General features: G+C 42.1%; 61 protein-coding genes and 2 pseudogenes (2 of these 63 only partly in view). 54 read left to right on the top strand and 9 right to left on the bottom strand.

Annotated elements, in window-relative coordinates; all coding sequences use genetic code 11:
* The 12 genes from C7E02_RS17430 to C7E02_RS17375 form a co-directional block, all read left to right on the top strand.
* On the top strand, positions 1–24 hold the final stretch of the coding sequence (locus C7E02_RS17430) for a hypothetical protein (RefSeq protein WP_029730610.1). 894 nt of this gene lie to the left of the window's left edge; 24 of the gene's 918 nt are visible here — the last part of the coding sequence; the start codon falls outside the window, past its left edge; the stop codon is at positions 22–24.
* Positions 21–1,232 carry a CpaF family protein gene (locus C7E02_RS17425; protein ID WP_005335003.1) on the top strand — a complete coding sequence of 404 codons (1,212 nt, stop codon included), beginning with the start codon at positions 21–23 and terminating at the stop codon, positions 1,230–1,232. Before C7E02_RS17430 ends, C7E02_RS17425 begins: the two co-directional genes overlap by 4 nt.
* Positions 1,147–1,935, top strand: coding sequence for a type II secretion system F family protein (locus C7E02_RS17420; protein ID WP_242978975.1), 789 nt, complete (start codon positions 1,147–1,149; stop codon positions 1,933–1,935). The genes C7E02_RS17425 and C7E02_RS17420 overlap by 86 nt, the downstream gene beginning before the upstream one ends.
* A complete protein-coding gene (locus C7E02_RS17415) occupies positions 1,872–3,140 on the top strand; it encodes a hypothetical protein (protein WP_242978973.1) in 1,269 nt (422 codons plus the stop codon). Before C7E02_RS17420 ends, C7E02_RS17415 begins: the two co-directional genes overlap by 64 nt.
* A gap of 95 nt (positions 3,141–3,235) precedes the next feature.
* The gene (locus C7E02_RS17410) at positions 3,236–3,424 is read left to right on the top strand and encodes a Flp1 family type IVb pilin (protein ID WP_040015622.1); all 189 of its coding nucleotides are present in this window, start codon (positions 3,236–3,238) and stop codon (positions 3,422–3,424) included.
* Between the two features lie 14 nt (positions 3,425–3,438).
* Entirely contained in the window at positions 3,439–4,896 is a 1,458-nt protein-coding gene (locus C7E02_RS17405) for a DUF5702 domain-containing protein (protein WP_105310262.1), read from the top strand.
* A 110-nt stretch (positions 4,897–5,006) separates the two neighbouring features.
* Entirely contained in the window at positions 5,007–5,831 is an 825-nt protein-coding gene (locus C7E02_RS17400) for a hypothetical protein (RefSeq protein WP_029730551.1), read from the top strand.
* 41 nt (positions 5,832–5,872) lie between these two features.
* The gene (locus C7E02_RS17395) at positions 5,873–6,352 is read left to right on the top strand and encodes a prepilin peptidase (protein ID WP_005337520.1); all 480 of its coding nucleotides are present in this window, start codon (positions 5,873–5,875) and stop codon (positions 6,350–6,352) included.
* Positions 6,349–6,774: a TadE family protein gene (locus C7E02_RS17390; protein WP_005337518.1), complete on the top strand. Its 426-nt coding sequence runs from the start codon at positions 6,349–6,351 to the stop codon at positions 6,772–6,774. The genes C7E02_RS17395 and C7E02_RS17390 overlap by 4 nt, the downstream gene beginning before the upstream one ends.
* Complete coding sequence (locus tag C7E02_RS17385) at positions 6,764–7,507, top strand: DUF6382 domain-containing protein (RefSeq protein WP_005337511.1); 744 nt, start codon at positions 6,764–6,766, stop codon at positions 7,505–7,507. The genes C7E02_RS17390 and C7E02_RS17385 overlap by 11 nt, the downstream gene beginning before the upstream one ends.
* Positions 7,508–7,581: 74 nt before the next feature.
* Complete coding sequence (locus C7E02_RS17380; RefSeq protein WP_005337510.1) at positions 7,582–7,815, top strand: hypothetical protein; 234 nt, start codon at positions 7,582–7,584, stop codon at positions 7,813–7,815.
* A 52-nt stretch (positions 7,816–7,867) separates the two neighbouring features.
* Positions 7,868–8,467 carry a rhomboid family intramembrane serine protease gene (locus tag C7E02_RS17375; RefSeq protein ID WP_005337502.1) on the top strand — a complete coding sequence of 200 codons (600 nt, stop codon included), beginning with the start codon at positions 7,868–7,870 and terminating at the stop codon, positions 8,465–8,467.
* A gap of 7 nt (positions 8,468–8,474) precedes the next feature.
* Here C7E02_RS17375 and C7E02_RS17370 read toward each other — a convergent pair whose 3' ends face one another.
* Entirely contained in the window at positions 8,475–9,305 is an 831-nt protein-coding gene (locus C7E02_RS17370; protein WP_022279521.1) for a sensor histidine kinase, read from the bottom strand.
* 100 nt (positions 9,306–9,405) lie between these two features.
* On the opposite strand from C7E02_RS17370, the gene C7E02_RS17365 reads away from it, so the two are divergent.
* Positions 9,406–9,816 carry an HIT family protein gene (locus tag C7E02_RS17365; RefSeq protein ID WP_278336562.1) on the top strand — a complete coding sequence of 137 codons (411 nt, stop codon included), beginning with the start codon at positions 9,406–9,408 and terminating at the stop codon, positions 9,814–9,816.
* A 22-nt stretch (positions 9,817–9,838) separates the two neighbouring features.
* Positions 9,839–10,393, top strand: a complete 555-nt coding sequence (locus tag C7E02_RS17360) for an RNA polymerase sigma factor (RefSeq protein WP_105310261.1) — start codon at positions 9,839–9,841, stop codon at positions 10,391–10,393.
* Between the two features lie 75 nt (positions 10,394–10,468).
* Here the strand turns inward: C7E02_RS17360 and C7E02_RS17355 are convergent, their stop codons facing one another.
* The gene (locus tag C7E02_RS17355; RefSeq protein WP_105310260.1) at positions 10,469–11,533 is read right to left on the bottom strand and encodes an undecaprenyldiphospho-muramoylpentapeptide beta-N-acetylglucosaminyltransferase; all 1,065 of its coding nucleotides are present in this window, start codon (positions 11,531–11,533) and stop codon (positions 10,469–10,471) included.
* A gap of 96 nt (positions 11,534–11,629) precedes the next feature.
* Here C7E02_RS17355 and C7E02_RS20590 point away from each other — a divergent pair.
* The 3 genes and pseudogenes from C7E02_RS20590 (at position 11,630) to C7E02_RS17340 (ending at position 13,346) form a co-directional block, all read left to right on the top strand.
* Positions 11,630–11,817 (top strand): annotated as a pseudogene (locus C7E02_RS20590) (hypothetical protein).
* Positions 11,818–11,910: 93 nt separating this feature from the next.
* A complete protein-coding gene (locus C7E02_RS17345) occupies positions 11,911–12,789 on the top strand; it encodes a DUF4367 domain-containing protein (protein ID WP_105310259.1) in 879 nt (292 codons plus the stop codon).
* 77 nt (positions 12,790–12,866) lie between these two features.
* Positions 12,867–13,346, top strand: a complete 480-nt coding sequence (locus C7E02_RS17340) for a DUF6147 family protein (RefSeq protein WP_203226982.1) — start codon at positions 12,867–12,869, stop codon at positions 13,344–13,346.
* A 398-nt stretch (positions 13,347–13,744) separates the two neighbouring features.
* Here C7E02_RS17340 and C7E02_RS17335 read toward each other — a convergent pair whose 3' ends face one another.
* Entirely contained in the window at positions 13,745–13,987 is a 243-nt protein-coding gene (locus tag C7E02_RS17335) for a TIGR03905 family TSCPD domain-containing protein (protein ID WP_005337480.1), read from the bottom strand.
* A 390-nt stretch (positions 13,988–14,377) separates the two neighbouring features.
* Here C7E02_RS17335 and C7E02_RS17330 point away from each other — a divergent pair, with 390 nt between their 5' ends.
* From C7E02_RS17330 to glgB, 16 genes are all read left to right on the top strand, one after another.
* Positions 14,378–15,070: a 5'-methylthioadenosine/adenosylhomocysteine nucleosidase gene (locus C7E02_RS17330; protein ID WP_005337479.1), complete on the top strand. Its 693-nt coding sequence runs from the start codon at positions 14,378–14,380 to the stop codon at positions 15,068–15,070.
* 141 nt (positions 15,071–15,211) lie between these two features.
* Positions 15,212–16,276, top strand: coding sequence for a hypothetical protein (locus tag C7E02_RS17325; RefSeq protein ID WP_105310258.1), 1,065 nt, complete (start codon positions 15,212–15,214; stop codon positions 16,274–16,276).
* 160 nt (positions 16,277–16,436) lie between these two features.
* Entirely contained in the window at positions 16,437–17,786 is a 1,350-nt protein-coding gene (locus tag C7E02_RS17320; RefSeq protein ID WP_005335044.1) for a glucose-6-phosphate isomerase, read from the top strand.
* Positions 17,787–17,788: 2 nt separating this feature from the next.
* Positions 17,789–19,300, top strand: a complete 1,512-nt coding sequence (locus tag C7E02_RS17315) for an aminotransferase class I/II-fold pyridoxal phosphate-dependent enzyme (protein WP_022279512.1) — start codon at positions 17,789–17,791, stop codon at positions 19,298–19,300.
* Positions 19,293–19,880 (top strand): guanylate kinase, encoded by a 588-nt coding sequence (locus C7E02_RS17310; RefSeq protein ID WP_005335048.1) that lies wholly within the window; start codon positions 19,293–19,295, stop codon positions 19,878–19,880. Before C7E02_RS17315 ends, C7E02_RS17310 begins: the two co-directional genes overlap by 8 nt.
* On the top strand, positions 19,867–20,856 hold the full coding sequence (gene holB, locus C7E02_RS17305) for a DNA polymerase III subunit delta' (protein WP_005337473.1): 990 nt from the start codon (positions 19,867–19,869) through the stop codon (positions 20,854–20,856). Before C7E02_RS17310 ends, holB begins: the two co-directional genes overlap by 14 nt.
* Positions 20,857–20,860: 4 nt before the next feature.
* Positions 20,861–21,772 carry a PSP1 domain-containing protein gene (locus C7E02_RS17300; protein ID WP_005337472.1) on the top strand — a complete coding sequence of 304 codons (912 nt, stop codon included), beginning with the start codon at positions 20,861–20,863 and terminating at the stop codon, positions 21,770–21,772.
* Complete coding sequence (locus C7E02_RS17295) at positions 21,762–22,502, top strand: tRNA1(Val) (adenine(37)-N6)-methyltransferase (RefSeq protein ID WP_105310257.1); 741 nt, start codon at positions 21,762–21,764, stop codon at positions 22,500–22,502. Before C7E02_RS17300 ends, C7E02_RS17295 begins: the two co-directional genes overlap by 11 nt.
* A gap of 12 nt (positions 22,503–22,514) precedes the next feature.
* Positions 22,515–23,351, top strand: a complete 837-nt coding sequence (gene rsmI, locus C7E02_RS17290) for a 16S rRNA (cytidine(1402)-2'-O)-methyltransferase (protein WP_105310256.1) — start codon at positions 22,515–22,517, stop codon at positions 23,349–23,351.
* Positions 23,352–23,419: 68 nt separating this feature from the next.
* On the top strand, positions 23,420–24,046 hold the full coding sequence (locus tag C7E02_RS17285; RefSeq protein WP_022279509.1) for an ABC transporter ATP-binding protein: 627 nt from the start codon (positions 23,420–23,422) through the stop codon (positions 24,044–24,046).
* A 234-nt stretch (positions 24,047–24,280) separates the two neighbouring features.
* Complete coding sequence (locus C7E02_RS17280) at positions 24,281–25,246, top strand: PD-(D/E)XK nuclease family transposase (protein ID WP_022279508.1); 966 nt, start codon at positions 24,281–24,283, stop codon at positions 25,244–25,246.
* A gap of 108 nt (positions 25,247–25,354) precedes the next feature.
* Positions 25,355–27,634, top strand: coding sequence for a hydratase (locus C7E02_RS17275; RefSeq protein ID WP_105310255.1), 2,280 nt, complete (start codon positions 25,355–25,357; stop codon positions 27,632–27,634).
* Between the two features lie 294 nt (positions 27,635–27,928).
* Positions 27,929–28,435 (top strand): RNA polymerase sigma factor, encoded by a 507-nt coding sequence (locus C7E02_RS17270; RefSeq protein ID WP_022279506.1) that lies wholly within the window; start codon positions 27,929–27,931, stop codon positions 28,433–28,435.
* Entirely contained in the window at positions 28,428–30,374 is a 1,947-nt protein-coding gene (locus C7E02_RS17265) for a beta-propeller domain-containing protein (protein ID WP_105310254.1), read from the top strand. Before C7E02_RS17270 ends, C7E02_RS17265 begins: the two co-directional genes overlap by 8 nt.
* 132 nt (positions 30,375–30,506) lie before the next feature.
* Complete coding sequence (locus C7E02_RS17260) at positions 30,507–33,983, top strand: hypothetical protein (protein ID WP_203226986.1); 3,477 nt, start codon at positions 30,507–30,509, stop codon at positions 33,981–33,983.
* A gap of 153 nt (positions 33,984–34,136) precedes the next feature.
* Positions 34,137–36,044 (top strand): 1,4-alpha-glucan branching protein GlgB, encoded by a 1,908-nt coding sequence (gene glgB / locus C7E02_RS17255; RefSeq protein ID WP_029730533.1) that lies wholly within the window; start codon positions 34,137–34,139, stop codon positions 36,042–36,044.
* Positions 36,045–36,343: 299 nt separating this feature from the next.
* Here the strand turns inward: glgB and C7E02_RS17250 are convergent, their stop codons facing one another.
* The 3 genes from C7E02_RS17250 to trmB form a co-directional block, all read right to left on the bottom strand.
* Entirely contained in the window at positions 36,344–37,468 is a 1,125-nt protein-coding gene (locus tag C7E02_RS17250) for a DUF1002 domain-containing protein (protein ID WP_242978970.1), read from the bottom strand.
* A 138-nt stretch (positions 37,469–37,606) separates the two neighbouring features.
* Positions 37,607–37,924: a thioredoxin family protein gene (locus tag C7E02_RS17245; protein ID WP_005337455.1), complete on the bottom strand. Its 318-nt coding sequence runs from the start codon at positions 37,922–37,924 to the stop codon at positions 37,607–37,609.
* Positions 37,925–38,159: 235 nt separating this feature from the next.
* Complete coding sequence (gene trmB / locus C7E02_RS17240) at positions 38,160–38,834, bottom strand: tRNA (guanosine(46)-N7)-methyltransferase TrmB (RefSeq protein ID WP_105310251.1); 675 nt, start codon at positions 38,832–38,834, stop codon at positions 38,160–38,162.
* Positions 38,835–39,257: 423 nt separating this feature from the next.
* Here trmB and C7E02_RS17235 point away from each other — a divergent pair, with 423 nt between their 5' ends.
* From C7E02_RS17235 to C7E02_RS17155, 16 genes are all read left to right on the top strand, one after another.
* Positions 39,258–39,920, top strand: coding sequence for a F0F1 ATP synthase subunit A (locus C7E02_RS17235; RefSeq protein ID WP_005335082.1), 663 nt, complete (start codon positions 39,258–39,260; stop codon positions 39,918–39,920).
* A gap of 78 nt (positions 39,921–39,998) precedes the next feature.
* A complete protein-coding gene (atpE, locus tag C7E02_RS17230; RefSeq protein ID WP_005335083.1) occupies positions 39,999–40,217 on the top strand; it encodes an ATP synthase F0 subunit C in 219 nt (72 codons plus the stop codon).
* A 51-nt stretch (positions 40,218–40,268) separates the two neighbouring features.
* Positions 40,269–40,769: a F0F1 ATP synthase subunit B gene (gene atpF / locus C7E02_RS17225; RefSeq protein WP_022279500.1), complete on the top strand. Its 501-nt coding sequence runs from the start codon at positions 40,269–40,271 to the stop codon at positions 40,767–40,769.
* Complete coding sequence (gene atpH / locus C7E02_RS17220) at positions 40,750–41,286, top strand: ATP synthase F1 subunit delta (protein ID WP_005337453.1); 537 nt, start codon at positions 40,750–40,752, stop codon at positions 41,284–41,286. Before atpF ends, atpH begins: the two co-directional genes overlap by 20 nt.
* 6 nt (positions 41,287–41,292) lie before the next feature.
* Positions 41,293–42,801 (top strand): F0F1 ATP synthase subunit alpha, encoded by a 1,509-nt coding sequence (gene atpA, locus C7E02_RS17215; protein WP_105310250.1) that lies wholly within the window; start codon positions 41,293–41,295, stop codon positions 42,799–42,801.
* Positions 42,802–42,804: 3 nt separating this feature from the next.
* Entirely contained in the window at positions 42,805–43,698 is an 894-nt protein-coding gene (atpG, locus tag C7E02_RS17210) for an ATP synthase F1 subunit gamma (RefSeq protein WP_005337451.1), read from the top strand.
* Positions 43,699–43,706: 8 nt separating this feature from the next.
* Positions 43,707–45,107, top strand: a complete 1,401-nt coding sequence (atpD, locus tag C7E02_RS17205; protein WP_105310361.1) for a F0F1 ATP synthase subunit beta — start codon at positions 43,707–43,709, stop codon at positions 45,105–45,107.
* 14 nt (positions 45,108–45,121) lie between these two features.
* Entirely contained in the window at positions 45,122–45,541 is a 420-nt protein-coding gene (gene atpC / locus C7E02_RS17200; protein WP_005337449.1) for an ATP synthase F1 subunit epsilon, read from the top strand.
* A gap of 642 nt (positions 45,542–46,183) precedes the next feature.
* On the top strand, positions 46,184–47,065 hold the full coding sequence (locus C7E02_RS17195; RefSeq protein WP_022279498.1) for a helix-turn-helix transcriptional regulator: 882 nt from the start codon (positions 46,184–46,186) through the stop codon (positions 47,063–47,065).
* Positions 47,066–47,762: 697 nt separating this feature from the next.
* Positions 47,763–47,972, top strand: coding sequence for a putative signal transducing protein (locus tag C7E02_RS17185; protein WP_105310249.1), 210 nt, complete (start codon positions 47,763–47,765; stop codon positions 47,970–47,972).
* A 152-nt stretch (positions 47,973–48,124) separates the two neighbouring features.
* Positions 48,125–49,207, top strand: coding sequence for a GNAT family N-acetyltransferase (locus C7E02_RS20350; RefSeq protein ID WP_081646464.1), 1,083 nt, complete (start codon positions 48,125–48,127; stop codon positions 49,205–49,207).
* 90 nt (positions 49,208–49,297) lie between these two features.
* Positions 49,298–49,561 carry a putative signal transducing protein gene (locus tag C7E02_RS17175; protein WP_022279495.1) on the top strand — a complete coding sequence of 88 codons (264 nt, stop codon included), beginning with the start codon at positions 49,298–49,300 and terminating at the stop codon, positions 49,559–49,561.
* Positions 49,562–49,850: 289 nt separating this feature from the next.
* The gene (locus C7E02_RS17170) at positions 49,851–50,177 is read left to right on the top strand and encodes a hypothetical protein (protein ID WP_105310248.1); all 327 of its coding nucleotides are present in this window, start codon (positions 49,851–49,853) and stop codon (positions 50,175–50,177) included.
* A 4-nt stretch (positions 50,178–50,181) separates the two neighbouring features.
* Positions 50,182–50,691, top strand: coding sequence for a hypothetical protein (locus C7E02_RS17165; RefSeq protein ID WP_022279493.1), 510 nt, complete (start codon positions 50,182–50,184; stop codon positions 50,689–50,691).
* Between the two features lie 81 nt (positions 50,692–50,772).
* Positions 50,773–51,333: a hypothetical protein gene (locus tag C7E02_RS17160; RefSeq protein ID WP_022279492.1), complete on the top strand. Its 561-nt coding sequence runs from the start codon at positions 50,773–50,775 to the stop codon at positions 51,331–51,333.
* A gap of 36 nt (positions 51,334–51,369) precedes the next feature.
* Entirely contained in the window at positions 51,370–51,906 is a 537-nt protein-coding gene (locus C7E02_RS17155; RefSeq protein WP_105310247.1) for a hypothetical protein, read from the top strand.
* A 54-nt stretch (positions 51,907–51,960) separates the two neighbouring features.
* On the opposite strand, the gene C7E02_RS17150 is transcribed toward C7E02_RS17155, so the two are convergent.
* The 3 genes from C7E02_RS17150 to C7E02_RS17140 all read right to left on the bottom strand — a co-directional run bounded on the left by C7E02_RS17150 (position 51,961) and on the right by C7E02_RS17140 (position 54,991).
* Positions 51,961–52,671 (bottom strand): hypothetical protein, encoded by a 711-nt coding sequence (locus tag C7E02_RS17150; RefSeq protein ID WP_022279490.1) that lies wholly within the window; start codon positions 52,669–52,671, stop codon positions 51,961–51,963.
* Between the two features lie 324 nt (positions 52,672–52,995).
* Entirely contained in the window at positions 52,996–54,147 is a 1,152-nt protein-coding gene (locus tag C7E02_RS17145; protein ID WP_105310245.1) for an IS91 family transposase, read from the bottom strand.
* Positions 54,140–54,991, bottom strand: coding sequence for a tyrosine-type recombinase/integrase (locus C7E02_RS17140; protein WP_105310244.1), 852 nt, complete (start codon positions 54,989–54,991; stop codon positions 54,140–54,142). Before C7E02_RS17140 ends, C7E02_RS17145 begins: the two co-directional genes overlap by 8 nt.
* Positions 54,992–55,278: 287 nt before the next feature.
* Here C7E02_RS17140 and C7E02_RS20345 point away from each other — a divergent pair.
* From C7E02_RS20345 to C7E02_RS17115, 5 genes and pseudogenes are all read left to right on the top strand, one after another.
* Positions 55,279–55,827, top strand: a pseudogene (locus C7E02_RS20345) (DUF6609 family protein).
* A 38-nt stretch (positions 55,828–55,865) separates the two neighbouring features.
* Entirely contained in the window at positions 55,866–56,210 is a 345-nt protein-coding gene (locus C7E02_RS17130; RefSeq protein ID WP_105310242.1) for a polyketide cyclase, read from the top strand.
* 137 nt (positions 56,211–56,347) lie between these two features.
* Positions 56,348–56,608 (top strand): competence protein TfoX, encoded by a 261-nt coding sequence (locus tag C7E02_RS17125; RefSeq protein ID WP_242979004.1) that lies wholly within the window; start codon positions 56,348–56,350, stop codon positions 56,606–56,608.
* A 122-nt stretch (positions 56,609–56,730) separates the two neighbouring features.
* Complete coding sequence (locus tag C7E02_RS17120; protein WP_105310241.1) at positions 56,731–57,210, top strand: MGMT family protein; 480 nt, start codon at positions 56,731–56,733, stop codon at positions 57,208–57,210.
* Positions 57,211–57,631: 421 nt separating this feature from the next.
* Positions 57,632–57,671: the beginning of an ATP-binding cassette domain-containing protein gene (locus C7E02_RS17115; protein WP_306418642.1), read on the top strand. 167 nt of this gene lie beyond the right edge of the window; 40 of the gene's 207 nt are visible here — the first part of the coding sequence; the start codon lies at positions 57,632–57,634; its stop codon lies off the right edge, out of view.

Raw genomic sequence — 57,671 nt, 5'->3', positions numbered from 1 at the left:
ATACGAAAGGAGCAACGCACATGATACAGGCGGAACAGCTTCATGCGAGGATTCTGGAGGAACTGGATCTGTCCAGAGATATTCCGGATGAGGAGCTGACGGAGTTGATTCACCGCGTGCTGGACGAGGCATCCGGCAGAGAATATATACCGCTTGGGAAAAAGGCGGAGCTTGGCAGAGAATTATTTAATGCATTCCGGAAATTTGATCTTCTTCAGGAATTTCTGGAAGATGATAAGATCACGGAGATTATGATTAACGGGACTGAGAATATATTTCTGGAGAAGGAAGGAAAACTGATCAGATCCGGGAAAAGGTTTGTTTCGCGGGAGAAGCTGGAAGATGTCATTCAACAGATCGTTGCAGGATCCAATCGAATCGTAAATGAAGCATCTCCAATCGTGGACGCAAGACTTCCGGACGGGTCGAGAGTAAATGTGGTACTGGGGCCCATCGCTTTAAATGGGCCCATAGTAACCATAAGAAAATTTCCAAAAGAAGCAATTACAATGAAACAGTTGATCCGGTGGGGTTCTATCTGCCGGGAAGTAAAAGAATTTCTGGTAAAGCTTGTTAGGGCAGGCTACAACATATTCATCAGTGGAGGAACCGGATCAGGCAAGACCACATTCCTGAATGCTTTATCGCAATACATACCAAAGGATGAAAGAATCATTACAATTGAGGACAACGCAGAACTACGGATTCTGGATATTCCAAACCTGGTAACTCTTGAGGCGAGATGCGCCAATCTTGAGGGAACAGGTGAGATTACTATACGCGAATTAATTCGGACGGCGCTTCGGATGAGACCAAATCGCATCATTGTCGGGGAAGTTCGCGGAGCCGAAGCAATTGATATGCTGCAGGCACTTAATACCGGTCATGATGGAAGTCTTAGTACCGGTCATGCCAATAGTCCTAAGGATATGCTTTCTAGGCTGGAGAGCATGGTGCTGATGGGAATGGATCTTCCTTTGGGGGCAGTTCAGAGACAGATCGCATCAGGAATCGACATTATTGTGCATCTTGGAAGACTCAGAGATAAAAGCCGTAAAGTACTGGAGGTTTCAGAAATCCTGGATTATCAGGACGGTGAGATTCTGGTGAGTCCACTGTACAGATTCGAAGAGACAGGAGAAAAGGATGGGAAAATTCAGGGAACTTGGAGAAAAATGGACGACCTGGTTCATACACAGAAGTTACTGGCAGCAGGATATAAAGAAGTGTGAATATGTAAAAATGATCTTGAAGGTCATCATGATTGTGACAGGAACGGCATGGATATATTATCGCTCATGGGTGGCAGTTATATTGTTGATTCCGGCAGGCGTGTGGTATTACATACAGCTTCTGGACGAATGCATTAAGCGAAAAGAACAGGAATTTCTAGTACAGTTCAAAGAACTGATACAGACATTTTCCTCTTTACTGAATACAGGATATTCTGTGGAAAATGCAGTGAAAGAGAGCCTGAAAGAGATGCAGGTTTTTTACTCTGATGATGCGGCAATTCTACGTGAGCTGGAAATCATGGTCAGGCAGATCCGGGTACAGGTACCGGTGGAACAGGCAGTAGAAGAACTGTCCGAGAGAACAAAGCTTCCAGATGTGGAAAGCTTTGCCGGAGTCTTTGTCACGGCCAAGAGAAGTGGAGGAAATCTGATGTCTATTATCCGCAATACAGCGGATCAGATTGGAGACAAAATTGATGTAAAACGGGAAATTGATACAATGCTGGCGGCGAAAAAATATGAATTTCAGGTGATGTCGGTCATTCCTTTTGGAATTGTACTTTATATGACTGTCAGTTTTCCGGAATTTATGGGAAATCTTTACGGAAATATAGCAGGAAGAGGAGTGATGACAGGATGTCTGATCATATATTTGGGCGCATACGGGCTTGGGCGAAAGATCATCGAGATCGAAGTCTGAGTATCGGGATCATGTTAGTGGTGTTTTCGGTGGGCGTTGCAGCTCTTATCTGGGATTACAATGGTGCCTACAGAAAAAATGTAGAGGAGATCACAAGAAAAACTTATGGCAAAGGGAAGAAGACGGAAGAACTGCGTGTAGAGGGAAAAGACCGGGTATTGGGGGAAATTCCGATCGAAGTAACAGAGCAGGTCTACGGAGAACAGGAAATCAGTCAGGTATTAAAGCAGGCAGTAAAGAAAATAGATTCGTTGATTCTGGCGGAGAATATAAGTCTGGATCATGTGGACCGGGATTTGAATCTTCTGACCGAGATTCCAGGAAAGCCGATCGATGTTACATGGAAGCTTGACCGCTATGATGTGATCAATATTTACGGAAAATTAAAGGAAGATAAGCTTGTAAGTGAAGGGACACCGGTGAAGCTGACAGCCATATTGACGTATCGGGAAGATGTAGAAAAACAGGTACTGTATGAATGTATGGCAATAGTCTATCCACGAATGACCGGAAGTGATGGAGCGTTATTAGAAAAGGTGCGCCGGACAGTGGCAGAAAAAGATCAGGATACCAGAGAATCCGGGACGTTAACATTGCCGAAACAGGTGGACGGACAGGAAATACATTTTTATACGGTAATGAACTGGAGAGGTGCAGTAATTATGGCGGCTGCAGTTGTGATTTCCGTGCTGTTTTTTGCGCTGGACAAGCAGAACGAGATAAAAGAAAAACAGGCAAGACAAAAACAGATGTGTCTGGATTATCCGGAAGTCATCAGTAAGCTGACATTACTTTTAGGAGCAGGAATGACGGTCCGCAAAGCATGGAGAAAGATTGTAAATGATTACGATTCGCGGATAAAGCAGCAAGGGAAGCGTGCAGTTTATGAAGAAATGAAGTATACATGCCGACAGATGGATGGCGGTGTTCCGGAAGCAGAATGTTATGAGAAATTCGGAAGAAGATGCGGGACACAGGAATATATGAGATTTGGTGCATTGCTGTCACAAAACCTGAGAAAAGGTACAAAAGGTCTAAATAACCTGCTTCGGCTGGAAGCAATCCAGTCTTTTGAAGAGCGAAAAGCAAGAGCAAGACGGCTCGGGGAAGAAGCAGGAACAAAGCTGTTACTTCCGATGTTTCTGATGCTGGCAGAGGTGCTTGTGATTGTTGTAGTCCCGGCATTTTTTACCGTACAAATGTAGGCATTGTAAAAATATAAAAATATGTCACAGAAGATATGACGGAATAGAAAAGCGGGTGTAGAGAAGCAAGAATAGAGAAAGCGGGAGGATTAATTATGTGGAGAGTCTGGTATTTAAAACACAGAGTGAGAGAAATATTGGAAAACAAAGACGGAGTCGGAGTTGTGGAAATTATCTTAATTTTGGTCGTACTGATTTCACTTGTCGTTATATTCAAATCTCAGCTCACAAGTCTGGTCGAGACGATTTTCGAGAAGATCACAAGCGAGAGCAGCGGTATTTAAAGGGGGAAGTCACAGTGTATTTAAGTCTGGTATTTATTTTACTTATTTCATTTGCCGGAGCAATGCTGGAAAGTGCCTCTTTACAGAATGTAAAAAATTACAGAAGAGCAGATATGACACGGGCGGTGGAAAGTATATTTGCAGAGTATCAGAAGGAACTCTGGGAAGTCTACGGAATTTTTGCGCTGGAAGGAAGTTATGAGACGGGCAGTTACAATGAAGAATTGTTAAAGGAACGGCTGGCCTATTACGGAGCAAGCGGGATGAATCAGGAAATTACAAGAATTCAGCTATTGACGGACCAAGGTGCCAGTGCATTTTACGAGCAGGTGACGGCATATATGGAAAATAAATACGGACTGGATAAGGTGAAGAAACTGGTTGGACAGACAGATACATGGAAAGCAGGAGAGGAGGCTTTACAAAATTATGAAAGGGACGGGGCAAAAACGGAACAGGAATTACAGGAGCTGTTGTCGCAGAAGGAGGAACTTCCAGAGGAAGAGAATCCCTTATCGCATGTGGCGAAATTAAAAAGCATGCCTCTTGTAGATCTGATTATGCCAAAGGGACGTGTAATGTCAAAGAAAAGCATTACGTTATCGGAAATGGTATCTCATAGAAAACGAAATCAGGGATATGGAGATTTCTCAGATGTAGCAGGATCGGGAAGTACAATCAGTAAATTACTGTTTGGAGAGTACGTGCTGGAACATTTCAAGATGGCTTCAGATAGCCTGCAATCTGGCAATGGAAATTATAATAGTGGAGATTCTGTCGGTGGAGATTTTCTCAGAGGAGATTCTGCTAATGAAGACTTCGGCAATGGGAATCTTGGTGACATGGCAGGTGCGGGGAGTCTGGACTATGAACTGGAATATATTCTGGAAGGCCATGCCAGCGACAGAGAAAATATGGAGACAGTTGCCAGTAAGCTTCTTATGGTCCGATTTGTGCCAGATTATGCATATATCCAGACGGATTCAGAAAAGAAGGCAGAAGCCGAGGCGGCAGCGCTTACATTATGTACGGTGATTGGACTTCCGGAACTGGCAGAGGGTGCCGCGCAGGGAATTTTACTTGCATGGGCTTATGGTGAAGCAATCATGGATATTAGAACGCTGATAAGTGGAGGGAAAGTACCACTTGTAAAGAACGCAGAGGATTGGAAACTAAGCCTTTCCGGACTGATGCAGCTTGGCAGTGCAGGAGAAAATGTGGCAGCAGATAGTGGTAAAGATATGGAAAGCGGACTTGCTTATCGGGAATACCTTCGCATGCTGTTGTTCCTGAAATCCCAGGATGAAGTTGGGATGCGTACATTAGATATGGTGGAACAAAATTTAAAGATACGATATGGAAAGACATTTTTTCGGGCAGATGCCTGCATCAGCAGAGTAGAATTTCACAGCACATGCAATCTGCGTCGTGGGATCATGTACGATTTTCCGACATATTTTGGATACAATTAAAAACGAAATGAATCAATAACGGGTGGGTGCAGATGTCCTTCCGCTCCCCCTACCGGGAGTTATAAAATTTCTGCTAACTGAAAACAAAAAAATGAAAGGAGAAAGATTCGATGAACTCAGATAAAGATATCCCTTTATTATCCAGCATATACAAATCCAAGTATACAGGAAGGGCATCTGCATCCACCCGAAAAAAAGGAAGCATTACCGTGGAGGCTGCCATGGCAGTACCAATCTTCTTTTTTGCGACGCTGGCATTGGTATTACTGCTGGAGTTGTTATCCGTGCAGACGGCTGTGCGAAGCGGACTTCAGGAAGCGGGAAAGAAGCTTGCAGTGCAGGCAGTAGAAGTCCCGGCAGTGATTCCGTCAAATCTGGAACGTGATGTTGTAAATTCTATTGGAGCAGAACGGTTAGAGAGAAGCATTGTAGAAGGTGGCAGCTCAGGAATCAATTGCAATCAATCTTATTTGTCGCCGTTTACGGGAATTGGAGAAATTCAGGCATCTTATCAGGTGCGGATTCCGGTTCCGGGCTTTGCTATAGCGCCGATTTCTTATAAGGAAACTATGAGGATCAAGGCATGGACCGGCTATGAGGCAGGAGGGTTTGGTGAAGAAGATGATCAGATTGTATATGTAACGGATACAGGAGTTGTCTATCACAAAAATCCACATTGTACGCATCTGGACCTGTCGATCCATGCGGCGGCGTCATCGGAACTTAATAGCCTTCGCAATGAAAGTGGCGGAAAGTATCATGCCTGTGAGAAATGTGTTCATGGCAGCAGTATGGGTGGAAGTGTGTATATTACTGATCAGGGTGACCGGTATCATAATTCACTGACATGCAGCGGATTAAAGCGTACCGTATATACAGCGAGAATTTCTGAAGTACCGGGAAAGCGCGCATGCTCAAAATGTGGTGGAAAGTAGAATGCCAGGAATGATAAGTAGAATGAGAAGAGGTACAAGATGTGGGAAATATAAATAGAATGGTAGATATAGTTGTGCTGTTAATTCTAACTGGGCTGTCTGTGTCAGATATTAGAAATAAAAAAGTTTCCAGAAGAGTTCTGACATTGTGGGGAATATTGACAGTCATCTGGAAAATAGTGGACTTTTATCGAATCAGAGTGTTCCTGGAAAAGATGGAACAGACAAATGTAGAGAATCTTGTTGGAATCTGTGCAGGAATCGGAGTGGGAGTGCTGTTCCTTCTTGTCAGTAAAGTGACAGAAGAAGCAATCGGTTATGGGGACAGCGTGGCAATTATGATTCTTGGAGGATATCTGGGGTTTTGGAAAGTTGTGGGAGTGCTGGCAGCAGCATTTTTTATAAGTGGAGTCTGTTCGGTGATATTGGCATTTCGCGGACGGGTGAAGACAATGCCATTTTTCCCATTTTTGACTCTTGGATATATTCTGATGCTGGCAGAGCAGGGAGGTGCAGCGTGAGAGGTTATACAGTAGAGATGTCATTCTTAATGCCAATCATTATGTTGCTGGTCATGAGCAGTATCTATGCATTTTTTTATTACCATGACAAGAATATAATTGCGGGAGCAGCTTATGAGACAGCGGTAGTTGGAAGCAATAAGGCGAGAGAAAAACCGGGTTCACAGACCGGAACTGGAGATAAAAGCGGGACAGATGCGGCGGAACTGGAAACACTTTTTCAAAGTCGCGTGAATGGAAAGTGTATCCTATTATCTACAATCCAGGGACAGGTTACGGTGGAAGGAGATGAAGTCTGTGTCCGGGCACAGGGAACATGGAGGAAGATGAAAGTCAGTGTGGAAAAACGTGCGGCAATTACAGAACCGGAGAAAAAGCTTCGGGATATTAAGAAAATAAAGGAGTTCGTCAATGGAACGTAAGATTACGATAGAAGAGTCAGTCCCTTATACAGAGGACTATCAAAATAAAATGCTGGAAGAAAATCAGGTGGAAGGACTGCTGGAAATGCATGGACGGGGAATGGATGACAAAAGCTGTTATGATTATGATGTGAGTGGAAAAGTGTCCATGAAAGCGCTCTATGAAAAGCATACGATGAGTGGAGAAGAAATAAAAATATTGCTAAAATCTATTTTGCGTGTCGTGAAAGAAGTAGAAAGGTATCTTCTCAATGTGAATTGTATTCTGATGGATCCGGAGTATATTTTTTACACAGAAGAAAAGTATTATTTTTGTTATTATCCACCGAAAGAAAAAAGTCTGTGGGAAGGATTTCACCATCTGAGCGAATATCTGGTGAAATGTGCAGATTATCAGGATAAAGAATGTGTCCAGATTGTGTTCCTTTTGCATAAAGAGACTATGAAAGAAAATTACAGTCTGGAACAGATTATAAAGGAGTGTGTAAAAGAAGAGGAAGAAAATGTTTTGGCAGAGGATAAAAATACAGATTTGGGAACAGAGGAAGAAAAGGAAGGAAGCACATATTTTGACCGGACAGAACATGACTGGATCGCAAGCCAGGAAATGGGAAGTACGATACTCCGTGAGACAGAAAACCTGTGGACACCGATGAAGCGTTTTCTTCACAGACGCAGAAAACCAAAGTGGGGAGACTGGGACGGGCTGTATATTGAAGAAGAAGATCTCTAGTGTTATACTGTACTGACAGGAATGATGCCGGAAAAAATCCCGGCTGGAATATCAGAGACAGGAGGCGGTTTGTCGTGAGACAGGAACGGTTTAAAATGGAAAGACAAGGGCTGGTGGTAGAAGGCCAGCAGGTGGAAGTAACAGAGAGAAGTCCGAATACGAACCTGTTTACTTATGTAGTGGAACCGGCAGTTGCAATGTCCGGAATTTACAAGACATCTGAGCGTATTCATGCAAGACAGGGCGTAATCAAAGAAATACAACATACGGACAGAGGATATTATCTGATCGTAGAGTTTGATGAGTAAAATCTTGCAGAATAACGTTGACATTACAGAAAATTAATGAGAAAATTTTCCTATGAGAAATTACAAGAAATTACCAATTTGTACAATTGCAATCGCAGCAGCGAATGTTCTGATCTTCCTCGGACTGTCTTTTATGGGTATGACTGAGGATTCCGCATTTATGATGGAACATGGAGCAATGTATGTTCCATATCTCATGAACGGAGAACGATATTATACACTGATCACCAGTATGTTTTTGCATTTTGGATTCAGTCATCTGATGAACAATATGGTGATGCTGCTGGTCATCGGTTACAGCCTGGAACCAGAGATTGGAAAAATCCGTTTTCTGTTCATTTATCTTGGAAGCGGACTGATGGGAAATCTCGTATCGGCATGGTTTGATGTGAGTCAGGGAAGCTATGCGGTATCAGCGGGTGCTTCCGGAGCAATCTTTGGAATTGTGGGAGCACTTCTTTATGTTGCAATCCGTAATCATGGACGAGTCGGAGAGATTTCAACAAGAGGACTTGTTCTGATGGCAGGCTTAAGTCTCTATTATGGATTCACCGCACAAGGGGTGGATAACGCAGCCCACATTGGCGGGCTGATATCCGGATTTTTACTGGCGGTACTCACATATTGGAAACATAAGCCGAAACATTATTAAAAATGTTTTAAGGGATTGGAATTGTAAGGGTGAATGTAGTTTTTAGCTGGCAGTCCGGCAAATCTGGTTCTGAGTGGACAGTCAGTGTTCCGCCATGTGCTTCGATAATTCGGCGGGAAAGTGGCAGGCCTAAGCCTGTTCCGGACGATTTGTACGTGACAAATGGTTCGAAGACTGAAGATAGATGTTCTGGTGCAATACCACAGCCGTTATCGGAGACGGAAATAATCAGATTTGAATGCTCTTTCCATGCGTGAAAGTGAATTTGCGGAGAATAAGTAAGTGCTTTGCCGGTATCCAAAGATCTGTTACTTTCACAATGACAGGCAGAATCAAGATGATTAGAGCATGTAGATTGTTGAATCAGTACTGCATCGCGCGCATTTCCAAGAAGATTCAGAAGAACTTCCCGAAGTTTGATGGAATCTGCAGGCATAACAGGAAGTTCCGGCTCTATCCGGGAGATAAATTCAATATCGGTTTCAATGATGGAGGAAGCAAAGGATAAGGAAATTTTCTTGAGGAAGATGTCGAAATCTGTCGAAGAAGGTGACAGACGTTGACCGTTGTTGTATGCTGATAGCTCTTCCAGTAGTTGTTTCATATATTCGATGTCGCTATGCAAGTCTGACCAGTGCCGGATATTCAGAACTTCCGGATTGGATGCTTCGATCATCTGTAAGGTACTGTATATAAGAGTCAACGGGTTGCGAATCTCATGGCTGATGGTACTGATATCCATACGGTGGGAGTGAAGAAGTCTGGTGAGAAGCTCTTCTTTCTCAGGACTTTCTGCCATGATCTGGTGTAATTTTTCATAATCAGATTCTGTGAACATAATGATTACCGCCCTTTATGAATTTATTTTTTCATAGTGTAGCATTGGCGGATAAAATAATCAACAATTTTAAAAATGATTTTTTAAAGGAAAGAAGGACATGAAAATGAAAGATGATAACTGCATTTTTTGTAAACTGGCAAATGGAGAAATTCCTACAGCAACCTTGTATGAAGATGAAGATTTCCGCGTGATTCTGGATGCCAGCCCGGCTTCGAAAGGACATGCACTGATTATTCCAAAAGAACACTATGCCAATTTGTATGAGTTGGACGATGATAAGGCTGCAAAAGTTATGGTGCTGGCTAAGAAAATGATTACAAAGCTTACAGGCATCTTACACTGTGACGGGTACAATATCGTGCAGAATAATAACGAGGCAGCAGGACAGACTGTATTCCATTTCCATTTACATATGATTCCGCGTTATAAAGGTGACAAAGTTGGACTTGGCTGGAAGATGGGCAAGCTTACCGAAGAGGATAAGCAGGATATTCTGTCTAAATTATAAACTTGAAAGTGATGGAAATTAAATGGCGGAATCTGAAGATGTAAAGAAAGCTGAAATCGACAGGCTTTACAAAGAAAATGTAAGTAAAGTGTACCGAACGGCATTGTACTACGTCGAAGATCACTATGTGGCAGAAGAGATTGTGCAGGAAGCTTTCCTGAAATTATACGACAACCTGGGAGATATATGTATGGAGTCCGGGCCTGCATGGCTGATCACTACCGCAAAGAATATGGCAAAGAACTATCTAAGAGACAGTAAATGGGAGACACCGATGGAAGAGGTTCCGGAGCAGGAGGTGCCATATTCGTCAGAAGGACTGGACGCTCAACTCATAAAAGTGCTTCGTCAGAAAGAATGCCGCGAGCTACACGATACGATTTTTGCAGATCTATATGAGAAAAATTCAAGATGGTATGAGGCAGTTACCGTTTCATATACTTTGGATAAACCACAAAAAGAAGTTGCAGAGAAAATGGGGATATCTGTGGATACGCTGTATAGTACATTATACAGGGCAAAGCAATGGATTAAGAAGTACTACGAAGAACAGTTTCACCAACTGGATGGCAAATAAAAAACAGGTGCCGGATATGACACCTGTTTTCTTATATCAGATATCTGCGTCAGAATCAGATAGTTTTGTAAGTATCTAAGTAGTTACCGATTCGATCAGATCAATGATGGTATCGATAGAATCCTGCTGGGAAGAATGCTTCATTGCATCGATGTATTTCTCGCGGTTATCATAGAGATCATGAACTGCACTGAGAAGTGTTTCGTTCGTAAGTTCCTCTTCCTCAAGCACCATACTGAATCCCTGACGCTCGAAAGAACGGGCGTTGAGAATCTGATCACCACGGCTTGCATTGGCAGACAGCGGAATCAGAAGATTTGGTTTGTGCAGGGCGAGAAGCTCGCAGATAGCATTGGCTCCGGCTCTGGAGATTACAATGTCGGTCAGTGCGAAGAGGTCACGCAACTCTTCTTTGATATATTCGAACTGTGCGTAGCCTTCTGTTCCGTTCAAAGAAGGATCGAGCTTGCCGCGGCCACATAAGTGAATGACCTGGAAGTCTTTCAGAAGCTCCGGGAGAATTGTACGGATGGCATTGTTTACGGCAACGGCACCGAGGCTTCCGCCGACAACCAGAATGACCGGTTTGTCGGAAGTAAAGTGAAGAAATTCTCTGGCGCGGTACTTATCTCCGCTTAAAAGTTCCTGACGGATCGGAGATCCGGTGAGAACAGCCTTGCCTGTCGGGAGAGAAGATAATGTCTCCGGGAAGTTGCAGCAGACCTTCGTTGCAGAAGGAATGGAAATCTTGTTGGCAAGCCCCGGAGTCATATCAGATTCGTGGATAATGACTGGTACATGTTGTCCCTTACCGGCAAGGACTACTGGTACAGAGACAAAACCTCCCTTGGAAAATATAACATCAGGCTCCAGAATCTTAATCAGTTTGCGTGCTTCACCCATTCCCTTGATAACACGGAATGGATCTGTGAAGTTCTGGACGCTGAAATAACGTCTGAGTTTACCGGTTGAGATGCCATGATATGGTATACCGAATTGAGAGATAAGTTCCTTCTCAATTCCGTTATATGAGCCGATATAGTGGATGTCGTATTGTAATTCTTTAAGACGTGGTAACAGGGCAATGTTAGGTGTAACATGACCGGCAGTACCGCCGCCGGTTAAGATAATACGTTTCATAAAAAGCTCCTTTCGATAATATATGTTACAATAAGAATGCCGTACGGATGATTCTGCTTCGTATATACTGTATGAAACAGTGAAAGATTTTCAACTTTGGCATATAATGATGTTGGGGGCAAAAGCCCCAACTATGATGCCTACGGATTGTTCCGTGCGTTGCACTCCCACAATCCTCCCAATTATTCGCATATCGTGGGATTCTCATCCCACTTTTAGGCTCATATTGGGGGGCGGATCCCAAGGTCTTTCATCCACTTATGAGCAAGCTCATGTGGATTTAGACCTTTTGACCCTGGCATCATATAATTATATTATACGTTCCCGGGAGATTTGGTCAAGAGAAAGAGAGGATAGATTTCGTTAAGAGGTAGATTATGAGTGAAAAAAAAGATCAGTTGAAAGAAATCCTAAAAGATCAATTGAATAGAGAAGCGAAACAGATAGAAGAAGAAGTCGGACTTAACGATAATGAAGAGATTCCAGATGAGCTGAAGCTCCGCATGAAAAATGCACTGGATCAAAAAATCCGTGAGCGTGAAAAGCGTTCCGAAGATACGAAGCGAACAGATGCGTATGCGAAACTCTCAGAAGAAGACCGGGAAGCACTTCGCCTTGGACGGGAGATGTTGAAGAATCAGAGCGAGGAGAAGAAAATCTATACAATACGCCGGAAGAAACGCAATATCCGTAGAATTGTAGCACTGGCAGCAGTGCTGATCCTCGTAATGGCAGTTGGAATGACAAGCATTGGCGGACCAGAGAGAATGTTGCAGTTTGTAAAAAGCTCCGTAGGTGGTAGACAAGTATCCAAAGTCAATTCCAGCGATAAGAATAAGATTATCGAGGAAGAAGATGAAGAGAAGGCATATGAAAAGTTAGCTGATGAGTTTGGAATAGATCCTGTAAGATTAATATGGCGTCCAAAAGGTATGAAATTTGAAAAAATGATTTTGGATACAGATATTCAAGTGGCTGAAGTGGATTATCTATATAAAAGTAAAAGAATAGAATATTTTATAAGTGCTTCTTATGGAGAAGTGTCATGGGGATATGATAATGAGGATAAGAAAATAAACTGTTATTATGAGCAGGTAGGAAAGGCTGATATTGAGGTGACAGAGTATGAAACCCCAGAAACGGAAAGAAACAGATATGTAGCAGAATTTGAGTATAAAAAAATGCATTATTGCTTTTCTGGAGAGATGAAAAAGGAAGAAATAGAAAATATTTTAAAAAATTTGTATTTTTATTAAAAAATGCGTCAGTTTTTTTAATCTCATGTGTCTATTATATAGGGAACCCTAAATAGACAAAGATGGGAGGTAGATAAATGAAGCGATGTATGTCCATATGCTGCGTATTTGCTATGGCTTTGGGATTAAGCTTTGGGGTATCGACGGATACACAGGCAGCGTCTAGCGTGAAGGTGATCGACGGATCCAAACTTACAAAAGATGCAGAATCCATTGGTTATACTCAAAAAGTTGCCAGAGGTGAAGATCTTCTGACCGGATATTCTAAAATTGTCCGAATGGGCCCGGGACAAATCTATGCCGGAGGAACTACCATTGCAGAACGAGTAGTAGACAGGGTCGGAATTGCTGTTATGATTGAACAGGCGAAAGAAGAAGATACGGAATGGTCTTTTTATGATTCTTGGCAGAAGTTCAATGAAAACGCTGATCGTGCATCATCTAAGAAGTATTTAGATGTAGAAGGCGATTATTACTATCGTGTTCGATGTGTTCATTCTGCTAATGATGATGTGAGCAGCAGTTTCACAGATGGAGTTTACATTGAGGAACCTTAAGTAAGATTTTGTAGAAAAGAAAAAAGAATTTAACAAATTTATAATTACAATCAGATTAGTGGACAAGGCCATTATAATGATGGGAAAAACAAATTAAAAACAAATTTCGGGTAAAGTTAGTAGGTTGGATCATAATACTTTAGAAATTTAATAACAACTGAATATTGAAACAATTAGACGCTCTTCCACAGCAATCTACATATTTCATGGCCCTTACGTTGGTTCGCAGGGCTTTGGAAGGGCGAAGGAACTGGAGACAGTTCAAAGAAAAATTTAAAAGAAAAAATATTATAACAATCATGAGAAGTAAGTTTAGGTAAGTTTAGTTTTAGGACACGCAAGCTATTAAAAGCTGCGTGTCCTTTTCCATGTGACTTACTTTACGTGAATGAATCAATTTACTGAGCGATTGCTTCGCGGAGTGCTTTGGCAAGCTGATCCGGGCAGGAAGTCGCTTTGGAACCGCATTTGATTCCGGCAAGTCTTTCGATGGCGTCTTCCACTTTCATTCCTTTTACAAGGCTTGAGATTCCCTGAAGATTACCGTTGCAGCCACCTACAAAATCTACATCTTTAATTTTATCGCCGTCCAGCTCTATGTGAATCATGCTGGAACAGACACCGTGTGTTTTATAATCCATGTTTAAAACCCTCCTATATGTTATACCAGATATATGAATATCAGAAGCCATTCTAACAGAGAAAAATCTGCTTGTAAAGAAAAATTAAGATTTCCAATAATATGATGTGAACAAGCCATTTTATGGAAGCTTGAGGTGTTCGAGGATTGCGGGAACTGCATAGCAATGGAGCAATCCGGTTACATCATATGTATGAAAAAGAATACATAGAGGAATACACGAGGAATACACAGGTACAGTAAAGAGCATCAATGCTTGACATTTGTGCATGGGGTAGGGGATAATGTACAGGATAACAGGAAATGTTTGTAATGATAGCGAAAAAGGCAGTCGGATAAAGGAAATGTGCGGGAATCGCACAGTAAAAATGCATAGCAGGAGGAAAATCGGATGATAGGTATTATTGGAGCAATGGAAGAGGAAGTTGCAGCTCTGAAAAGTGAGATGGCAGATGCTAAAGTGACAGAGTTTGCTTCCATGACATTTTATAAAGGAACTCTTTGTGGGAAGGACACGGTTGTCGTAAGAAGTGGAATCGGTAAAGTTAATGCGGCAATCTGTGCGCAGATCCTGGTGGATAAATTTGGCGTAGATACGCTGATCAATACAGGTATTGCAGGATCCCTGGATGCAAGAATTGACATTGGTGATATGGTGATTTCTACAGATGCGGTGCATCATGATATGGACGCAACCATATTTGGAGATGCAATCGGCCAGGTGCCAAGAATGGATACGCGCACATTCCCGGCAGATCCGCATCTGGTAGAGCTTGCAGTGAAGGCAAATGAAAAAGCAAATCCGCAGATCCATACATTTACAGGAAGGGTCGCAAGTGGAGATCAGTTCATTTCTTCCGGAGAAGTGAAAGCACGTATCGTGGAGAATTTTCAGGCTCTTTGCACAGAGATGGAGGGAGCCGGAATCGCGCACGCGGCTTACCTTAACAAAGTTTCGTATGTCATCATTCGAGCAATTTCTGATAAAGCTGACAACAGTGCAACGATGGATTATCCAGAGTTTGAAAAACAGGCAATTGCCCACAGCGTGGCGCTTGTAAAGGAATTGCTCCCGATGATTTAAAACCAGAGAATAAATGATTCGATAAAATATAAGAAAAAATACCATAATCTGCGGTGTGCAGATGTCGCTTTATGGGGAACGGTTTTTCGCCCTTCTTTTGGAAAATCCATTATAATTGGTGCCAAAAGGAGGGCTTTTATCATGTTAGAATTAATGTTAGACAGACATGTGATCTATGTACTGATGGGAATGAGTGCATTTGCCGGAGTTGTGTCAAAGGTGGTCGTTGGAAGAACACTTAGGAAGCTGGTGGCAGCAGCGGAAAGTATGGGAAAGAGTAATCATCCGTTGATGCGGCTTGTGCGGGCGAAATTCGAGCATACCTGTATGATCAGTGAAAAGGTGGAAAACGTAGGCGTATTTGTGGACAAGTATCTCTATGAATACCGGGTTGGTGGAGTCAGGCTCCATGCATGGCGGCGGTTACAGATGGCGGGTGCCGGACTTTGTCTGATTCTTGGCGGAGTCGGTGCAATCATAAGTTATCGGATTAAAGGGGCGACAGAGCAGACAGCTATGATTGGCGGAACCGGCGTGGCGCTGGCGTTAATCGTATTCTTGGTACATATGCTGACGGATGAGGAGTACCGGCTGGAGGCAGTACGAAATTATATGGTAGATTACTTGGAAAATATTTATCAGCATCGCTATGAAAAAACATACAAGAAAGAAGTTCTGGCAGAAGAGGCAAGATCAGAAGAAGCGAGAATAGCGGAGAGTGCAAGAATACAAGAAAATACAGGAATGACGAAGAATATCAGAATGCCAGAAGAAGCGAGAATGGGTGAGAATACCAGAATGCCAGAAGAAGCGAGAATGGGCGAGAATACCAGAATGCCAGAAGAAGAGAGAATGGGTGAGAATACCAGAATGGCAGAAAATACAGGAATTGTGAAGAATACTAGAATGCCAGAAAATGCAGGAAGGGCAGAGGGGGATAACTTGCCAGGTGAATCTGTGAATCAGAAGAAGCAGGAACCAAAGCAGGAATTTCCTGGATCTATGGACAGTCTGCTTTGGGCGATGTATAAGACAGAACCGCTGCAGGTGGAAGACGACCGGAAGGTCAAAAAGACAGCTATATCGCAAAAACCAGGTAAAACAGAAAAAATAGAAAAAACAATAGAATCGGAAGAGACAAAGGCGCAGGACGAGGCAAACAGAAATCAGCGTATCCGAGAAATCCTGGAGGAGTTTATGGCTTGATAATAAGAGACTGATTTGTTAAAATATAGATAACGGCTCAAAGTTAGTTTTGTAAAACAAGGACTGTCTGTGAGCTGTCACATTTATAAGAAGAAAATGATACAGATTTCTTCGAGACAAGAACTAGAACGTAACGGGTAGCATAAGGAGGACGAGTCCAATGGGAAGTAAAGTAACATTTGATTATTCAAAGGCAGATGCGTTTATCAGCGCACATGAGATGGAATCTATGAAGAAGATTACCGAGGCTGCAAAAGCTGAACTCCTGGGAAGGGAGGGAGCAGGAAATGATTTCCTTGGCTGGATCGATCTTCCGGTTGATTATGATAAAGAGGAGTTCGAGAGAATCAAGAAAGCCGCTGCAAAGATCCAGTCAGATTCAGAGGTGCTGGTAGTAATCGGTATCGGAGGATCTTATCTTGGCGCAAGAGCAGCAATCGAATTTCTTGGACACAGCTTTTATAATGTAGTATCAAAAGAGATCCGCAAAGCTCCGGAGATTTATTTTGCCGGTAACAGCATCAGCAGTACATATCTGAAACACCTGATCGAAGTGATCGGAGACAGAGATTTCTCAGTTAATATCATTTCCAAATCCGGAACAACAACAGAGCCTGCAATCGCATTCCGTATTTTCAAGGAGATGCTGGAGAAGAAGTATGGCAAAGCTGAGGCTGCTAAGAGAATCTATGCAACAACAGACAAAGCTCGTGGAGCTCTGAAAGGACTTGCTGATGAGGAAGGATACGAAGAGTTCGTAGTACCGGATGATGTTGGAGGACGTTTCTCTGTACTGACAGCTGTTGGACTTCTTCCGATCGCAGTCAGCGGAGCTGATATTGACAAGCTGATGGAAGGTGCAGCAGAAGGAAGAAAATTCGCACTTGAGAATCCATTTGAGGAAAATGACGCAATGCTCTATGCAGCAACACGTAACATTCTGCTCCGTAAGGGAAAAGCGGTTGAGATCATGGCAAATTATGAGCCAAGCCTGCATTATGTATCTGAGTGGTGGAAACAGCTCTTCGGAGAGAGTGAAGGCAAGGATAAGAAAGGAATCTTCCCTGCATCTGTAGACCTTACAACAGATCTTCACTCTATGGGACAGTTCATTCAGGATGGAAGCAGAATCATGTTCGAGACAGTTATGGAAGTGGAGGAGCCGACAGAGCAGATCACAATCGGTGAGGAACCGGTGGATCTGGACGGACTGAACTACCTTGCAGGCAAGACAATGGATTTTGTAAATAAGAGTGCTATGAATGGTACGATTCTTGCACATACAGACGGACAGGTTCCGAATCTGAAAGTGACAATTCCGGCGCAGGACGAGAAGTCACTTGGACAGTTATTCTATATGTACGAGTTCGCATGCGGTGTCAGCGGATATATTCTTGGAGTAAATCCATTTAATCAGCCGGGTGTTGAGAGCTACAAGAAGAATATGTTCGCACTTCTTGGAAAACCAGGATACGAAAAAGAAAGAGAAGAACTTCTTAAGAGATTATAAGAATGGCAACGATATACGAAAAATTAAAAGCGTATAGCGATTCTGACTATTATGGATTTCACATGCCGGGACATAAGCGTAAGATGCATATGTCCTGGGATGCGGATCCTTATACTGTAGATATTACAGAGATTGAAGGATTTGATGATCTTCATCATGCAGAAGGAATCCTGAAAGAGGCTCAGGAACGGGCAGCCAGAATCTATCATGCAGATGAGACACATTTTCTGGTAAATGGAAGTACAGTTGGAATTCTGAGTGCTATCGCGGGTGTGACGAATAAAGGAGATCAGATTCTTGTGGCGCGCAATTGTCACAAATCGGTCTATCATGCAATCTACATGAATGAGTTGAATCCGGTGTATCTCTATCCCCGGTTTGATTCAGAGTTACAGTTGAATATTGAGATATCCGCAGAGGATGTGAGGAGGGCCCTTAATCGATATCCACAGATCCGAGCAGTCATGATTGTATCTCCGACTTACGATGGAATTGTGTCGGATGTGGCCGAGATAGCAAAGGCCGCACATGAAAAAGGACTGCCGCTGATCGTGGATGAAGCACACGGGGCTCATTTTGGTTTTCATCCCTATTTTCCGGAAAATGCAAATCAAAAAGGCGCAGACATTGTGATCCACAGTGTTCACAAGACACTTCCGGCATTTACCCAGACAGCACTTCTCCACATGAATGGGAATCTGGTGAACCGGGAAAAGGTGAGACGATATCTGCATATGTTACAGAGTAGCAGTCCGTCTTATATTCTGATGGCGGGAATCGATCAGTGCATGGAGATGCTGGATCATCACTGCGAGGAAGTTTTTGACCCGTATGTGGAGCGTTTGAAGAGATGTAGAGAAGAACTTGGAAAATGTGAACATATCCGGCTGGCAGAGACCAAACATTATGATAAGTCAAAGCTTGTATTATCAGTAGCAGGACTTACGAAAGGACTTGCGGATACATATGGTGCAGAAGCAACAGGGATTCAATTGCAGGAAGATTTATTAAATCAGTACCACCTGCAAATGGAGATGGCCGCGGGGACTTATGTGATTGCCATGACTTCGGTCGGGGATACCGATGAAGGAATGAAACGGCTTATAAAAGCAATTTATGAGTTGGATAAGAAATATAAACCTTTACAGGGGGCTTATAACACTGTAGATTCAGACATAGTGCCGGAAGAAATCAAAAAGTCGCAAAAGAAAGAAAAAAATTACGGTATAGAACCGGGACATCTGCCACAGGCGGAAGTAATCTATTCACCGGCGCAGGTCATCAGCATGAAAGACGCAGGGGCAGATGGGTTTCAGTTTGTGCCATTGACACAGAGCGAAGGCTACATTTCCGCGGAGTACGCGTATCTCTATCCGCCGGGGATCCCGATGCTGGTGCCGGGGGAACGGATCACAGCGCAGATCCGGGAACATTTTCAATGGTATATGGAAAGAACATATGAGATACAGGGAGTAGAAAAAGAAGAATACATAGAGGTATGGACGCATGGGTAAGATATATTATATAATGGGCAAGAGTTCATCTGGAAAAGATACATTATTCCGGAAGATCAAGCAAGAGCTGCCGATGCTTCAGACAGTGACGCTTTACACGACCAGACCGAAGCGGGAAGGTGAAAGAGAAGGCGTCGAATACCATTTTGTGACGGATGAACAGATGCATATTTTCGAGAGACAGGGAAAGGTTGTTGAACTTCGTACTTATAATACTGTTCACGGAGCATGGAAATATGCTACAATAGAAGATGGACAGGTGAATCTGGCAGAATCCGACTATCTGATGATCGGAACGCTGGAGTCCTATGGAAAGTTAAAGAAATATTACGGAGCGGCGTATCTTGTTCCGGTGTACATCGAAGTAGAGGACGGCGAGCGGCTGAACCGTGCACTTACGAGAGAGCGGCAGCAGGAAGTGCCACGTTACGCGGAGATGTGCAGAAGATTTCTCGCAGATACGGAAGATTTTTCCGAGGAACATCTGAGAGCTGCGGGAATAAAGAAGCGTTATTACAATGATGACCAAAAAAGATGCTTAGATGAAATTATAGAGGACATACGATATGGGAAGTTTTAAAGATGTAGTAGGACACAGAGATGTAATTCAATATTTGCAGAATGCAATTGCCGAGAATCGGGTATCACAGGCGTACATTGTGAATGGCGAGCGCGGAACCGGAAAGAAGATGTTGGCAAAGTTATTTGCCATGGCACTTTTATGTGAAGAACATGGACCGGAACCATGTAATAAATGTCATTCCTGTGTACAGGCAGAATCGAATAACCATCCGGATATTATCTGGGTGACACATGAGAAGCCGGGATCCATCGGAGTCGATGATGTGCGCACACAGATCAATAATACAGTTGCGATCAAGCCATATCAGGGTCCATATAAAGTTTATATTATTCCGGAAGCTGATATTATGACGGTACAGGCACAGAATGCGTTATTAAAGACGATTGAAGAACCGCCACAGTATGCAGTATTTATTCTGCTGACGGAAAATGCAGACGTATTGCTTCCGACAATTAATTCCAGATGTGTCATGTTAAAACTTCGCTACATCAAAGATGCACTGATTAAAAAATATCTCATGGAGAGAATGGAAGTACCAGATTACAAGGCTGAAGTCTGCGCTGCATTTGCACAGGGGAACCTTGGAAAAGCTATCAAACTGGCAGGCTCCGAGCATTTTAATGAGCTCAAGGACGAAGTCCTGAACCTGATGCGTCATATAAATGAGATGGATATCAGTGAGCTTGTGGAGGCAGTGAAACGCTGCACTCTTTATAAAGTTGAAATCAACGACTATCTTGACCTGATCATGGTATGGTACAGAGATGTCTTGTTATATAAAGCGACAAGGGAAATAGATAAGGTTGTATTCAAAGATCAGATCGACTGCATGCGTGAGCAGGCAAGACGCAGTTCTTATGAAGGAATTGAGACGATTCTGGACAGCCTTGACAAAGCAAAAGCCAGACTAAAAGCAAATGTTAACTTTGATCTGGTCATGGAGCTTTTGTTCCTGACGATAAAGGAGAACTAGATTTATGACAAAAGTAATCGGAGTAAGATTCCGCCAGGCGGGAAAGATCTACTTTTTCTCACCGGGAAAATTAGAGATTAAAACCCAAGACCGTGTCATCGTAGAGACGGCGCGCGGTGTTGAGTTCGGAAAGGTTGTGACAGGTCCGAAAGAAGTAGAAGACGACAAGATCACACAGCCTTTAAAATCTGTGATTCGAATTGCAAACGAAGAGGATTACAAAAAAGAAGAGAAAAACAGAGAAAAAGAAAAAGAAGCATTTAACATCTGCTTAGAGAAGATCCGTAAACACGGTCTGGAAATGAAGCTTATAGATGCGGAGTATACATTTGATAATAATAAAGTGTTATTTTACTTTACCGCAGATGGAAGAATTGATTTCCGTGAGCTGGTAAAAGATCTGGCAAGCGTGTTCCGTACACGTATCGAGCTTCGTCAGATTGGTGTCCGTGATGAGACGAAGATTCGTGGAGGCATTGGTATCTGTGGAAGACCACTTTGCTGTCATACGTATCTGTCTGAGTTTGCACCGGTATCGATCAAGATGGCGAAAGAGCAGAACCTGTCTCTGAATCCGACAAAGATATCCGGAGTCTGCGGCAGACTGATGTGCTGTCTGACTAACGAAGAAGAGACCTATGAAGAGCTGAACCGTCAGCTTCCGGGAGTTGGAGATCATGTGACGACGCCGGAAGGACTTCATGGTGAAGTTCAGGCCGTTCACGTACTGCGTCAGATCGTAAAGGTTATTGTGACGCTGGATAACGATGAAAAAGAAATCCGTGAATATCCGGCAGGTGAGCTGAGATTCAAATCAAGAAAGAAGAAAAAAGATGCAAAGCTTTCGAAAGAGGAGTTTGCACAGTTAAAAGCTCTGGAGGAGAAAAATGGCGCCTCCAAGTTAAATGATGACTAATAAGAAGCCCGATGAGCGCCTGGATGATCTCCAGGTGAAGGGCTATGAGATTATACAGAAGCCCGGTCGGTTCTGCTTTGGCATGGACGCCGTGCTTCTGTCTTCCTATGCAAAAGTAAAACATGGGGAACGAGCACTGGATCTTGGGACCGGAACCGGAATTCTTCCGATTTTACTGGAAGCAAAGAATCCGGGACTTCATTATACAGGTCTGGAAGTTCAGGAAGAAAGTGCTGATATGGCAAGAAGAAGCGTGGCACACAACGGGCTGGAGAACAAGATAGATATCGTTACCGGTGATATTAAAGAGGCAAGTCACATATTTGGAAATGATTCGTATGAAGTTATTGTATCCAATCCGCCGTATATGATTGGAGAACACGGTCTGAAAAATGATAACGAGGCTTTGTATATCGCAAGACATGAAGCGTTATGCACATTAGATAATCTTTTGCGAGAAAGTGCAAAAGTACTGAAAATGAAAGGGCGTTTCTACATGGTGCACCGTCCTTTCCGCCTGCCGGAAATCTTTACAAAAATGTGTAATTACGGAATCGAGCCGAAACGCATGCGTCTCGTCCATCCATATGCAGACAAAGAGCCAAACATGGTTCTTATCGAAGGCCTCAAAGGCGGAAAACCACGCCTCGCCGTAGACCCGCCGCTCATAGTCTACACGAAAGACGGGGAGTATACGGAAGAAGTACTGAAATTGTACGGGATGAAATAAAAGGAGAATTATATGTCAGGAACATTATATCTGTGTGCAACTCCGATCGGCAACCTGGAGGACATGACATTTCGCTGTGTCCGTATTTTAAAAGAAGTTGATCTGATCGCAGCAGAGGATACCCGCAATAGCATTAAGCTTTTGAATCATTTTGATATTCACACACCGATGACCAGTTATCATGAATATAACAAGATTGCAAAAGCGCATACGTTGATTGAGCACTTGGAAAATGGTGAAGATATTGCACTGATCACGGATGCGGGAACGCCGGGAATCTCCGATCCGGGTGAGGAGCTGGTGGCAATGTGTCAGGAAGCAGGAATCACTGTGACAGCAGTTCCGGGGGCAGCAGCCTGCATCACAGCGCTGACCATTTCCGGATTGTCCACAAGAAGATTTGCGTTTGAAGCATTTCTTCCGACAGATAAAAAAGAACGACAGGCAGTGCTGAACGAACTGACGGAAGAGACAAGAACTATGATTATCTACGAAGCACCGCACAGACTGGTCCGGACATTAGAGCTTCTGCTTGCGACCTTGGGTGACAGAAGAATCCGCATTTGCCGGGAGCTTACGAAAAAGCATGAGACAGTCTTTGCAACAACGATCAGTGCGGCAGTGGAATATTATAAAGAGCGGGAACCAAAAGGGGAATGCGTGCTTGTCATTGAGGGTAAGAGCCGTCAGGAACAGATAGAAGAAGAACGCCAGAAATGGGAAGAAATGTCCATTCAGGAACATATGGATTATTATATGGATCAGGGGATTCAGAAAAAAGAAGCAATGAAAATGGTCGCGAAAGACCGGGGAGTCGGAAAGAGAGACATTTACCAGGCGTTATTGTAAAAAAGTAATGATGGATAAAAAGCCTGAATTACAGTAGTCAGGGGAAGACAAAGAAAGGGGCTGATCAGATGGCAAGTCTGACATTAAAACATGTAGATCGCGCATTTCCGAATGGATATGAGGCAGTAAAGGATTTAAATTTCCAGATTGAAGACGGAGAATTTGTAATATTGACTGGCCCATCCGGGAGTGGAAAAAGTGCTGTTATGCGCATGATCGCAGGTCTTGATGAAGTGAAAAACGGAGAGATATGGATTGGAGACAAGTTGGTCAACAGTCTTCCACCGGAGGAGCGTGGAATTGCTATGATTTTTCAGAATTATACTGTGTATCCACGAATGACAGTTCTGGAAAATGTAGAACTGGGCTTAAGACTTCGCGGCATAGATGAAAAAGAAATAGGAAAACGGACACTGGAAGTGATGGAACTTCTAGATCTTGTAGAAGTCCGATTTGCAAAAGTAAAAAACTTGTCAGATCTGTGGAAACACCGGACCGCGCTGGCGCGTGCCATGATTTTGGAGCCAGATGTAATCCTTATGGATGAGCCGCTTCGCAATGTAAATCCTAAATTTCATAATCAGTTGACTCAGGAGCTGGTGGAATTGCAGGAGAGAACCGGAGTTACGATACTGTATGCTACAAAAAATGTGGAAGAAATGGCACTATTGGGAAAACGAAAAGTGATGGTGTAAAATAGACGAGAAGAATTTAGAAAATAGAGGAAAGATTACGTGAGAAACACTTGCGAAATCTTTCCTTTTGTGTTATCCTATGAATACTTTTAGAAAAGATTCTATATTTTAAAAAGTTCTAAGCCGTAAGGTATCTCATTTCGGCGTTTCAGATTTCGAGACAGTAATCCGACATGAAAAAAATGTTACTACATTAAGTTGTTTGTACTATGAGTACAGGGAGGAGTATAATTATTGAACAAACATACAAAAGAAATTATTGGAACCATTGGCATGAAAGCGCAGTATGACGAGAATGCCAAAAAGCTTTTAAGTAACAAAATTTTTCTGGCACATATTTTAAAAGGAACAGTAACGGAATTTAAAGATGCGAATCCAAGAGATATCATTTCTTTGATTGAAGGAGAACCATATGTATCTACGGTTTCGGTAGAACCGGGAATGACTAATCAAGTGTTGGAAAATCCGAAAAGTAAAATTAAAGGTAGTAATACGGAAAATACGGAAACAAAAGAAGGGGCTATTCGCTTTGATATTATTTTTTATGTTCGAATGAAAGATGGAATTTCTCAGATTATTGTGAATATAGAAGCTCAAAAGAATAGTTCGCCGGGGTATGCTTTGATGAATCGGGCTATATTTTACACTTGCAGAATGATTTCTTCACAAAAAGAAAGAGATTTTACAAATTCTAATTATGATGATATGGTAAAGGTATATTCTATATGGATTTGCCCAGGCGTAAATAAAAATTGTTTGAATCATTTCCATATAACAGATGATGCATTAGTTGGAAATTATAAGTGGCCAGGAAAGAAAGATTTATTTAATTTCATTATGATTGGACTGGATTGCGAGTCAAGTCAAAAGCTGTCTCAAAGCAAAACTGAGAGTGAATTACATCAATTCTTAAATATATTATTCTCTAGTAAACTAAGTGGAGAGGAAAAGGTGCGGCTTTTAGACGAAGAGTTAGATATTCCGGTAGATGAAAAAATCAGGGAGGAGTTGAAGGTTATGTGTAATTTATCAGAAGGTATTGAAGAAAAGGGAATGAAAAAGGGAATAGAGACGGGACGATTAGAAACAATTGCGGAATGCCTGCGAAATGGAACGATGAATGATGCAAAAAGGCTGCTGAAAGCGACAGGAGAAGAGATTGAAAAAGCAACAGAGTTATTCTTGAAAAAGGGTGAATAAATGGTTGGACATATGTCATGTGATGTGCTAATATATACATGTATACAATCTGGAAATAAAGGTAATTACTCAGAAGAATATAATTACAGGTAATCAGGAGGACTAGACATGGTGAAATTATATGACGGCGGTGCATATCTGGTAAATGGCACCGAGATCATTACGGACGAAGCAGAAGTAAAGGCAAAGACAGGCCGTGAGGTATCCAAGGAGGAAGCCAGAACGCAGACAATGGCTTACGGAATTTTAGAGGCTCATAATATATCAGGCAATATGGAGAGACTGCAGATCAAATTTGATAAGCTGACATCTCATGACATTACATTTGTCGGAATTATTCAGACAGCGAGAGCTTCCGGACTGGAGAAGTTCCCAATTCCATATGTATTGACGAACTGTCACAACTCACTCTGCGCGGTCGGCGGAACGATTAATGAAGATGACCACATGTTTGGACTGACTTGTGCGAAGAAATATGGCGGTGTCTATGTACCGCCGCATCAGGCAGTTATTCACCAGTTTGCCCGCGAGATGCTGGCAGGTGGCGGCAAGATGATCCTTGGATCCGACAGCCATACCCGCTATGGAGCACTTGGAACGATGGCTATGGGTGAAGGTGGACCGGAACTTGTAAAGCAGCTCCTGAATAAGACATATGATATTAAGATGCCAGGTGTGATTGGAATTTATCTGGACGGAGAGCCGGTCAAAGGCGTCGGACCACAGGACGTGGCACTGGCAATTATAGGTGCAACATTTGCAAACGGTTATGTAAACAATAAAGTTATGGAATTTGTCGGACCAGGTGTGGAGAAGTTAAGTGCTGATTTCCGTATCGGAATCGATGTTATGACAACGGAGACAACATGTCTGTCTTCTATCTGGAAAACGGATGATAAGATTAAGGAGTTCTATGAGATCCACGCCAGAAGTGAAGATTACAAAGAACTGAATCCTGGTGCAGTTACATATTATGATGGTATGGTCTATGTGAACTTAAGCGAGATACGTCCGATGATCGCAATGCCGTTCCATCCGTCAAATGTATATACGATCGACGAAGTGCGTAAGAATCTGAAAGACGTGCTTCACGATGTAGAGCAGAAAGCACTGGTGAGCCTGGATGGTGCTGTGGATTATTCACTTCAGGATAAAGTGATGGATGGAAAACTTTATGTGGATCAGGGAATCATCGCAGGATGTGCCGGTGGTGGATTTGAAAATATCTGCGCAGCAGCAGACATCATAAAAGGTCATTACATTGGCTCAGATGAATTTACATTTAGTGTATATCCGGCAAGTACACCAATCTATATGGAACTTGTGAAAAACGGTGCAGTTGCGGATCTTATGGAAGCAGGGACAATTGTAAAAACAGCATTCTGCGGACCATGCTTTGGAGCTGGAGATACCCCGGCAAATAACGCATTTTCTATTCGCCACTCTACAAGAAACTTCCCGAACCGTGAAGGTTCCAAGCTTCAGAGTGGACAGATTGCATCTGTTGCACTTATGGATGCCCGTTCAATTGCAGCAACAGCAGCAAATAAAGGCTTCCTGACACCTGCAACAGATATGGACGTGGAATATAAGGGACAGAAATACCACTTTGACCAGAAGATTTATGCAAATCGTGTATTTGACAGTCATGGTGTGGCTGATCCGGATACAAAGATCAAGTTCGGACCGAATATCAAAGACTGGCCGGCAATGTCAGCACTTCCGGAGAATCTGGTATTGAAAGTTGTATCAGAGATTCACGATCCGGTTACAACAACAGATGAGCTGATTCCATCTGGAGAAACATCTTCTTACAGATCCAATCCACTTGGACTGGCAGAGTTTGCACTTTCCAGAAAAGATCCTGCATATGTAGGACGTGCAAAGGAAGTACAGAAAGCACAGAAAGCAATCGAAGCAGGCGAATGTCCGTTAGAGGTATTGGAAGAATTAAAACCGGTTATGGCAAAGATCCAGGAGAGATATCCGGAAGCAGGAAAAGGAAATATCGGAGTCGGAAGTACGATCTTTGCAGTAAAACCAGGTGACGGTTCAGCAAGAGAGCAGGCAGCTTCCTGTCAGAAGGTGCTCGGTGGCTGGGCGAATATTGCAAATGAATATGCGACAAAAAGATATCGTTCCAATCTGATTAACTGGGGAATGCTTCCATTTATCACAAAAGAAGACGACAAGAAATTAAGCTTCAAAAATGGCGATTATATCTTTGTACCGGAAATCAGAAAAGCAGTGGAAAACAAAGATGCAGAGATCAAAGCTTATGTAGTCGGAGATACATTGAAAGAAGTCACATTTACACTTGGAGATATGACAGACGCAGAAAGAGAGATTATTCTCAAAGGTTGTCTGATTAATTATTATAAGGGCTAAATAATCCGATAGGTAAAATTCACGTTCTATGTCCCGTTGCACTGGGAATTACGCTGAATTTTATCTTGCGCAGTATTTTCGGCGGTAATATAATTGAATAAACGAATGTAAATAAAAGGCGGCACTTATGAAAAAAAGTGACGCCTTTTTGTAACACTTGGGATATTTTGGGACTCTTATATGTAGAAGAAGTAATAATACTTTTTACACGGGGTATTGGAAAACGGCAATGGGATAAGTCAATGGAGGAGTGTGGAGAACTTCTTGAGAAAAACAAATTGAGGAGGAAAAAGAATGAAATGTGATGCAAAAGCATTTTCAAAGCTATATGAGCAGGTCTATCAAGACCTCTATCGCTACGCGCTTTGTCTGATGCGTGATCCGCATGAGGCAGAAGACGCGGTGAGTGGGGCAGTGTTATCTGCTTATGAACATATACATAAACTTCGAAAAGAAGAAGCTTTCAAGAGCTGGATTTTTACAATTTTGTCAAATATATGTAAGAAAAGATTGAAACAGGTGGCGAAAGAAGGAATACAGCAGACAGAAGATTTTTTTCCGGAAGGACAGGTGGAAGGAATTCATGAAGAAGATGTGGGACTTGCGATGGATGTGAGAAATGCATTTTTTATTCTTTCAGAAGAAGAGCAAATGATAGTCGGGCTGTCAGTGTTTGGCGGTTATAACAGCACAGAAATCGGGAAGATCCTAAGCCTGAAGCCGGGAACTGTCCGGGTAAAACGAAGCCGGGCGCTGGAGAAGATGCAGTGTGTGTTGGATGGGAGGACATTTTATGAATAAGAATGAGCAGGACATGATTCGGAAAATAAAGGAAAAGTCAGAACAGGTTCCGGTGCCGAAAGCGCTTGAACCGAGACAGATTGAAGCAAAGCTTGCAGGAAAGAAGAAAAAAGTGTGGACTCCGGCGAGAATCGGTGGGCTGGCAGCAGCATGTCTGGTGTTGATCGTGGGAGTGATGGTATACCAGAATTATTTTAAAATGGAAGATGCGGCTAGAGATGATAAGATAGCAGGCAGTGATGTGACAATCAGTGACAGTACGAAAGTAGAAAGTGCGGCGGAATATAAGGATGTCTATGCATATTTGGAAAAATATAAGAAAGATCAGGAAAGAGACAGTGCATACACTTCAAGCTGGGCAAGATCATTGAATGATATAAGAGTCGATGAATCAGCTGAAAGTAAGGCAAGTGGAGATGCAGCACAGAATATTGAAGAAAGCAGTACTGCAGCAGCGGACACCGGAATGGCAAGCGGTTCTTATTCTGAGACAAATGAACGTCAGGAAGGTGTGGACGAGGGGGATACAGCTAAAACAGATGGAACATACCTTTACGTGTTAAAAGATAAGAGCAATCAGATTGCCATTATAGATACCCGCGATAATCGGATGAAGCAAACGGCTACTATAACAGTGGAAGATGTTTCTGAAATCCAGGAAATGTATCTGGACATTGAGAGAAAACAATTAATCGCAGTGTGTGACGGTTATGTGGGCGGCAAATGGAATGATGATGATTATGGATATGGTCAGAGGGCTAATACGACCGCAGTAACTTATGACATTTCAGACCGGGAAAATCCAAAAGAAGTTGGCAGGGTCAGTCAGAGTGGATATTACAATTCTTCAAGAATTGCAGATGGATACTTATACTTATTCAGTGATTATTATGTAACACTTGATGGTATAACGGCGAAGAATCCGAAGTCCTATATACCACTTGTAAACGATAATCTGATCGAAGAAACAGATATCTGTCTTCCGTCCATTTCAAAGGCAGATATGTATTCAATCATCACATCCGTTTCTCTGGAAAATCCAGATGAGACAGCGCACAGTAAGGCCCTTTTGGCAGACGGTGGCAATTTATATGTGAGCAACGATAATATTTATTTTTATGAAAATGTGTGGCAATATTCCGGAAAAGATGTGACGACAATCCGAAAAGTTTCTTATGAAAGTGGGAAATTGACGGCTGGGGCACAGTGCAAAATAGACGGCTATATTAATGATTCATTTTCTATTGATGAATATGATGGATATCTGAGAGTTGTAGTGACCGATGGCGACACGAACAGTGTTTATGTTTTGAATCAAGAACTGAAAGAAACCGGCTCCATCAAAGGTCTGGCAGAAGATGAGAGGGTGTACTCCGCAAGATTTATGGGAAAGGCAGGATACTTTGTAACATTTAAAGAGACGGATCCGTTATTTTCCGTTGATCTGTCGGATCCGAAAAATCCAAAGATTATAGGAGCGTTGAAGATACCTGGATTTTCAGATTATCTGCATCCGTATGGGAAAAATAAGCTTCTGGGTATTGGGATGAATGTTGATGAAAAGACTATGTCAACAGATGGCGTGAAATTGACGATGTTTGATATTTCTGATCCGGAAAATGTGAAAGAGGAGCAGACTTATGTCATTGAAAATGTGTACTATACAGATGTTTCTTGTGATTATAAGGCAGCTTTAGTAGATGCAGAGAAAGATCTGATTGGTTTTGCTGCAGACAGCGAAGGCGGCCGGGAGTACTATACATTTTCTTACGACGAAAAACAAGGATTTACATGTACGATGCATGAGGAAATCAATGGAAATAATATGAGGATCACAAGAGGTATTTATATAGAAGATATGCTTTATGTTATCCAGGGAAATATTATAGAAGCGTATAGCCTGAAAGATTTCAAAAAAGTGGACGATATCATTTTGTAACATTTTTGTAACAAAATCTCGTATGTTTTTGACAATAAGACTAGTGTATGATAAACTTGTATCTGTAGAATTGTCAAAAAATTTGAGGTGAGAATATTGGATAAATATGAATATCGGGTAAAAACCGAGCAGATGCTCGAACATTACGAAAAGAAACAATTTAGAAAAGCAATGGAAATTGCAGATACAATAGACTGGAGAAGGGTGAAGAGCCCGGCAATGTTAAATACAGTAAGCGAAATCTACGAGAATAACGGGGAGTTTCAGAAGAGCCGTGATACGCTTATGATCGCATTTGACAGAGCACCGTCCAGCAGAAAGGTTGTGTATCGTCTGGCAGTACTTGCCCTGAAACTGAATGATCTGAATGAGGCTTCGGACTGTTATGAGGAATTTGTAAAACTGGCACCGAGAGATCCGAATCAGTTCATTTTGAAATATCGGATTTTGAAGGCACAAGGGTCCGATCTGTCAGAACAGATTTCGGCACTGGAAGAATTTAAAAAGGCAGAATATATTGAAAAATGGGCGTATGAGCTCGCAAAGCTATATCATGAAGCAGGCATGACCTCAAAGTGTCTGGAAGAATGTGACGATTTGATCTTGTGGTTCAGCGAAGGAAAATATGTATATCAGGCAATGGAATTGAAGATGAAGTACAAACCACTGACACCACTCCAACAGGAAAAGTACGATGAGTATAAAGGTGTACCGAAAAAAGAGCCTAAGAAAGCAGTGGATAAAAAAACTGATCGAGCTGTGCTTAAGGATGTAAAGAGTATTCCACAGGATACTGTATCAATTCCAAAAGAACAGATTAAAGCAGCGCAGGAAGCAGCAGAAGCTGCGGAGGCAGAACAGCAGGAATCAGGAGCCAATACAACAGAAACGGTGGATGGTCTGGATGCAACGAGAAGAATTCCGACAGCAGAGCTTGGAGAAGCATTGAAGTCAATGGAAGAAAATGCCAAGGCAGACAAAGAAGTTCCGATAGAAGAACCGGTTTTAGAAGAACCAGTTTCAGAAGAACCAGTTTCAGAAGAGCCGGAAGCACCAGCTGAGGAACCAGTCCTGGAGCCGGAAGAAGCTGTTTCAGAAGAACCAGAAGTTGTAGAAATGGAAGCACCAGTCATTGAACCAATCGGAAAGGAAACTCCGGAAGAAGCTCGGAATGTCAGAGAGTTAGAAGGAATTCTTCAGCATGCGGCAGAAGGACCAAAAAAGTCTATTACGACAGTTGTGAAGGGTGCGACGCTTAAAGAAGCACTGGCTAATGGAGTGGCTATGGCGAGTGGAATTAACCCGGAAGACCAGAAGAAGATGGAGGAACGAGAAGAAGAACTCCGCATTGAAGGTCAGATGAAGATTGAAGACATCTTGATGGAATGGGAAGCTAAGCAGAAGGTAAATGCTGAGGCGATCGCAAAGCAAAAAGCATCCGATGAAGAACGACTTAGAAAAGAGAGAGAAGCACTGGAAGCCCGCCGTGAGGCAGAAAGACTTGAGGCAGAGAGACGCGAGGCAGAAGAAATAGCAAGACGGAAAGCAGAAGAAAAAGCCCGTCAGGAAGCAGAAGAGAAAGCCCGCCGTGAAGCGGAAGAGAAAGCTCGTCGTGAAGCAGAGGAGAAGGCTCGTCGTGAAGCGGAGGAGAAGGCTCGTCGTGAAGCGGAAGAGAAGGCTCGTCTTGAGGCAGAGGAAGCAAGAAGAAAGGCATTGCTTTCTGATGATATCAGACAGCTTGTGGAAGAGCTGGAAGATCGTGTGACAGCACAGGAGAAAGAAGAGGAAAATTTTGATATAGAAGAGGAACTGGAGCTTGCAAAAGCAGAAGGGGAATCTGTTGAAGAAGAAATTGTAGATCAGTTTATTTCAGAAGAAGAGCTGGACGATATTGTGGAAGAACCTGAAGAGTCTAAAGAAGAACCTGAAGAAGAGATTGTTGAAGCAGCTTCGGAAGAAGAGGAGACGGATTCTGAGGATTCTGAGGATGAAGATGATTTCGAAGAGGAAGAGTTTGAAGACGAAGACTTTGAGGGTGAGGACGAAGAGTTTGAAGCAGAAGATGAAGTCGACGCTGTAGAAGAAATCGAAGAAGTACAAGAAGATGAAGAAATTCCGGAAACAGAAAACCAGGATGATTCGGAAGACAATTCTGAAGACGAGGATGATTTCGAAGACGAGGAATCCGAAGAAGATGATTTTGAAGAGGAAGATGGATTCGACGAAGACGATTTTGACGAAGATGGTTTTGCAGATGAATTCCCGGAGGAAGATGAGGAAGAAGTAGAGGAATTCGATGCAGAGTGGAATGAATTCCCGGAAGATGAATCCGAAGACGAAGACGATTTCGAGGAAGAGGATGATTTCGAGGAAGAGGACGACTTCGAGGAAGAGGATGACTTCGAGGAAGAGGATGATTTCGAGGAAGAGGACGACTTTGAGGAAGAGGATGACTTTGAGGAAGAAGACGACTTTGAGGAAGAAGACGACTTTGAGGAAGACGATGACTTCTATGAAGATGATTATGTAGAAGACGACGATTACGAAGAGGATGACTTTGAGGAAGAGGATGACTTTGAGGAAGAGGACGACTTCGAGGAAGACGATTTCGAGGAAGAGGACGATTTCGAAGAAGAGGATGATTTTGAGGAAGACGACTTTGAAGATGAGCTTCCTGAGATTCCGGATCCGGAAGACCTTGAAGGAGACTTGGAAATTGAAGAACCATCTGAGGAAGAGATTCAGCGCAGAATTAAGAAGTCAAAAGGAAGCGGAGTTCCATTTGATACCGGATTTGTTGTAACAGGAAGATATGACTTAAGTGCAACCAGTGAGATTGGACTGAAAGCCGGACTGACAGAGGAGCAGAAGAAATTATTCTCTTACTTCGTACCGGTCAGAGGAATGAGTGAACAGATTGTTGCAGTACTTGATAATGACAGACGTGCCCAGAGAGAGGGAACTTCAAGAACCGGTAACTTAATGATCATTGGCCGTAAAGGATCTGGAAAAACAGTCCTTGCAGTAGATATTGTAAAAGCAATCCAGAAACAAAGAAATCTGAAACAGGGTAAAGTTGCTATTGTTACAGGTGAATCGCTGAATAAGAAGGAACTTGGCAATATTATCCAGAAGCTTCGCGGTGGAGCGATCATCATCGAAAAGGCTGGTAAGTTGAATTCCAGAACAATCAAGGAACTGAATGCATTGATGTCAAGAAAGACCGGAGAGCTTCTCTTTGTTCTTGAAGATCAGAGAAAACCTCTGGAGAGAATTATGACAGCTAATCCGGATTTCAAAAAGAAATTCACTTCTAAGCTTGAGCTTCCGGTATTCATCAATGATGAGTTAGTAACATTTGGTCAGACTTATGCGAAGGAAAATGGATATAAGCTTGATGAAATGGGAATTCTGGCACTTTACAGCCGAATTGATGTAATGCAGCGTGAAGATCATGCGGTTACAGTTGCGGAAGTAAAAGAAATCATGGATGAAGCAATAAAACATTCACAGAAAGCAAATGTAAAGCATCTTGCAAGACGTGTATTTGGAAAATCTACGGATTCGTCAGATCGCATTATTCTGAAGGAAGAAGATTTTAAAATTTAATGATATAGTGAATGTAAGTGATGAAGCAGGGATACAATTGTAGAAAATTGTATCCCTGTTTTTTGTCTGGAATCGAGTGACATAGATTGAATTTTGTGTTCTGCTAAGGTATACTTAAGATATTGAAATCCGGATGAAATGTGAGGGAAGTTTATGGAGAAAGAATGGAAAGCTTATGAAATCGGAGAATTAGATCAGTACCTTTTCGGACAGGGAAATCACTACGAAATTTATAAGAAGCTGGGTGCGCATATGGTGGATGACGAAGGGCAGAAAGGAGTTTATTTTGCTGTCTGGGCACCGAATGCGAAATCAGTGTCTGTAGTGGGGGAATTCAATGACTGGGATCGCACAAGAAACCCTATGACAAGGGCAGAATATATCGGAATTTACACATGCTTTGTACCGGGAGTAAAAGAAGGCATGATGTATAAGTTCTGCATTGAGACGATTACGGGGGAGTATCATATGAAGGCAGATCCGTATGCCAATTATGCAGAACTTCGTCCGGGTACAGCATCAAGAATAACGAATATTGAGAATTTGAAATGGACCGATAGTTCCTGGATGACTGCACGGGAAAAATGGGACCACAAAAAAGAACCAATGTCTGTATATGAGGTTCATATGGGTTCCTGGAAGAGACACCCAGGCACAGAGGACGAGGGATTCTATACTTATCGTGAGTTCGCAAAAGAAATCACAAAGTATATGAAAGATATGGGATATACGCATGTGGAGATCATGGGAATCGCAGAACACCCATTTGATGGATCATGGGGATATCAGGTGACAGGATATTATGCGCCGACAAGCCGTTATGGAACACCGGAAGATTTTGCGTGGATGATCAATTATCTGCATAGAAATGGAATCGGTGTCATTATGGACTGGGTTCCGGCACACTTTCCAAAGGACGAGCATGGACTTGCCGAGTTTGACGGAACAGCAACTTACGAGTATGCAGATCCAAGAAAAGGGGAGCATCCGGACTGGGGGACGAAGATATTTGATCTTGGCAAGAATGAGGTAAGGAACTTCCTGATTGCCAATGCACTTTTCTGGGTGGAGCATTTCCATATTGATGGACTTCGCGTTGATGCAGTTGCTTCTATGCTGTACCTGGATTATGGAAAGAAAGACGGAGAATGGGTTCCGAACCAGTATGGAGGTAATGAGAACCTGGAGGCAGTAGATTTCTTCAAGCATCTGAACACAGTTGTACTTGGAAGAAATCCGGGTGCACTTATGATAGCGGAAGAGTCTACGGCATGGCCGAAGGTAACCGGAGATGTAGAAGACGGAGGTCTTGGATTTAGCCTTAAGTGGAATATGGGGTGGATGCACGACTTTACGGAATATATGAAGCTGGATCCGTATTTCAGAAAAGACAATCATCATATGATGACATTTGCCATGAGTTATGCGTACAGCGAAGATTACATTCTCGTACTGTCGCATGATGAGGTTGTCCATTTGAAATGTTCCATGATCAATAAGATGCCAGGACTTGGATTTGATAAATATGCGAACCTGAAAGCAGGATATGCATTTATGATGGGACACGCCGGAAAGAAATTGTTGTTCATGGGACAGGATTTTGCACAGCTTCGCGAGTGGTCAGAGGAACGTGAACTGGACTGGTATCTGTTGGAGGAGCCGGAGCATCAGGCAATTCAGTCATGGATGCGTGATCTACTCCACATGTATAAAAAGAAACAGGCGCTTTATGAACTGGATCAGTCATGGGAAGGATTCGAGTGGGTCAATGCAGATGATGCATACAGAAGCATTTACAGCTTTATCCGCCATTCTAAAGATGGAAAGCATAACCTTCTGTTCGTGATCAACTTCACACCGATGGCAAGAGAAGATTATCGTGTAGGCGTTCCTAGAAAGAAGCAGTATAAGCTGATTCTGAACAGTGACGATGTGAAATATGGCGGAAATGGCGAGAAGAGACAGAACATTTATCATGCCGTGAAGAAAGAATGTGATGGAAGACCATATTCATTTGGATACAAATTGCCGCCGTATGGGGTAGCAGTTTTTGAATTTTAAATTCAAGAATGCCTTGGCATTCTTGCTGCGAGGTGCGCGTCATGCAATTGCATGACATACTTCTACTGCGCACCTCTGCAAGTCTACACTCCGTTTCGGTCGGCGCAAAACCATTGTCCACCGGACAATGTGCGCCCTGCCGGAGGCACCAGACAGTTCTAAAATCTGAGCTGATTTTCTATATTTTCTGCGCTGGCTTATTGCTTGCGGATGATAGGATTTACGCCGGGAGGTGTGGAAGAGAAACAGGGAGATGGAATTTAAGTATTCCATCTCCCTGCTAAAGTTATGAATTAATTTTATTCTGCGTTTGTAGAAGTGTCGTTATCAGCATTGTTGTCGGTGCTGCCTGTATCGGTGTTGTTGTCCGTATTTTCTTCGACTGCGTCAGTGCTATCTGTATTATCGGAGTTGCCTGTATCATCGCCTCCGAACAGATCCTTGAAAAATCCTACGATTTTATCCCAGAGACCTTCGTCTTTTGCCTGATTTACGGCATCGTTTGCTTTGCTTTTTACGGCATCTAATGTGCTGTCGATGATTGCATCATTTCCGAGTGCTGCATCATCCGTATTGTTAATAATTCCACCGCCAGAACTATCTCCGCCAAAGAAGCCTTTGATGGAGGACCACAGGTTGCTGAAGAATCCTCCGGATTTCCCGTCCAGGTTGTCGAGAGTCTTTTTCAGTGCTTTGACATCGTAGTCGTACTGGGAAATAGATTCCATCAGACTTGTGATTTTCGCAAGCTGGTCATCGGTCAGTGTAATTCCCTGTTTATCGGCTGCGTCAGAAATCGCGTCCTGAATATCGGACGGATCAGTCAGTTTGTCTTCAATAACGGATTCTTTGACATCGTTGATCAGATCAGATGCTGTATCCTGACCGAGATCCTTGGCGAGGTCACCGGTTGTTACCAGCTCTTCTGTTGCAGTTGCTTTCTGATCTTCGGAAAGTTCTTTTCCGCTGGCTTTTTCGTAAGCCATCATAATACCTGTCAGTGCACCGGTTCCGGATACTTCAATTGGAGATCCGGCAACAACGTTACAGTTCTCAACGCCGGAAGTCAAAAGTGTACTGGCGATCATAGAACTTGTTACAAATGTCAGGTTTGCGACTTTTACCTGAATTCCGCCGCTGTCTGTCGGCTCAACATAAGAACAGCTATATGTTCTTGTACCAATCTGGGATTCGGTCGCGATCCCTTCCATATATTTTCTTTCGTCTGTGTTCGTGACTTCGATCGTGTCTACCTGATCGGCGGAAGTACCGAAGTATTTGTACATAGAAGCTTTCTGCTCGTCGGATAAGTTCGCTCCGAGAGTGACTACTTTTGCGCTGTCAGCCAGGGCAGTTACCGGCAGGCTTACAGATGCCAGAATTATTGCCAGGCTAAACGGCAGAACCCTTTTTAATTTTTTCATACTCATAATTATCCTGTGGTGTCAGACGCCACATCTCCTTTCTGTACACCCAATAATAGCATACTTGTGTAAAAGTAAAAAGTAAAAAATTCTTAACTATTTCGAAAGATTTTGTTACGGCCTTTGTACATCTGTGGACTAAGACAGGATTTCCAGCATTCTGGATTCAAATGTGTGTTCATTCACCATTCCACCCATGACACCGACTGCCTTTTTATCCTTGAAGAGAACAAATGTCGGGACGATTTCCGGGGCGTATTCTGCGGCGAGTACTGCAGATTCTTCAATTTCGACTTCGCAGAACTTGATTTTTCCGGCGTATTTCTTTTCGATATCCTCCACGACCGGCTTCATCATGGCACATTTCCCGCACCAGATAGCGTAGAACATAACGACGACCGGGAGAGAGGTATCTTTTACTTCTATTTGAAAATTTTTTGCAGTTAAATGTAACATCAAATCAACCTTTCTGATCAGTGCCTTCGGCAGTCAGAACCGTGGTTCAGAATATCATATACTTCTTTCAAGGATTTTCTGAAACAATTGATCCACCTGTGCAGACACCGATTTCGATAAGTGTATTCAAAAAACTTTTGTCGGAAGTTTTTTTTGTTATGACAATTTCGGCTCATTGCGAACAGACTCCGAAGGCTTTCTCATTAATAATATATGCGCTGTAGCGCTAAGAAAGTCACAGCAGACATCTTCTTTTAGCAATGAGCTTGCAAATCGGGTGATCCATGGATGAAAATTTCTCTTCATATTCTGTCATAATATTTCCAACGTTCATAATTTCATCATGGTGCAGGTCATAAGTACATTCGGAAATGCCCCATGTTTCGGATTCCCCTAAAGACTCAACGGAAAAACCAAAAAGATCACGGTTATCTGTCTTGAATTCTACCTGTCCGTCCTGGACAAGCACCTTGTCGTAACGTGCAAAAAAATCCGGTGACGTGAGGCGCCTTCTTGCATGGCGGGCTTTCGGCCATGGGTCGGAGAAGTTCAGATAGATCCGGTCAACTTCATTTTCAGCAAACACATTTGCTATGTCCTGCGCGTCCATACAAATGAAGTGAATGTTTGGCAGAGTGCTTTCGTTTTCTTCTATATATATGTTTAACTTTTCCACAGCACGGAGAAGGACGCTTGTGTAGCGCTCGATTCCGATGTAGTTGATCTGTGGATTTTTCTGAGCCAGTGCCATGAGAAAACGGCCTTTTCCCATGCCGATTTCAATGTGGACCGGGTAGTCATTCTGGAATACATCAGATGCCCAGTGACCACGGAATTCTTCCGGAGTCTCGATAACCTGACTGCACTCTTTTAACACGCCTTCGGCGCGGGGTATATTTCTAAGTCGCATATATGATCTCCTTATTTGTTGTATTTCTTTATTTGCAAACTTCCCAAATCCGGGAGATTCTTGCCTTGCCTTAGTTTACAGGTTTTGGCAAAAAAAGTCAAACTCAATGGTGTATAGCGGCCATATCTATAGCATATTGCCGAAAGGAATATGCATAACGACTAAAATTTTTATGAAAAACACAAATAATTTGTGCGAATTTTCGACATATTAAGGAGAAGGTATATAAAAACGGAAGGAAAGTGACTAAATTTTGGACAAATGAAAAAACTCAAATAAGAGAATATGCTTAAAAATTGTAAAATAAAATAATTGTTAAGAATAAAAGAAATGATTGACATTTAAAAAACAGAAGAGTAAAGTAATCATGAAATTTGAAGAAGAAAGGGAGGGAGTCATACGGAGAAATTAACAGAGAGTCTGTTGGAAGAGCTGAATTGTGATACAGCATTTACCATTCCGTTATTCGGGGGAATTAAGATTAGTGAGTCCGTGGCGGTTACATGGATCATTATGGCTGTAGTGGTACTGCTGTGTGTCATATTCGTAAGGAATCTCAGTGTAGAGAATCCGGGGAAAGCTCAGCTTTTATTGGAATCCGCAATCGGAAAAGGAGTGGACTTCTTTGAAGATGTTATGGGCAAAGAAAACCGAAGATATATCCCATATCTTATCACGGTGCTGATCTATATCGGAATTGCCAATATCATTGGATTGTTTGGGTTTAAACCGCCGACAAAGGATCTGAATGTCACAATAGCGCTGGCTGTTATGAGTATGTGTCTGATCGAGTATTCCGGAATACATAAAAACGGATTAAAACACTGGGTCAAACATTTTGCAAAGCCGGTTCCGTTCGTCGCACCGATCATGGTACTGGAGATTGTAATCCGCCCATTGTCCTTGTGCATGCGACTGTTCGGTAATGTACTGGGAGCATTTGTAATCATGGAGCTTTTAAAAATAGTAGCTCCGGCGATTATACCAATCCCGTTTAGTTTTTATTTTGATATATTTGATGGATTCTTACAGGCTTATGTATTTGTATTCCTGACGGCGCTGTTCATGAATGAGGAACAGGAGTAAAGCCGGAAGATAAGACGAACAGACTTAAAAGGGATTTAAGAAAACATTTTTAGACAAGAAGAAAAGGAGATTAAGATTATGTTAGTAGCAATTGGAGCAGGTATCGCAGTTTTAACAGGTTTAGGAGCAGGTATTGGTATTGGTCTTGCAACAAGCAAGGCAGTAGACGCTATCGCGAGACAGCCAGAGGCTGAGTCAAAGATCAGCAAGAACCTGATTCTTGGTTGTGCCCTTGCAGAGGCAACAGCTATTTATGGATTTATCATCGGTCTTCTGATTATCCTGATGCTGAAATAATTAGCAGTTCGTAAAGAAGCAGGAGAAAAGAAGAAAGGCAGGTGGGAAAAGGTGATAAAAGTAGATTTGAGCCTTCTCTGGACCATAATAAACCTTGTAGTCTTTTATCTATTACTGAAGAAATTCCTGTTCAAACCAGTTATGGGGATCATGGAAAAGCGTGAGCAGATGATTGCCGACGGACTGAAAAATGCAAGTGACAGACAGGAAGAGGCAGAGGCTCTGAAAAAAGAGTATGAGTCAGCTCTTTCCGGTGCAAAAGAGGAGTCGGTCAAAATCGTTGAAAATGCCCGTGTAGAGGCTAAGAGACAGTCAGATGAGATTCTTGCAGATGCGGACAGAAGAGCAGATGCCACGATCGAACGTGCCAGAAAGACCATCGAGACTGAGCGAAAGCAGGCACTGGATGGCGTTGAGACACAGATTGCAGGACTTGCAATGCAGGCAGCCAGAAAGATTGTAGATGAAGAGACAAGAAAACAAGGAAATCAGGCGATTTATGATCAGTTTTTGGAAAGCGTAGGTGACGCTCATGACGGCAAAGACGAGTAATACAGTAAAGTTCGTTCAGCCGGCAGCGAAGCGCTATGCAAGAGTTCTGTACGAACTGGGAATTCCGAAAGCAGATATTGAGAAAACAAAAGAAATCTTCTGTCAGGTACCGGAAGTATATGAAGTACTGTTAAATCCGGTAATTACGGCAAAGAACAAATACAGTGTTATCGAACAGATATTTCCAAAGTCTATTTGTAATTTCCTGAAGGTAACATGCGAGAACCAGAGAATGGGCATGCTTTGGGACATTTTCGAAAGCTATGATAAATATTGTGAGGAGCAGCAGCAAGTTATGACTGCGACTTTAATATGTGTAGACGAGCCAGACGAAGAGCAGGCTGAGAAGATGAAAACATTTATTATGGATAAATATCATAAATCGAAGGTAAATCTGGAGGTCGAAAAAGACCCGTCACTGCTTGGAGGATTTATCCTGAGAGCGGGCAGTGATGAATATGACTGGAGCATTCGTGGAAGAATGAACCGGTTAGAACAAAAATTGACCTGGAGGTGAACGTAAGTGAGTTCAATCAATTCAGATGAAATTATTTCAATTCTGAAAAGTGAAATAGAGAATTTTGATGAGATCAGTAAAGACAGCGAAGTCGGAACTGTTGTAACAGTCGGAGACGGAATCGCTACCATTTACGGAATCGAACATGCAATGTACGGCGAGATCGTTACCTTCGAAAATGGTCTGAAGGGTATGGTACAGGATATCCAGAAAGACGAGATCGGATGTATCTTATTTGGATCAGATACAGGAATCAAAGAAGGAACAAAGGTTGCACGTACAAAGAAAAAAGCCGGAATCCCGGTAGGAGATAAATTTATCGGAAGAGTTATCAATGCCCTTGGTGCACCAATCGACGGTGCCGGAGAGATTGAGGCAGATGATTATCGCCCGATTGAAAATGAAGCACCTGGAATCATTGACAGAAAATCCGTCAGCGTTCCTATGGAGACAGGAATCCTTTCTATCGATTCCATGTTCCCGATCGGACGTGGACAGAGAGAGCTGATCATCGGTGACAGACAGACTGGTAAGACATCTATCGCAACAGATACGATCTTGAACCAGAATGGAAACGGAGTGATCTGTATCTATGTTGCCATCGGTCAGAAGGCATCAACGATTTCAAAAGTTGTAAATACATTTAAGACATCAGGAGCTATGGATCACACCATCGTATTAGCATCAACAGCAAGCGACTGTGCGCCGCTTCAGTACATTGCTCCTTATGCGGGAACTGCACTGGCAGAGTATTTTATGTACAAAGGAAAAGATGTACTGATCGTTTATGATGATCTTTCCAAACACGCAGTTGCGTACCGTGCATTGTCACTGTTACTTGGAAGATCTCCTGGACGTGAGGCTTATCCTGGAGATGTATTCTATCTGCATTCAAGACTTCTGGAGCGTTCCAGCCGTCTGAGTGAGGAAAAAGGCGGTGGATCTATCACGGCTCTCCCAATCATCGAGACACAGGCCGGAGATGTATCTGCATACATTCCTACAAACGTTATTTCCATTACAGATGGACAGATTTTCCTGGAAAGCAGTTTGTTCTTTTCAGGAATGCGCCCGGCGGTCAACGTAGGATTGTCTGTATCTCGTGTAGGTGGAGATGCACAGACAAAGGCTATGAAGAAGGCAGCAGGAAGTCTTCGTATCGATCTGGCCCAGTATCGTGAGATGGAAGTTTTCACACAGTTCAGTTCAGACCTTGATGATGCAACGAAGGAACAGCTGGAATATGGCGGCGGACTGATGGAGCTTCTGAAGCAGCCGCTTGGAAAACCAATGTCACTGGCAGATAAAGTTATTACACTTTGTGCTGCAAGACATAAAGTCATGCTTGGAATTCCAACTGCAAAAGTAAAAGGATTCCAGATGGATATGTTAAGTTACTTTGCAAGTGCACATCCGGAAATCGCAAGAGAAATCGAGGAGACAAAGGATCTGTCTAAAGAGTTGTCCCAGAAGATCGTGGAGATTGCAGAGGAATTCAAAAAGAGCAGGTGTTAATGTATGGCAAATATCAGAGAAATACAGACACGAATTAACAGTGTAAAAGATACGATGAAAATCACCAACGCCATGTACCTGATCTCTTCTACAAAAATGCGTCAGGCCAGAAAGAAACTGGCAGATGCAGAGCCGTATTTTTATAAATTGCAGGCTGAGATTGCCAGAATCCTGCGTCATATGCCGGAAGTGAGCAACCAGTATTTTGACAGTAGGGAAGAAATTCCGAAAGAAGAACGGAAAATCGGATCTGTAGTTATTACCGGTGATAAAGGACTGGCAGGAGCTTACAATCACAATGTAGAAAAAGCAGAAGAGGAAATTATGAAAATGCCGGGACATCACAAATTGTTTGTCGTAGGTGAGCTTGGAAGACATTATTTTGTAAGTCAGGGACATGAGATTGAACAAAATTTCCAATATACTGTGCAGAAACCGAACCTGAGCAGAGCCAGAATTATTTCTGAGACATTGATGGAACAGTTTAATAATGGCGAGCTGGACGAAGTGTATGTTGTCTATACGCGAATGGAGAATTCTATGGTATCTGAGGTGGAGACTGTAAAGCTGCTTCCGCTTGAGAGAAGTGCATTCGGAGAGGACAGCATTCCGGCAAACTTAAGGCGTGAGGCGATTCAGCTATATCCGTCTGTCGAGAGCGTCATGGACAATATCGTACCGAATTATGTAACCGGAATGATCTACGGTTGTTTGGTCGAGGCGTATGCAAGTGAGCATAATGCCAGAATGACGGCTATGAAATCAGCGACAGACAGTGCTGAAGCAATTATCAAAGATTTGTCTATTGCTTATAACCGGGCAAGACAGGCAGCCATTACGCAGGAAATCACAGAGGTATGCGCAGGTGCGAAGGCACAGAAACGGAAAAGGAAGTGAGAACAGATATGAATAAAGGACGAATTGTACAGGTCATGGGTCCTGTTGTCGATGTTTTATTTGAAGACGGAGAGCTTCCGAATATCAAAGATGCCCTTGAGGTAGATAACGGAGACAAGACTTGTATTATGGAAGTTGCACAGCATCTGGGAAACAGCGAAGTACGTTGTCTGATGCTGGCTGCAAGTGAAGGACTTCACAAAGATATGGAAGTCCGTGCAACTGGAAGCGGTATCAAAGTTCCAGTTGGAGATCAGACACTTGGACGTCTGTTCAATGTGCTTGGTCAGACCATCGATGATGGAAAAGAAATAGAGAAAGATGCAGAGCGCTGGGAAATCCACAGACAGGCGCCTACATTTGAAGAGCAGAGTCCTGCTGTCGAGATCCTTGAGACAGGTATCAAGGTCATCGACCTTCTTGCACCATATGCAAAAGGTGGTAAGATTGGTCTGTTCGGAGGAGCCGGAGTTGGTAAGACTGTACTGATCCAGGAGCTGATCCGAAATGTAGCAACAGAGCATGGTGGATATTCTATCTTTACAGGTGTCGGAGAGCGTTCCCGTGAAGGAAATGACCTCTGGACAGAGATGAAAGCGTCTGGCGTACTTGAGAAGACAGCTTTGGTATTTGGTCAGATGAACGAGCCGCCTGGAGCTCGTATGCGTGTCGCTGAGACAGGACTTACAATGGCTGAGTATTTCCGTGACAAAGAACATCAGAACGTGCTGCTCTTTATTGATAACATTTTCCGATTCACACAGGCTGGATCTGAAGTTTCCGCCCTGCTTGGACGTATGCCATCAGCCGTAGGTTATCAGCCGACACTGGCAACAGAAATGGGTGAATTACAGGAGCGTATTGCTTCTACAAAGAATGGTTCTGTCACATCCGTTCAGGCAGTCTATGTACCGGCCGACGACCTGACAGACCCTGCACCGGCAACAACATTTGCACATTTGGATGCAACAACCGTACTTTCACGTAAGGTCGTTGAGCAGGGAATTTACCCGGCTGTAGATCCGCTGGAGTCTAACTCACGTATCCTGGAGGCAGACATCGTAGGTGAAGAGCATTATAAAGTAGCCAACCAGGTAACAGAGATTCTTCAGAAATATAAAGAACTTCAGGACATCATCGCCATTCTTGGTATGGAAGAGCTGTCCGATGAAGATAAAGCAACGGTTATGAGAGCAAGAAAGATTCAGAAATTCCTGTCACAGCCATTCTTCGTAGCTGAGACGTTTACAGGAATTCCTGGAAAATATGTACCACTGAAAGAGACAATCCGTGGATTCAAAATGATCATCGACGGAGAAATGGATGAATATCCGGAGACCGCCTTCTTCAACGTCGGAACGATTGACGAAGTTATCGAGAAAGCAAAGACACTGAAAGACGGAGAGTAAGAGGTGCGTAAACTATGAAAACATTTTGGTTGAAAGTCATAGCCAGTGACCGCGTGGCGTATAACGGACGATGCCAGAAGGTGATCGTACCTGCAGCCGACGGCGGTCAGATGGGAATTCTTGCAGATCATGAGAATATGGTCATAGCAATCGAAGTCGGTGAAGCGAAGATGCAGCTGGAAGACGGAACGTGGGAGACACTTGCCGTTGGAACCGGATTCCTTGAGGTTGTTAACAACCGTGTTACCATGCTGGTACAGACCGCTGAAAAACCGGAAGAAATTGACGCCAGAAGAGCAGAAGAACGGCGTGAAGTCATGGAAGAAAAACTTCGTCAGAAGCAGAGTATCCAGGAATACTATCACACGAAAGCATCCCTGGCAAGAGCCATGAACCGGTTGAAGGTGTCAAGGGAGAAGAATACGAGGATATAATTTCACACAATACAATAAGTACAGTTTACTGCTTTCAGATGTGATGAATTTCGCAGATTTTGCTGCGCTATCTATTAAAATCTGTATGTGCAAACTCGCCTGAGGAACGGCTCAGACAGTGCACCTCCAGATTTAATGATGCTCGCAAAATACTGGAAATTGCATCAATCATCTGAGAAGCAGTGAACTGTACTTTTTCTATATGTGGAAGTTATATCGTATCGAGAGGCGAGGGAGGGTGAGTCTGGCAGAGCGGATTGCCAACGGTAGCTGTATTTTTATGTAAGTGGAAGTTTAAAGTTTGTGTGAAGGGGAAAGTGTGAGTGAAAGGGGAAGATTTTGCTGCGCTATTGACGAGCCAAAGTCAGAGCTTGCTCAAGACCTTGGCGACCGCGAGGTGGGTATGATAAAATAGGGAAATAAGGGAGATGCTACGCAAAGTAGCAGGAAAATGTTTTGATGACATCTTTGTGTGCTTGTGATGTAAAGTGCAGTTTTCTATACTGTAAGTTGTTAGGAGATGTTTAGAGAGTGCAGGCTGTCCAGACAAATAGTTTCGGATAAGAAATATGTCTGTGAAGCAACCTTAAGTTCTGTGATAAGACTCTCGAACGGGTAAGAAAAGACAAGGAGATTATGGATATGACTTTTGCAGAAAATGTGAAGATGCTTCGCAAGCAGGCTGGTATGTCGCAGGAGCAGTTGGCGGAGAAGCTTGGTGTATCGAGACAGGCGGTTACAAAATGGGAAACGGGTGCGGGGATCCCAGATATTGAAAATATAATGGCGATTTCAGCACTGTTTGACATTTCCATAGACGATCTACTTTCAAATGAAAGAGGTTCAAAAAAGGTAGTGGAGACGGAGTACTTGTATGAGAGTATTACGGAGTATGATATTGATGAATCGAAGCATTATGATATGAAGCTGGAAGGGGCGAAGCGGCTTATACTGGCGGGATATGAGGGCGAGAAAATCCGGGTCCGACTGGGGTCCAATACATTTTCAACTCTTCAGAATGATTTCAAGGTTAAGATTGATGATATCCGGAAACGAATTGATATAGATGTAAAACGAAAGAATGGTGCCACGGAAGCAATGGCGAAGAGTGAAATTGATATTTTCGTGCAGATTCCGGTGCAGTATATAGATAAGATTGAGTGTGAAGCTCATGCGGAAACGGTAGAAATCCGTTCCATAGAATGTGAAAATATGGAATTTGGTGTGAAGACAACAAATTTGATTTTGGAAAATGTTGTCGGTTCGGTGGAGGTTGATTGTAATCTTGACATGGAGATTATGTGCGATTCATTGAACGGCGAGATCGCAATTAATCAAGTGTCTGCGACATCAAAAATACATGTTCCAAAAGAGGCGATTTTCCAGGCAGTTGCAAAGGGCATTGGAACAAGCATTTCTTATGAAAAAGCCGGGCAGCAGGTGGAACGGTTTGATGCGCCGGAGGCGGACAACGTGATTGAACTGAATGGAATCAAGAGTGAATTAATTGTTTGTATAGGTTAAAAATGAAAATCTACAAGTTTGTCAAAAAGATGTAATGATTTTTTATTACTGGAAGAAAAATGTAAATAGTATAATAAGTAACAGACGGGAGGGATTTGTAATGCAGATTGAAACATACAGTGGAAAAGCGAGTATGACAGAATGGGAAAAACTGCAGGCGTGATGTGGGGATAGAGAAAAATTAATGGAAAATATATACTTATAGGTTGACTTTTATGAAAATAAAGCATATGATAATAACAGCTAAGAAATGTGATGAATTTCATGCATGAGCAAAACAAAACTCCCGGAAGTGGTCGAGACTTCCGGGAGTTTTTATTCCGTTTATGTAAGGTGGCTTATACCTTTCAGGCTGTTACTGCCTGTCGTTTCCGTCCAGCCATTTGCAAATAAAGTAGCTAACAATACTTGCCATAACAGAAACAAAAAATGTGATGAGAGTTTCGTGCATAAGACTTCACCTCCTTTCGCTTGGAGGGTGGCAGCAATTGTAGTATAACATGATAGTATAAAAAATTCAATATAAGTATATTACTGGTGAGTAAACTAATAAAGAATGAAGATATAAAAAGTGTGGAAATGTGGTAAAATGATTATATAAAACTGCGGAAATGTCAAAAGAAAAGAAATGGAGGAGTGTAGGATGGGAGCTTTTTTCAAACATAAGGAAAAGAATTAAGCGTCTGAGGACGGTTGTGTGAAGTTTTGCAATGTGCATGATATCATAGAGGCGGAAAGAATCATAGAGCTGCTAAAAGAGAATGAAATCGCTGCATTTTCTCAGGAATCAGGAGATGGTGTTTCTGTGTATGGTACAGTGGGATTCGGACTTTATGGAGTTGATGTTTTTGTGGAGGCGAAGAATGAGGAGCAGGCGAAAAAGCTTATAGACGCTGAAAATCTTTAATGGAGTCAGCTATGAGTGGGCGTATCTCAGCCCGTAAGTGAGACAGTTAAAAGAGAGTGTTTTGTCACTCAAAGTGTGAATTTAACAGCGGGACGGTTCTACCGTCCCATTTTTGTATACAGAGGGTAAATTATTGCCAGAAGGAATTTGTAATGCAGATCGAAACATACAGTGGAAAATATGATGATGAGATTATTTCGTTAATTTTAGATATTCAGAATAATGAGTCGAAGATTAATCTGTCTCTTGAGGAGCAGCCGGATCTGCTTACAATCCATGACTCCTATCAGAAAAATGGAGGCGAATTCTGGATTGCGCTAGATCAGGGAAATGTAATCGGAACTCTTGGACTGATGATAAAAGCTGACCACTGTGCAATCATGAAGAAATTCTTCGTGAAGAAAGAGTACCGGTCACAGAAAGTCGGGCTTGCTTTATACATGAAGCTGCTTGAATTTGCAAAAGAGGCAGAGGTAAAGCATATTATATTAGACACACCGTCGGTTGCGCATACATCACATCGGTTCTATGAGAAAGCAGGATTTCGGAAGATTAAAACAGAGGAATTACCGGTTCCGTATACTTATCCGGACAGAAACTGTATTTTATATATGTTGGATTTAGGAGAGACATCACAAATGACAGAATGGGAAAAATTACAGGCAGGACAAATGTACAATGATTTTGTTGATGATTTGTTTCAGCGAAGAATCGTAGCGAAAAAGTTGTTCCGGGCATACAACAAAACTGAGGACGAAGAAGTTGAGAAAAGAAATGAAATTCTGGCACAGCTTTTAGGAAAAGTGGGAAAGAACGTCTGGATTGAGCCGGATTTCCGGTGCGAGTTTGGAAAGAATATTGTTATCGAAGACAATGTGTATATTAACTTTGGCTGTGTTATTCTTGACTGTGCTGAAGTTGTGATTGGAGCAAATACATTGCTGGGTCCGAATATCGGCATTTATCCAGTGAATCATGCAATAGACGCAGAAGAGCGAATCAAAGGCGGCTGTTCTGGAAAACCAGTTCGCATTGGGAAAAATGTGTGGCTTGGCGGAGATGTAAAGATACTGGCAGGAGTTACGATTGGTGATAATACAATTATCGGAGCCGGAAGTGTTGTGCCAAAGGACATACCAGAAAATGTTATAGCAGTGGGTAATCCGTGTAAGGTACTGCGAGAGATAACAGAGGCAGACAAAACGGATTACCTGAAAAACGCGGAAACATGGTAAAATGATCATATAAAAAATGCGGAAACGTGGTAAAATGATCATATAAAAAATGCGGAAATGTCAAAAGTATAAGAAACGGAGGAGTGTAAGATGGGAGCTTTTTTCAAACATAAGGAAAAGGATTCAGCGTCTGGAGACGATTGTGTGAAACTTTGTAATGTGCATGACATTATAGAGGCGGAAAGAATGATAGAGTTGTTAAAAGAGAACGGAATTGCTGCATTTTCTCAGGAATCTGGAGATGGTGTTTCTGTGTATAGTACAGCAGGGTTCGGACTTTACGGTGTCGATGTTTTTGTGGAGGCGAAGAATGAGGAGCAGGCCAGGAAGCTTATAGACGCTGAGGGTATTTGAGCAATAAAGTGAAAAAATATTAGTTGAAAAAATGTAATATCATAGTTAGTGCTCTTGAAGATTATGAAGACAGTGGATTGTTTTTAGGCGGTTCACTGTCTTTTTTTATTGGAAATTAACTTATTTTTTAATAATGGATTGTGATTAACGTGAACTTAAAAAAGTTTTACGAAAGAATTACATGAATATGTCGCAATCCAAAAACAGAGGTTGCTACAATAAGTGCATCAAGGCAGAAGAGGGTTGATAAATGAATCGTTGAAGAGTAAGAAACGAGGAGGAAACTACGATGAAAATACGGCGGAGAGTACAAAAATACATTTTCATTATAAGCTTTGTGGTACTGGCTGGTTTTATGCATCAGAACACCTATGCGGAAACTCGGACGAATATTCAGCTTTATGTACCGGATGACAACCAGAATAACAGACAGGAAAATAATCAGACTGCCAACCGGGCTGACAACGGGAAGGTGGACAATTCTGTGGCAAAGACAGGTGATACCACCGGAGGTAAAATATTGGATTACGAGATAATGCTTGCAGTGAGTGCAGTATTGGGAACCATGGGAGTCATAATCCGTAAAAGCCAGAAGACAGAAAAGAATGGAGATTAGGTGCATGAAAGTAGAGAAAAAAAGAAATAAGAAAATATGGATATTCGCTGTGGTGGTGATTCTTGTCGCAGCGCTTGGAGTTGTATTTGCATATAAGCTGGGACAGCAGAAATCTGTAAACAATTCCAATGGGGTTGTGGTAGATCAGAATGCATCAGACTGGGACAAAGATTTAGATAATTTATCTGGACAGCAGGATTCAGGTATTAAAATGCCGGGATACGGAGAACTCAGTGTCGGGGCAGGAGATAAGACGTGGAAGATTACCCTGGCAAATCCGAAGGACAATGACTGCTATTTTAAATACAGCATTACAATTGGAGATGATGAGACTCCGATTTATGAGTCTGACTATATTGAACCGGGAAAGGCAATCAGTGAATTTCAGGTCGATAAGGCGCTGGATGAAGGAGATTATACAATATATATGAACATTTCTACATATTCTATGGATGGAAAAAATACACGCTTAAATGGAGCGAGTGTGAAAGCAGATTTACATGTTGTAAACTAACGGCCCCCAAAGGGCATGTGCTCGAAGTGTGGCTGTAAATATAGATATTTATTAATATTTTTATTCAGGAGGATAACGAAAATGAAGAAAAGAATCGCAGCAGCAGTTATGACAAGTGTTATGGCAGGAATGATGATGGTAACGCCGACATTTGCAGCAAACACAGGTAGTGCACACACTGATTTTTCCCTTTATGTAGCAAATGATCCAGTTTATACAGTCACTGTACCAGAAACGGTAACATTGAATGCAAAAGAACACACATTGGTACCGATTACGGCCAGCGATGTAAAAAATATTCCGGAAGGTAAGAAAATTACAGTAACGCTGCAAAAAGGAAATGGAACTTATGGAAGGTTATATCTTGTCGGAGATAAGATGAATGGTGCAAAACCATATATGATGACTTTGAATATTAAAGGAACAAGCGGAGACTTTAAACTGGGGGCATTGGAGAAGCAGATTAAAGGTATGGAACTGGTTGCTTTTACAGAGGATGGTACAGCAAATTATGAAATATACCCATGTGCGCAGGATTATCCGGACCGTGAAGGAAAAGAAGGGGACAATCTGGCAATCCAGAAAGGCGTTCATTATACTGGCTGGATGGACTATGGCGTAGGTTTAACTGATATCAAATAAATGATTATCCATCAATTATACGAGGGAGGACTAAATATGAAATCTGTAAAGAATATGAAAATGCTTTCAACAGCAATGATTGCAGCGGTGCTTACCGTATCTGCATTCGCGCTTCCGGTTCATGCAGAAGAGAATACAACATCTGCGTCAACAGAATTTTCTTATGTTCAGAAAAATGAACCGACATATACGGTATCTATACCTTCAGCGCTGGCACTTTCAAAGGAGGGAACTGCCCTTAATATTGAAGCAAAAGATGTCGCGGATCTGGACGGGAAGAAAGTAACGGTAACAATCGCAGGTACTGATTATTATCGAAATCAGCTTGTATTACAGGCAAAGACGTCCAAGCCAACTTATACGGGTACTATTCGTTATCAGTTGATTGCAGCAGATGGTAACACAATTGAAACAACTGGTAATGATACTGCAACAGGAACAGAGTTAGCTTCCTTTACAGGGAATGGAACTGTAACTTATACGGCAAAACCAGTACTTGATCCAAGAATGAATATTGAACCGGGTGTAAATTATACAGGAACCATGACATTTGGAATAGGATTAACAGAATAAGGAAGCATAGTTGGTGCTTTAGCAGAAATAAAATGAGGGGGCAGGCTTAGAAGCTTATAGCCCCTGAAATTCTTTAATGGTTGCTGCTGCCAGTACAATGACTCCAATTGCACAGACAATATATATAATTCCGACTGCGATGGAGCTTTTCTTTGCACGTTTCCATTTTACGGCTGCAAGGTACATGGCGCTTAAGACATCTGCCAGGAAGAAGAACTGCAGGATACCATGCAGGATAGCAGTTCCGAGGCTGATTTTTCCAGCTTTATAAGTCATGCGGATTACCTGCAGGGCGTAAAAAGAGCCCGGAAGGATTGTGAGCCAGAATGCAATGACGGTGAAAAATATCATAACACTCATGACCGGGAGCATAAGCGGTATAATCAGACCGCCGGTCATAAAAGTCAGTGCAGCACCAGCGAAAAAGTACATAATGAACAGTGTGATAAAACTGAACAGGAAAAATGCGACAAGACCGTATTTATGTATAAGCATGCGGTTTATAAGTGCGGTGGAATCGTCTTCTTCATAGGAGAAAAAAGATTTCCAGATATTTAGGATCCCAAGAATATAAAGTGCCAGAATGTAAATAATAGCAGGCAGGTTTGACAGGAAAAATCCCCGCAGAGTAGCAAAGCCGGAGGCATCATATGGAATTGCATCAAGTACATGGTTCTGGAAAGTAAGATTCGGAAGAACAAGTACCGGAATCAGGGATAATATAATTACATATGCAATTGCCAGTTTGTCAGCAGATTTTTTCATAGTCATGTTCTCCTTGTAGAATGGCTTTACTTCTTTTTATGAAATAATTCTTTAGGTTAGAATTGATGATGGAGTAAACGAAAAAGCAGTTTTGACATTTCAGTGAACTGCCCCTTCGTTTACTCCATTTTCGATTTGACCTAATTGAACAAAGTGAGCGTCCGAGTAGCTACTACCTATGGACTTTTAATCTTTTGTTCTTATCCATGATTATACAGGATTTCCTGTGCAGACGCTACAAAAATCAAGGATTTTCAGATAAATAGGTATAACAATTAAACCTCAGGATTTTGAGGCTTAGAAAACATATAAAAGATTTGGATTTTAACACCTTTGCGGTATTCTCAGTTGTGGTTTTCCAAGATGTCCACCGCAGGATTTACATACATAGATGTTTATCCCGTATAGCTGTTTCAATATTTCTGGCATCTCCTTATCCCTGAGCCTTGAAAGATATTTTTTACATCCGAGGAGATTCCGGCATAAAGTGAGCTTTTTGTGTTTGCTGCGGGAACATAGAAGCCCATAATGCCGGATCCTGACAAAACGTCTGGGTGGCACATGCATCAGAAAACGCCGTATAAATTCAACTCCAGAAAGGGTCAGTTCCTTCCATTGTCCTTCCTTCCGGTAATCCTTAACAGAAAAAGTAACATTTTCATTGCCCATATGGATGATGCGGTGATTGCTGATAGCGATCCTATGGGTATATTTTCCGAGATAATAAATCACAGATTGTGCACCGTTAAAAGTTTTCTTACAGTAAGGAACCCATTCTATATCATAACAGGAATCTATCAGCTTTTTGAAAGCATAATGATTACGGTATTTTTCTGCTGTTCCATGAAACTCAAGCTGATCTGTATTCCAGAGATTTTTCAACTCATCCATATATTTCCCACGAAAGACTCTGGAGATAGCCCATATGGGTAGAAAAAACTCCGTACCATTGTCTTTCCACTCATTTTTCGGTGTCAGACCGCCGCCAAGCAGTATCGTATGGATATGGGGATGAAAATTCATTTCTGAGCCCCATGTATGCAGGATGCAGATATAACCAACAGAAGCCCCGAGGTGCTTTGGGTCGGATGTCAGTTCCTGAATGGTAGCGGAAGCCGCATGATACAGCGTGTCATATAACAGTTTCTGGTTACTGTAAATGACAGAGTTCAGAATATCAGGGACTGTAAACACCAGATGGAAATAAGGGGCATCAAGCACATCCTCTCTACGAGCATCCATCCACATTTCCTTCGGAACAGCCTGACACATGGGACAGCAACGGTTCCGGCAGGAATTATAATGGATCTGGACAGCACCACAGTCTTCGCATACACTGACATTCGCACCATAAGCTCCTGTTTTGCAATTCAGGATGTTCCGGGCAACTTTTGCCTGTTCCGGGGATGGGGAACAGCTTTCAAGGTATGCCGGATAAAAATGCCGGAAAATATCCTGGACGGTGGGTTTATTCATGGCCGGCACCTTCTTTCCTGTCAAAAGGGCTTTGAATGCCCATCAGGGATTTGTTGCTGACATGAAGATATACTTCCGTGGATTTCGGATCACGGTGTTCAAGCAGAGCTTGAATGTTCTGCCGTTCTATGCCCTGTTCCATCAGATGGGTTGCAAAGCTATGGCGCAGACAGTGCGGGGTTGCTGTCTTCGGAAGTTCAGCATCAGCTACTGCCCGCCGCATGGCCTGTTCCAAAGTACTGACTGTCAGGTAATTACCGGTAAATTTATTTGGAAACAGGATGCCACGGGGACGACCTTTCTCAAACCAGTATTGTGTAAGGATATCCAGACAACGCTTAGAGAGAATGGTATAGCGGTCCATCCGGTTTTTCGTATCCCGGACATGGATCTGCATATTTGAACGTGAGATGTCATCATAGTGAAGATGGATCACTCCAGAAACCCTCATGCCAGAAGAATACATGATTGCGAACATAGCCTTATATTTGATATCGTCAACAGCAGATAACAAACGGTCAATCTCAGAGGCGGTCAGTACAGTCGGAAGTTTATGTTCCAGGATCATACGCGGAACCGTGATATCATCCCAAAGGATATGCAGGACATTCCGATAGAAAAAACGGATAGCAGAATTATAGAGATTCAGGGTTGTGGCTTTCAGTCCTTCCTCTTTTTTTGCAAGCAAAAAAGTCCTGACATCCTGACAGGTAAGCTCTTCAGGATTCTTATTCTGATATTTCAGAAAATAAGAGACATAGTTTTTATAGCAGTTGATGGAACGTTCTTTAAGGTTACGGATTTTTCCGGCTTCCTCAAGCTGTTCTAAATATTTTTCATACATAATAAAATCCTCCATATAAAATCAGTAGTTATCCGGAACACTGCTTTATATGGAGGTGCATTTGGGTCATAAAACCGCTTGCCAACCAAGCGGAAGGGTGGTATTCTTTTCATAGGCAGTGGGAAGGTCGATCCTGTTTGATTGTTTCGTTGTGGTGACTTAACAATACTACTTTTAGGACTTGCTTTCCACTGTTTTGTTATAGAAAAAAGAAAATCGCTATGCCATAGCCTTGGCAGGCCATCGCGCAGCGATTTTGTTCAATTGGAATTTGAGGAGGAAAGTGTGTGGGGTTTTTAGGCTATCAAAAAGGTGAAATCCGAGAATATAATGACAAAAGATGTTGTGGTTTGTGGTTTATCATTATTGGTGTAGTTATTATAGTTTCTGCTATCTTTGGCTGAGAGAAAAAAATACACCCTATTATATTTACTGTAGGTTTTATTGTTGGATTTTATTTATCTGTAATAAACAAAAAAGTGGTAACAAAATTATCCTATGGGAAATCGTCGAAATTTCAAAATAATATGGCTATTTTTTCCATAGCTATTTTGTTTCCACTCATGTTTGTTTTAGCAGGTTCATTTTTTCCAATGCAGAATTGGAGAATGATTTGGCTAATGACTTTTCTCGCTGTTGGAATTCATTTTATACCATTCTATTTTGTTCATGGTATTTCAAGGATAGGAATTGCGATTTTATGTTCTGCTAATGCTGTAATAGGAATATTTCTTCCAATAATTCCATTCATTGTTTTAGCATTTATTGACGGGCTGATTAAAATTGGTTTTGGAATACATCTTTTATTTTTTTCAAAGCCTACCAAAGGTCGATGAGTTGGAAAAACTTCAGTTTGAAAAGGGGGAATGAAAAAGTGGCAATTTCAAATATAAATACAATTATTAGTAATGATATTCAAAAAGTTTGGAACATTGTTTTAGCTGTTGATAAATATAACTCATGGCGAAGTGATTTGAGCAAAACAGAAATAATAAATGACAAACAATTTATTGAATACACAAAAAATGGATATGCTACTACATTTACCGTTATCGTTGCAGAACCATATAAACGCTGGGAATTTGATATGGAGAATAGCAACATGAAAGGTCACTGGATTGGTATTTTTACAGACAAAGGGAATGAAACACAAATAGACTTTACAGAAAATGTGATACCTAAAAAGTGGTTTATGAAACCTTTTGTAAAAACCTATTAAAAAAAACAACAAAAACAATTTGTTATGGACTTAAAGAAAGCATTGGAATAATAAAATTTAAAGTTGGAGGTTTAGAAATGGCTTCAAGTAAAGATTATTTAGAATTTGTTTTAGAACAATGATCAGAATTACAAGAAATAACATATCGTGCAATGATGGGAGAATTTATTATCTATTATCGTGGAAAAATCGTTGGCGGTATATATGATGATAGGTTACTTGTAAAACCAACAAAGTCTGCAATTTCTTATATGCCGACAGTTACCTATGAAATACCATACGAAAATGCTAAAGAAATGTTATTAGTGGAAGAAGTTGATAATAAAGGTTTTCTGACGGGGTTATTTAATGTGATGTATGACGAACTACCAACGCCAAAACCTAAAAAGAAAAAATAAACAGCTTTCAGTTTGTTTATAGAAAAAGAGTTAAGCAAATTTAGGAGTTGTCAATATTTTTCAAACAGTCTCATTGCATAGGAATGACAAACAGACTATCCTTAAAGTAGGAGGTGGCAGAAATGGCAAACGAAGATAAAAAAGATTTTAATGCTATGTTGCATGATAATAAAGATATGCCAAAATTTCAAATCATTACAGACCAGAAAAGCATTGAAAGATATGGTGGAAATAAAATGTATTTTGCACCGCCAATTGACTATGACGAGGTAATGAAAAAAATCCCTTATGGAAAAGTGATTACTGTAGGAAAGATACGAGAATACTTTGCGGAGTTGAGCGGAGCGGACTTTACAGAACCGATTACAGCAGGGATTTTTGTTTCTATCGTGGCATGGGCGAGTTATCAGCGTTCAGAAGATGAATCGCCATATTGGAGAACATTGAAAGCGAATGGAGAACTCAATGCTAAATATCCGAATGGTATCGAAGCACAGAAAGAAAAATTAGAAGCAGAGGGACACGCCATTATTCAAAAAGGGCGTAAAAATATACGATACTATGTAAAGGACTATGAAAATTTCCTTTTTGATTTGAAATAGGGAAATCCTAGTTTGTGTAGTAGATAAGTTCAAAATCTCTCAGACAGACAGAGTGATCCAGACGTGGTGACGGTCGAAGACATCAAGCCATGACAGCGAAGCTGTCAAACGTCTGGTTCACTTTGTCTGTGAGCGAGCCTGTGGCGAGCGATTATCAAGCCCCCGTTATCTAACAAGGGGGGCACAAAAAACAAGAGACAATAGACACTACTAAGCGGGAAACGCTGTATTTACAAGGCAAAACAGCTTCTAACAGGGTGTTAACTAAAAGACACTCATTTAACACATAAAATTGAATAGAACATAGGAGAAAGACAGTTGATTTCAAACGAGAAATTGATTGTCTTTTTCTTTTGAAGAAATTTAAGTATAGGCAATTATCAATCTAGAATAATCTCATATATACGCCCCCTGAAAAGCGGTGGCTGATGTATCCATTCAGGTTTTTGAAGGTGGAACCC

This window comes from Dorea sp. Marseille-P4042, from assembly GCF_900290215.1.
GTDB lineage: Bacteria > Bacillota > Clostridia > Lachnospirales > Lachnospiraceae > Dorea > Dorea formicigenerans.
The sequence above is the reverse complement of the archived record's forward strand: the minus strand, read 5'-3'. Positions and strand labels throughout refer to the sequence as shown.

Excerpts from the sequence above, each read along its gene's own strand:
- C7E02_RS17245 (WP_005337455.1), bottom strand. The coding sequence starts at position 37,924 with ATGTTACATTTAACTGCAAAAAATTTTCAAATAGAAGTAAAAGATACC.
- C7E02_RS17375 (WP_005337502.1), top strand. The coding sequence starts at position 7,868 with ATGAGAAATTACAAGAAATTACCAATTTGTACAATTGCAATCGCAGCA.
- C7E02_RS17325 (WP_105310258.1), top strand. The coding sequence starts at position 15,212 with ATGTTAGAATTAATGTTAGACAGACATGTGATCTATGTACTGATGGGA.
- C7E02_RS17150 (WP_022279490.1), bottom strand. The coding sequence starts at position 52,671 with ATGAAAAAATCTGCTGACAAACTGGCAATTGCATATGTAATTATATTA.
- C7E02_RS17335 (WP_005337480.1), bottom strand. The coding sequence starts at position 13,987 with ATGGATTATAAAACACACGGTGTCTGTTCCAGCATGATTCACATAGAG.
- trmB (WP_105310251.1), bottom strand. The coding sequence starts at position 38,834 with ATGCGACTTAGAAATATACCCCGCGCCGAAGGCGTGTTAAAAGAGTGC.
- rsmI (WP_105310256.1), top strand. The coding sequence starts at position 22,515 with ATGTCAGGAACATTATATCTGTGTGCAACTCCGATCGGCAACCTGGAG.
- C7E02_RS17420 (WP_242978975.1), top strand. The coding sequence starts at position 1,147 with ATGGGAAAATTCAGGGAACTTGGAGAAAAATGGACGACCTGGTTCATA.
- C7E02_RS17120 (WP_105310241.1), top strand. The coding sequence starts at position 56,731 with ATGGCAAACGAAGATAAAAAAGATTTTAATGCTATGTTGCATGATAAT.
- C7E02_RS17165 (WP_022279493.1), top strand. The coding sequence starts at position 50,182 with ATGAAAGTAGAGAAAAAAAGAAATAAGAAAATATGGATATTCGCTGTG.
- C7E02_RS17315 (WP_022279512.1), top strand. The coding sequence starts at position 17,789 with ATGGCAACGATATACGAAAAATTAAAAGCGTATAGCGATTCTGACTAT.
- C7E02_RS17400 (WP_029730551.1), top strand. The coding sequence starts at position 5,007 with ATGAACTCAGATAAAGATATCCCTTTATTATCCAGCATATACAAATCC.
- C7E02_RS17385 (WP_005337511.1), top strand. The coding sequence starts at position 6,764 with ATGGAACGTAAGATTACGATAGAAGAGTCAGTCCCTTATACAGAGGAC.
- C7E02_RS17170 (WP_105310248.1), top strand. The coding sequence starts at position 49,851 with ATGAAAATACGGCGGAGAGTACAAAAATACATTTTCATTATAAGCTTT.
- C7E02_RS17415 (WP_242978973.1), top strand. The coding sequence starts at position 1,872 with ATGTCTGATCATATATTTGGGCGCATACGGGCTTGGGCGAAAGATCAT.
- C7E02_RS17355 (WP_105310260.1), bottom strand. The coding sequence starts at position 11,533 with ATGAAACGTATTATCTTAACCGGCGGCGGTACTGCCGGTCATGTTACA.
- C7E02_RS17425 (WP_005335003.1), top strand. The coding sequence starts at position 21 with ATGATACAGGCGGAACAGCTTCATGCGAGGATTCTGGAGGAACTGGAT.
- C7E02_RS20350 (WP_081646464.1), top strand. The coding sequence starts at position 48,125 with ATGCAGATCGAAACATACAGTGGAAAATATGATGATGAGATTATTTCG.
- atpE (WP_005335083.1), top strand. The coding sequence starts at position 39,999 with ATGTTAGTAGCAATTGGAGCAGGTATCGCAGTTTTAACAGGTTTAGGA.
- C7E02_RS17145 (WP_105310245.1), bottom strand. The coding sequence starts at position 54,147 with ATGAATAAACCCACCGTCCAGGATATTTTCCGGCATTTTTATCCGGCA.
- C7E02_RS17265 (WP_105310254.1), top strand. The coding sequence starts at position 28,428 with ATGAATAAGAATGAGCAGGACATGATTCGGAAAATAAAGGAAAAGTCA.
- atpG (WP_005337451.1), top strand. The coding sequence starts at position 42,805 with ATGGCAAATATCAGAGAAATACAGACACGAATTAACAGTGTAAAAGAT.
- C7E02_RS17310 (WP_005335048.1), top strand. The coding sequence starts at position 19,293 with ATGGGTAAGATATATTATATAATGGGCAAGAGTTCATCTGGAAAAGAT.
- atpD (WP_105310361.1), top strand. The coding sequence starts at position 43,707 with ATGAATAAAGGACGAATTGTACAGGTCATGGGTCCTGTTGTCGATGTT.
- C7E02_RS17360 (WP_105310261.1), top strand. The coding sequence starts at position 9,839 with ATGGCGGAATCTGAAGATGTAAAGAAAGCTGAAATCGACAGGCTTTAC.
- C7E02_RS17370 (WP_022279521.1), bottom strand. The coding sequence starts at position 9,305 with ATGTTCACAGAATCTGATTATGAAAAATTACACCAGATCATGGCAGAA.
- C7E02_RS17260 (WP_203226986.1), top strand. The coding sequence starts at position 30,507 with ATGCTCGAACATTACGAAAAGAAACAATTTAGAAAAGCAATGGAAATT.
- atpH (WP_005337453.1), top strand. The coding sequence starts at position 40,750 with ATGACGGCAAAGACGAGTAATACAGTAAAGTTCGTTCAGCCGGCAGCG.
- atpC (WP_005337449.1), top strand. The coding sequence starts at position 45,122 with ATGAAAACATTTTGGTTGAAAGTCATAGCCAGTGACCGCGTGGCGTAT.
- C7E02_RS17155 (WP_105310247.1), top strand. The coding sequence starts at position 51,370 with ATGAAATCTGTAAAGAATATGAAAATGCTTTCAACAGCAATGATTGCA.
- C7E02_RS17300 (WP_005337472.1), top strand. The coding sequence starts at position 20,861 with ATGACAAAAGTAATCGGAGTAAGATTCCGCCAGGCGGGAAAGATCTAC.
- C7E02_RS17295 (WP_105310257.1), top strand. The coding sequence starts at position 21,762 with ATGATGACTAATAAGAAGCCCGATGAGCGCCTGGATGATCTCCAGGTG.
- holB (WP_005337473.1), top strand. The coding sequence starts at position 19,867 with ATGGGAAGTTTTAAAGATGTAGTAGGACACAGAGATGTAATTCAATAT.
- C7E02_RS17275 (WP_105310255.1), top strand. The coding sequence starts at position 25,355 with ATGGTGAAATTATATGACGGCGGTGCATATCTGGTAAATGGCACCGAG.
- C7E02_RS17270 (WP_022279506.1), top strand. The coding sequence starts at position 27,929 with ATGAAATGTGATGCAAAAGCATTTTCAAAGCTATATGAGCAGGTCTAT.
- C7E02_RS17160 (WP_022279492.1), top strand. The coding sequence starts at position 50,773 with ATGAAGAAAAGAATCGCAGCAGCAGTTATGACAAGTGTTATGGCAGGA.
- C7E02_RS17345 (WP_105310259.1), top strand. The coding sequence starts at position 11,911 with ATGAGTGAAAAAAAAGATCAGTTGAAAGAAATCCTAAAAGATCAATTG.
- C7E02_RS17250 (WP_242978970.1), bottom strand. The coding sequence starts at position 37,468 with ATGAAAAAATTAAAAAGGGTTCTGCCGTTTAGCCTGGCAATAATTCTG.
- C7E02_RS17330 (WP_005337479.1), top strand. The coding sequence starts at position 14,378 with ATGATAGGTATTATTGGAGCAATGGAAGAGGAAGTTGCAGCTCTGAAA.
- C7E02_RS17365 (WP_278336562.1), top strand. The coding sequence starts at position 9,406 with ATGAAAATGAAAGATGATAACTGCATTTTTTGTAAACTGGCAAATGGA.
- C7E02_RS17195 (WP_022279498.1), top strand. The coding sequence starts at position 46,184 with ATGACTTTTGCAGAAAATGTGAAGATGCTTCGCAAGCAGGCTGGTATG.
- C7E02_RS17285 (WP_022279509.1), top strand. The coding sequence starts at position 23,420 with ATGGCAAGTCTGACATTAAAACATGTAGATCGCGCATTTCCGAATGGA.
- glgB (WP_029730533.1), top strand. The coding sequence starts at position 34,137 with ATGGAGAAAGAATGGAAAGCTTATGAAATCGGAGAATTAGATCAGTAC.
- C7E02_RS17175 (WP_022279495.1), top strand. The coding sequence starts at position 49,298 with ATGGGAGCTTTTTTCAAACATAAGGAAAAGGATTCAGCGTCTGGAGAC.
- C7E02_RS17410 (WP_040015622.1), top strand. The coding sequence starts at position 3,236 with ATGTGGAGAGTCTGGTATTTAAAACACAGAGTGAGAGAAATATTGGAA.
- C7E02_RS17320 (WP_005335044.1), top strand. The coding sequence starts at position 16,437 with ATGGGAAGTAAAGTAACATTTGATTATTCAAAGGCAGATGCGTTTATC.
- C7E02_RS17140 (WP_105310244.1), bottom strand. The coding sequence starts at position 54,991 with ATGTATGAAAAATATTTAGAACAGCTTGAGGAAGCCGGAAAAATCCGT.
- C7E02_RS17340 (WP_203226982.1), top strand. The coding sequence starts at position 12,867 with ATGAAGCGATGTATGTCCATATGCTGCGTATTTGCTATGGCTTTGGGA.